The sequence below is a fragment of the Pseudomonas sichuanensis genome (assembly GCF_003231305.1).
Taxonomy (GTDB): Bacteria; Pseudomonadota; Gammaproteobacteria; order Pseudomonadales; family Pseudomonadaceae; genus Aquipseudomonas; species Aquipseudomonas sichuanensis.
The window spans coordinates 1-56,443 of the sequence record NZ_QKVM01000039.1; the positions used below are offsets into that span (position 1 = coordinate 1).

Here is a 56,443-nt window from a genome sequence, read left to right on the forward strand (position 1 = left end):
TGCACCCCCCGCTCCCACAAGTCGTTTATGACATCGAGAAACCGCTGATGGACCAACCCACCGCCCAACCCGCCTACGTACTGCACAGCCGCCCCTACAAGGAAACCAGCGCCCTGGTGGATTTCCTCACGCCCCAGGGGCGGGTGCGTGCGGTACTGCGCCGTGCGCGGGGCAAGGGTGGCAGCCTGGTGCGGCCGTTCGTGCCATTGGAAGTGGAACTGCGCGGGCGTGGTGAGCTCAAGACCGTATGGCGCCTGGACAGCAGCGGCATCGCGGCCTGGCTGCATGGCGATGCGCTGTTCAGCGGCCTCTACCTCAACGAACTGCTGATGCGCCTGTTGCCCGCCGAAGCACCGCAGCCAGCGCTGTTCGAGCACTACACCCTGACCCTGCAAGCCCTGGCCGCCGGCCGACCGCTGGAGCCGCTGCTGCGCTCGTTCGAATGGCGATTGCTGGACGAACTGGGTTACGCCTTCTCGCTGGAACATGACGTGAATGACGACCCAGTCGTCGCCGAGGGCCTTTATCGCTTGCAGGTGGATGCCGGCCTGCAACGGGTCGAGCTGTTCCAGCCCGGGTTGTTCAAGGGCACCGAGTTGCAGGCCCTGGCCCAGGCCGACTGGGATTTCCCCGGCGCCTTGCTCGCCGCCAAGCGCCTGATGCGTCAGGCCCTGGCGGTGCACCTGGGGCCCAAGCCACTGGTCAGCCGGGAACTGTTTCGCAAGCGCTGATCAGCACGTATGCTGTGGCCCTCAACTTTCAGGAGTGCCCCTTCGTGACTCACAGCAACCGCATGCTTCTCGGCGTCAACATCGACCACGTGGCGACCCTGCGCCAGGCCCGGGGCACCCGCTATCCAGACCCGGTCAAGGCCGCGCTGGACGCCGAGGAAGCGGGCGCCGACGGCATCACCGTGCACCTGCGTGAAGACCGCCGGCACATCCAGGAACGCGATGTGCTGGTGCTCAAGGACGTGCTGCAGACCCGCATGAACTTCGAGATGGGCGTCACCGAAGAGATGATGCTGTTCGCCGAGAAGATCCGCCCGGCGCATATCTGCCTGGTCCCGGAAACCCGTCAGGAGCTGACCACCGAAGGTGGCCTGGACGTGGCCGGCCAGGAGGCGCGGATCAAGGCTGCGGTCGAGCGCCTGTCGCGCACCGGCGCCGAAGTGTCGCTGTTCATCGATGCCGACGAGCGCCAGATCGAGGCCTCGCGTCGGGTGGGTGCACCGGCCATCGAACTGCACACCGGCCGTTACGCCGATGCCGAGACGCCGACCGAGGTGGCCGAAGAGCTCAAGCGCATCGTCGATGGCGTGGCGTTCGGTATTGGCCAGGGGCTGATCGTCAACGCAGGCCACGGGCTGCATTACCACAACGTCGAAGCCGTCGCCGCGATCAAGGGCATCAACGAGCTGAACATCGGCCATGCGCTGGTGGCCCATGCGCTGTTCGTCGGCTTCAAGGCCGCCGTGGCCGAGATGAAAGCGCTGATCGTCGCCGCTTCGCGCTGATCTTCGCGGGCCAATCGCCGGCAAGCCGGCTCCCACAGTTATAGCGCTAGCCTCAGGTCCTGCGCTGTGCCTGTGGGAGCCGGCTTGCCGGCGATTGGCCAGTGCAGGTGAAACCGCTATTGGCTCTGAAACAACAGGGTAAAGCGGGTCGGCCCTTCGGCCTTGCTACGTACCTCGACCCGCCCTCCATGCAATTGCATGATCGACTTCACGATCGCCAACCCCAGCCCGGTCCCGCCCTCAAGCCGTGACCGCCCGCTGCCTGCCCGGTAGAAGCGCTCGAACAGGTGCGGCAGATGCGCCTCGCCGATTCCAGCCCCCTGATTCTCCACCCAGACCCCGACTTCATCCCCCAGCCGCTCGATCCCCACGCTAACCTTTTGCCCCTCCGGGCTATGCCGTATCGCATTGCTCAGCAGGTTCGACAGCGCCCGCTGGAACATCAGCCTGTCCGCCAAGGCCGTCCCCCAGCCCTGCAGCTCCAGGCTGATGCCCTTGAGTTCGGCGCTGAAGGCAAACAGCTCACTCACCCGGGCCACCTCGTCGGCCAGTGCCACCGGCTGCAGCGCAACCTGGCTCTGCGGCTGGCTGACCTGGGCGAGGAACAGCATGTCGTTGATGATGCGGTTGAGCCGGGTCAGCTCTTCGACACTGTCCTCCAGCGCTTCACGGTACTTGTCGCCATCACGCTCGCGGGCCAGGGTCACCTGGGCCTTGCCCATCAGGTTGCCGATCGGCGTGCGCAGTTCGTGGGCCAGGTCGTCGGAGAACTGCGACAACTGGCGCACGCCCTGATCGAGGCGGTCGAGCATGACGTTGATCGCCCGGGCCAGGTCGGCCAGCTCGGTCGGCAGGCCATCCACTGGCAAGCGGTGGTCGAGATCCTGGGCCGACACTTGCCCGGCGATGCGGCGAAAGTGACGCAGCGGGCGCAGGTCGCGCTGTACCAGTTTCCAGGCCGCGATGCCGATCAGCAGCAGCAGCAGCGGCAAGGCGAGCAGGGTCGAATGCAGATAGGCCTGCAGCAGGGCGTTGTCGTCGCTGCGGTTGAGCGACATCAGCACATTCACCGGGGTGTCGTCGCGCAGCAACATCAGGCGGCTGGCGGTGAGCACTTCGTTGCCCTGATCGTCGCGCCATTCGTGGAACACCAGCCGGGGGCTCGCGGCCATTTCCAGCAGGTGCCGGGATTGCAGGGCCGGGCCAAGGCTGAGCAGGGCCGGGTGACGGCCGCTGGTGGCCATGACGCTGAGGCTCAGGTTGTCATGGCCCATCACCAGGTCGAGCAGCGGATGGGCGCGGGTGCCCAGGTCGTCGCTGCGCAGGTCCACCCGCAGGTTGTGCTCCACCTGCAGCATCTTGCGCGCCAGGTCCTTGCGCGCCCGGCTGTCCAGCTCGTGGTCGAGGGCGAACACCGCCAGGGTGGCCAGCAGCAGCACCAAGGCTGCGCCCATCAGGGTGACGGTCAGGCCGAGGCGCAGCGACAGGGTTGCGCGCTTCACGCCCGCGCCTCGAGCACATAGCCGACGCCACGCAGGGTGTGGATCAGCTTGTCCTCGAAGGGATCGTCGATCTTCGCCCGCAGGCGGCGGATCGACACCTCGACCACGTTGGTGTCGCAATCGAAGTTCATGTCCCACACCAGCGAAATGATCTGCGTGCGCGACAGCACTTCGCCGCTCTGGCGCATCAGCAGGTGCAGCAGGGCGAACTCCTTGGCGGTCAGGTCGATGCGCTGGCCGCCGCGGAAGGCGCGGTGGCGGCCGGGGTCGAGCTCGAGGTCGGCGACTTTCAGGGTGCTCGGTTGCAGGCGCTGGTCGTTGCGCCGCAGCAGGCTGCGGATACGTGCCAGCAGCTCGGGGAATTCGAAGGGTTTGAGCAGGTAGTCGTCGGCGCCCAGGTCCAGGCCCTTGACCCGATCGGCCAGGCGGCCGTGGGCAGTGAGCATCATGATCCGGGTGGACGACTCGGCGCGCAGGCGCTGCAGCACGCTCCAGCCATCGAGCTCGGGCAGGTTGACGTCGAGGATCACCAGGTCGTAGGGCTGCTGGCGGGCCAGGTGCAAGCCGTCGGTGCCGGTATGGGCGCAGTCGACCACGTAGCCGTTCTCGCGCAGGCCTTGCTGCAGGTAGTCGGCGGTACGGGGTTCGTCCTCGATGATCAGTAGGCGCATGGTGGGCTCGGGTTACGGAAAGGGGGCGATTCTCGACCCTGTAGTGACATCAGGGTCAAGCGGTGAGGATGTTACTGGATGCGAATGGATAAACGGCGGGGATAACGGATTTGTAATACGCGGGTCATGTGCGTGACAGGCCTGGCCTCATCGATCTGGTGGGAGCGGGCTTGCCCCGCGATGAGGCCGCCTTGCAGGACTGTAATCTGCGCCTCACCTTGGCGTTAGCTGCCCCTTGCGATGATGGCCCTGTCGATACGGTTATCACGAGGCAAGCACGATGAACCTGAGCAAATACCTGCTGCTGGCGATCCTCGCCCTGGGCAGCACCAGCGTTTTCGCCGAGGGTGGCGCGGAGCGTTCCAAGCAGTTCTGGCAGGCGTTCCGCGAGGACCAGGCGCGCCTGCACGGCGACAAGCAAGAGGCCGTGGCCGAGCGCGAGCGCAAAGCCGAAGAAAAGGCCCGTGAGCTGGCCAAGGATTGAGTAGCCACCACCTGCGTCGCGACAGCTCCTCGGCGCAGGTGTATTCAGGCGCCCCTTCAGGGTAATGCCGGTCTGGGGCCGCTTTGCGGCCCTTCGCGGGTGAACCCGCTCCCACAGGATTGCGCAAAGCCTCAAGCTGGCGCAAAACCTGTGGGAGCGGGTTCACCCGCGAAGGGCTGCAAAGCAGCCCCAACAAGTGCGATGAAGCGCTAACTGACTGGCATTACCCTTACTAGGGCGCCTTTTTTATTTGCGCGCCAGCAGCGTGGCGCGGCGGGGGGCCGGCAGGCCTTCGACGGTCTTGCCGTGGTCGTTCGGGTCGAGGAAGTCGCCCAGCGACTGGTAGCGCATCCACTCGGTGCTGCGCTGCTCCTCGACGCTGGTGACGCTGACATCGACGCAGCGCACATCGCTGAACCCGGCGCGGCGCAGCCAGCGCTCCAGCGCCGGCACCGAAGGCAGGAACCACACGTTGCGCATCTGCGCATAACGGTCCTCGGGCACCAGCACCTGGTTTTCATCGCCCTCGATCACCAGGGTTTCCAGCACCAGCTCGCCACCTTTGACCAGGCAGTCCTTGAGCGCCAGCAGGTGCTCGATGGGCGAACGGCGGTGGTAGAACACGCCCATGGAGAACACCGTGTCGAAACCTTCCAGGTTGGCCGGCAGCTCCTCCAGGGCGAACGGCAGGTGCCAGGCCGGCAAGTCCGGCAGGTACTGCTGCACCGCCTGGAACTGGCAGAAGAACAGCCAGTTGGGGTCGACCCCGATGACCATGTCGGCACCGGCGCCGAGCATGCGCCACTGGTAGTAGCCGTTGCCGCAACCCACGTCGAGCACGCGCTTGCCCTTAAGGTCCAGGTGCGGGGCGACCCGCGACCATTTCCAGTCCGAGCGCCATTCGGTGTCCACGTGCACGCCGAACAGATCGAACGGCCCCTTGCGCCAAGGCGACAGCCCCATCAAGGCCTGGCGCATCTGCTCCCGGGTGGCGTCGTCGCAGTCGCAGTCCAGGCGCAGGCCGTCGACCAGGTCGATTTCGCTGGGCGTCAGTTGCGGCAGCGCTTCGAGCGCGCCGCGCCAGCGGTCGAGGTCGCCGTGGCCCTTCTCCAGCTTGGTTTGCAGTTGTGCCTGCAGGCCTTGGGACCAGGTGGCGAGGGGCGTGCCCGCCAGGCGGCGGACGAGGGGAGACAGATCGATCATGGCAGGGCTATCAGCGAGGCAAAGTTAAGGCATTGGAACCAGGGCACGACCTTGGAGAAGCCGGCGGCGCGCAGGCGCTCGGCATGGGTTTCCAACGTATCGGGCTTCATCACGTTTTCGATGGCGCTGCGCTTCTGGGCGATTTCCAGTTCGCTGTAGCCATTGGCCCGCTTGAAGTCCAGGTGCAGGTCGTTGAGCAGTTGCTGTTGCTGGTCGTCGGCGAAGCGCAGTTTCTCCGAGAGGATCAGCGCACCGCCCGGCAGCAGGGCCTGGCGAATGCGGCCGAGCAACGCCAGGCGCTGTTCGGGGGCAATGAACTGCAGGGTGAAGTTCATCGCCACCACCGAGGCGGGCTCGAACGGCAACGACAGGATGTCGGCCTCCAGCACCTGCACCGGCAACAGCTCCTGGAACATCGAGTCCTGGGCCGTGAGGTACTGGCGGCAGCGCTCGACCATGGCCGCGGAGTTGTCCACCGCAATCACCCGGCAACCCTCGGTGCGCACGTGCCGGCGCAGGGCCTGGGTCACCGCGCCCAGCGAGGCGCCGAGGTCGTACAGCGCGGTATTCGGTTGGGCGAAGCGCGCGGCCAGCACGCCGAGGTTCTCGACGATGGTCGGGTAACCGGGCACCGAGCGCTTGATCATGTCCGGGAACACTTGCACCACGTCCTCGTTGAACACGAAGTCGGGTACCTGCTCCAGGGGCTGGGCGAAAAGGCGGTCGGGTTGTTTGCTCACGAAGGGTCCGGGCGGCTGGCAATCTACAGGGGCGGCATTCTAGCCAAACCACGGCAAGCTTGCATGACTGGCTGACCGGCGCCGCTGGCTCACTTGACCCGAATGGCGCAATCGAAGGTCTGCACCGGGCGCACTTCCGGGGCCCAAGGCTGCTGGTAGACCAGGATCAGGTGGCCCTCGCCGGCGGCCTTGGCCTGGAAGCGCCAGGTGGAGATCCCGCCGCTGCCGACGATACCGGCTTCCTCGGGGGTGCTGTACACCTCGGGGCCGAGGGCGCGCAGGATTTCCGAGGCCGGGTTCTGCAACAGCCAGCGGTAACCGGTGCTGGGGTTGCTGGGCAGGGTGAGGGTCATGTTCTGGCCGACCTGCAGGCGCGTCGGGCATTCGCTTTCGGCGTCCAGTTCGACGGTGCGTTGCGGCTGTTGCGCGCAGGCGGTCAGCAGGGCGAGGCTCAGGGGAACGAGCAGACGAGGGAGAGTCATGTTGGCTCCGGAGGCTGAAGTTGCCTGAGGATAACCGAAGTTGTGCTGCCTGTGCCGGCCTCATCGCGGGGTAAGCCCGCTCCCACAGATCATGGCACCTGTGGGAGCGGCGGTGCGCCGATGCGACTTGCCCCGCGATCGGGATCGGTCAGAACAACACTTTCGCAACGTCGGCAAAGCGCTTGGCGAAGTGCACGGTCAGCCCGTCCTTCAGATACTCCGGCAACTCGGCGAAATCGCCACGGTTGGCCTCGGGCAAGATCAGCTCGAAGATTTTCTGCCGCCGCGCGGCAATCACCTTCTCGCGCACGCCGCCAATCGGCAGCACCTGCCCGGTCAGGGTCAACTCGCCGGTCATGGCCACACCTTTTTTCGGCACCTGGTCACGGGCCAGCGACAACAGCGCGCTGGCCATGGTCACACCGGCGCTGGGGCCATCCTTGGGGGTGGCGCCTTCGGGCACGTGCAGGTGAATGAAGGCCTCGTTGAAGTAGCCCGGCGTGCCACCGAACTGCTTCAGGTTGGAGCTGACATAGCTGTAGGCGATTTCCGCCGACTCCTTCATCACATCCCCCAACTGGCCGGTGAGCTTGAGGCCGCGGTTGAGGGTGTGGATGCGCGTGGCCTCGATCGGCAGGGTGGCGCCGCCCATGCTGGTCCAGGCCAGGCCGGTGATCACGCCCTTGCCGGCCAGCACCTGTTCGCTGCGGAACACCGGCATGCCGAGGGCTGGTTCCAGCTCCTTGGTGCCGATCTTCAATTTGGCGTCCGGGTCTTCCAGGAGTTTGACCACCGCCTTGCGCACCAGCTTGCCCAGTTGTTTCTCCAGCTGGCGCACGCCGGCCTCGCGGGCATAGCCCTCGATCACCGTACGCAGCGCGCTGTCGCTGATGCTCAGGCTGCGCTTCGAGACACCGGCCTTTTCCAACTGCTTGGGCCACAGGTGGCGCTTGGCGATGGCCAGTTTTTCTTCGGTGATATAGCCGGACAGGCGAATCACTTCCATGCGGTCGAGCAGCGGCCCGGGGATCGAGTCCAGGGTGTTGGCGGTGCAGACGAACAGCACTTTGGACAGGTCCAGGCGCAGGTCCAGGTAATGGTCGAGGAAGTCGACGTTCTGCTCGGGGTCGAGGGTTTCCAGCAGCGCCGAGGCGGGGTCGCCCTGATAGCTCTGGCCCATCTTGTCGATCTCGTCGAGCATGATCACCGGGTTCATCACCTCGACCTCCTTCAGCGCCTGCACCAGCTTGCCCGGCTGGGCGCCGATGTAGGTGCGGCGGTGGCCCTTGATCTCGGCCTCGTCACGCATGCCACCGACGCTGAAGCGGTAGAACGGCCGGCCGAGAGATTCGGCGATGGACTTGCCGATGCTGGTCTTGCCCACCCCGGGCGGGCCCACCAGCAACACGATCGAACCACTGATCTCGCCTTTCCAGGCGCCCACGGCAAGGAATTCGAGGATGCGTTCCTTGATGTCATCAAGCCCGGCGTGGTGGCGGTCCAGCACCTTGCGTGCGTGCGCAAGGTCGAGCTTGTCGTCGCCATACACGCCCCAGGGCAGGGCGGTGGCCCAGTCCAGGTAGTTGCGGGTGACGGCGTATTCCGGCGAGCCGGTTTCGAGGATGGCCAGCTTGCCCATCTCTTCGTCGATGCGTTTTTTCGCCTGCTCGGGCAGGGTCTTGTCTTGCAGGCGTTGCTGGAACTGCTCGACATCGGCGCTGCGGTCGTCCTTGGTCAGGCCCAGCTCCTGCTGGATGACCTTGAGCTGTTCCTTGAGGAAGAATTCGCGCTGGTGCTCACCGATCTGCCGATTCACCTCGGCGGAAATCTCGTTCTGCAGGTGCGCGACTTCGACCTCCTTGCGCAACATCGGCAGCACTTTCTCCATGCGCTTGAGCATGGGCACGCAGTCCAGCACTTCCTGCAGCTGGCTGCCGGTGGCGGAGGTGAGCGCGGCGGCGAAATCGGTGAGCGGCGACGGGTCGTTGGGGCTGAAGCGGTTGAGGTAGTTCTTCAGCTCTTCGCTGTACAGCGGGTTGAGCGGCAGCAGCTCCTTGATCGCGTTGATCAGCGCCATGCCGTACGCCTTCACCTCATCGGTGGGCTGCGCCGGCTGGTGCGGGTATTCGACTTCGACCAGGTAGGGCGGGCGGTGGTGCTTGAGCCAGGTACGGATGCGCACCCGGGTCAGGCCCTGGGCGACGAACTGCAGCTTGCCGCCTTCGCGGCTGGCGTGGTGCACCTTCACCAGGGTGCCGTACTGGGGCAGGGCTTTGGTGTCGAAGTGGCGGTGGTCTTCGGCCGGGGTGTCCATGAAGAACAGCGCCAGCGAGTGGTGCGGAGTCTTGGCCACCAGGTCGAGGGTTTCGGCCCAGGGCTCTTCATTGACGATCACCGGCAGCACTTGCGCGGGGAAGAACGGACGATTGTGGATCGGGATCACGTAGACCTTGTCCGGCAGCTGCTGGCCGGGCAGGGCGAGGTGGTGGCCGGCGCCGGTCGCGTGGTCGGGGTGTTCGACTTCGCTGTGTTCGTCGGGGCGGTCCGGGAAATCCTGCTGGTCGCTCATGGGGCACCTGCGTGAATGGCTATGGTGCTTAGATGGGGCAGTGGGGGGCAGGTTTCAATGGTAGACGAAGGGGGAGGCTCAGGGCCCGTTTTGGCCCTTTCGCGGGTGAACCCGCTCCCACAGGTACTTCGCTGCCTTGAGGGCGGCGCAATACCTGTGGGAGCGGGTTTACCCGCGAAAGCGGTGATGGCTTCACCACCGCATTGCAGGCTTACTCGGCGAGTTTGTAAGCGATGATGTAATCGCCCATGCGGGTGCCCAGCGAGCCATGGCCGCCGGCGGTCACCAGCACGTACTGCTTGCCGTCCTTGCCGGTGTAGGTCATCGGCGTGGCCTGGCCGCCTGCCGGCAGGCGGGCTTTCCACAGCTCTTCACCGTTCTTCACGTCATAGGCGCGCAGGTACTGGTCCAGGGTGCCGCTGAGGAAGCCCACGCCACCGGCGGTGACGATCGAGCCGCCCATGCTCGGTACGCCCACCGGCATGCCGATCGGTACCGGGGTGCTGTCACGGGTGGTGCCGTTCTTGTGCTTCCACACCACTTTGTTGGTGAACAGGTCGATGGCGGCCACATAGCCCCAGGCCGGGGCCTGGCACGGCACGCCCAGCGGCGACATGAACGGGTGCATGGTCACGGCATACGGCGCGCCGGTGTTCGGCTGCACGCCGCTGGTCTCGCTTTCGCGCTTGCTGCCTTCGGCAACCTGCTCACGCGGCACCATCTTCGACACGAAGGCCATGTAGTTGGGCGAGGTGAACAGCAGCTGACGCACCGGGTCGACCGACACGCTGCCCCAGTTGAACACGCCGACGTTGCCCGGGTAGACCAGGCTGCCCTGCTCGGACGGCGGGGTGTACTGGCCTTCGTAGCGCAGGCTGCGGAACTGGATGCGGCAGAGCATCTGGTCGAACGGCGTGGCGCCCCACATGGCCTGTTCGGTCAGGTCGGGGCCGAGCAGGTTGAGGTCGGAGCGGGCCTGGGTCGGTGCGGTGTGGTCGCCCTTGACCGCGCCTTGCGGTACCGGGATCTCGCGGATCGGCACGATCGGCGTGCCGTCGCGGCGGTCGAGCACATACAGGCTGCCTTGCTTGGTCGGCACGATGACCGCGGGCTTGACGCCGTCGTCGGTCTTCAGGTGGACCAGGGTCGGCTGGCTGCCGACGTCCATGTCCCACAGGTCATGGTGGGTGAACTGGTAATTCCAGCGTGCCTTGCCGGTGGCCAGGTCCAGGGCGACGATGCCGGCGCTGTACTTCTCGGCGCCCGGGGTGCGGTCGGCGCCCCACTGGTCGGGGGTCTGGTTGCCCAGCGGCAGGTAGATCATGCCGAGGTCTTCATCGACGCTGGCGATCGACCACATGTTGGCCGAATTGCGGCTGTAGAACTTGCCGTCGGCCAGGGGCTTGGTGTCGTCCGGGTTGTTGCTGTCCCAGTTCCACACCAGGTGCCCGTCGTGCACGTCATAGGCGCGGATCACGCCGGACGGCTCGTTGGTCGACTCGTTGTCGGTCACGTGGCCGCCGATGATCACCAGGCTGCGGGTGATCGCCGCCGGCGAGGTGGAGTAGTAGCCACCGGCGGTGAACGGGCCGATGCCGCGGGTCAGGTCGATCACGCCCTGGTTGGCGAAGCCTTCGCAGACCTTGCCGTTGTCGGCGTTGATGGCGATCAGGCGGGCGTCGGCGGTCGGCAGGTAGAGGCGGCGCGGGCAGGCCTGGGCCACGGCCTGGCCTGCGTCGGTGATTTTCGGTGCGGGGCTGCCGTCACGGCTGACGTAGCTGTTCTCGTCGTAGTAGGAGACGCCACGGCAGGTCATGTGGGCGAAGCCCTTGAAGGTGCCGGTAGGGCTCTTGACCTGCGGGTCGTAGCGCCAGATCTCGGCGCCGGTGTCCGGGTCCAGGGCCAGCAGCCTGCTGTGGGCGGTGCAGGCATAGAGCATGCCGTTCACTTTCAGCGGGGTGTTCTGGTTGGTCAGCTCGACCGGGTCGTTCTCGGTCGGCAGGTCACCGGTGCGGATGCGCCAGGCTTCTTCCAGGCGGTACGCATTCTGCGGGGTGATCTGGCGCAGCGGCGAGTAGCGATCGCCGTGTTCGGTACGGCCGTAGGCCTGCCATTCACCGTCCGGCATGGCCGGTGCGGCGCTGCCCATTTCGCTGTCGTCGCGGGTGAACGCGCCACGAATTTCGCCCGGGTGGGTGAACTGGCTGGCCACGGCGGTGGCGCCGGAAGCGACCACGGCCACGCTGAGCAGGGCGGTGTTGATCTTGGCTGCCGGGCCGACCAGCGGGCGACGCGCCCACGGCAGCAGCAGCACCACGCCGATGGCGAACCAGATGGCCAGGCGTGGCACCAGCTGCCACCAATCCAGGCCGACTTCCAGCAGGGCCCAGACCGTGCTGCCCAGCAGCACCAGGCCGTACAGGCCCAGGGCGATGCGGCGCTTAGCCAGCAGCAGGATGCCGGACAGGGCGAAGCCGATCCCGGCGATCAGGTAGTAAAGCGAGCCGCCCAGCTGGCTCAGCTTGATGCCGCCGGCCAGCAGGGCCAGGCCCATCAGCAACAGCAGCACGCCCATCAGGCGCGGTAGCCAGCGGGTTCCATTGTTGGCACCGTCAGTGCTCATCGTCTGTTCTCCGTAGAGTGGAAGGGGAGGTTAGAAAGTGCTCTGGATCTTCAGGCCACCGATCAGCGCGTCATCGACGTGCGACACGCCGCCCGGGTGGCGGATGTACTGCAGGTTCGGGCGCACGGTGAGCCAGTTGGCCAGGTGGATGCCGTAATAGAGTTCGGCGCTGTATTCGGTGTCCTGCACGGGCAGGTAACCAGGGTTGTCGTAGTCGTAGAGACCGGCGGCCTGGTTGATGAGGCGGGCGTTCTTGCGGTAACCGGGGTTGACGTGCACACGGGCCAGGGCGAAACCGATGTCGTCCTTGGCGCGGGCGTCGAACGGCCCTTTGTAAACCACACCTGCCTGTACATAGTTGTCGATGGCATTGGTCTTCTTGTCGTGCACCGTGGCATTGGCGAACAGGCTCAGGCCACGCGACTGGTCGGACGCCTGCGCGCTCACCTGCTGCTGCACGCCGAGCCACAGGCCGTGTTTGCTCGAGCTGCTGCGGTAGGCGGCGCCGCTGATGGCGGCCGGGGCGCCGTTGCTGTCCTTCAGAACATCCTGTGCCTTGGCATTACTGTAGTAGTAGCCGGCGCGATATTCCCCTTTCAGGCCATTGAGCCGCGGGCTCCACACCAGTTCGACCGGCATCACCGCGCCTTGCGTGCCGCTGCCGCTGAGCTTGAAGCCGTTGCCCGATTCGAGGTTGGACGGGTTCTGCTCGAACACGCCGACCTGGGCATAGAGTTCGTCGTTCAGGTTGTAGCGTACGCGCAGCGCCCACTGGCTGACCGGCCAGTTGTACCAGATGCCACCCACCCAGTTGCCGACCTGCGAGCCGCAGAACGCCAGGTTCTGGAAGTCGCAGGGGAAGCTGTTGAAGTCTTCGCCTTCGCCGAAGCGGCCGAATTTCACATCCAGCGCACCGTCGAAGTACTTCTGTTTGATCCACATCTGCGTCAGCCGCCAGGTTTCGCCACGGCCCCAGACTTCCTGGGCCGAGGTGAAGCCGCCGACGCGTGGGTCGTTGATGCGGTCGTTGCTGATGTTGTCGCCGTGACGTTCGGTCACGGTCAGCTGGAACTCGGTGTCGTGCCAGCCGAGGATCTTCTGCAGGTCCATGTTCACGCCGAAGGTGAACTGGTCGCTGTAGCGTGCGGCGCGGTCGTGGCTGTAGCCACCGTGCAGGTTGCTGCCCATCTCGCCGGTGTAGCCGAGGGTGAAGTCGTAGCCCTTTTCCAGCAGTTCGGTGCGGGTGCCGCCCCAGTCGCCGAGCATCCAGGGGGAGTCCTTGGCGAACAGTTCGCTGGCGCTGGTGGTGGGGGACAGGCTGCCGAGCAGGGTGGCAACGGCGAGTCCGGCGTAGCGGGTAGTGGGCAACTGGAGCATGAGATAGCGCTATCTTTTGATTGTTGAAGAAACGGCAAGCGCAACGAGGCGTGGGAGCATCGAAGGGAAAAGGCTGCGAAAGGTATTCGGTGAAGCGATTCAGCTTGCGGCGGGGAGGATATAGGGGAAGTTGTAAGAAAAAAAGACAAAATGTCGCAGGGGATTGTTGCTGAGGGGGTAACAGTCGGGGCCATCGCGGGGCAAGCCCGCTCCCACAGTTCAATTTGTGGGAGCGGGCTTGCCCCGCGATAGGCTTAGAAGGTCGTGCGCAAACCAACCTCCACACTACGCCCGGGCGCCGGCGCGATATCCCGCAGGATCGAACTGGCATAACGCACCGTCTGGTCGGTCAGGTTCTCCCCCCGCACAAAGGCCAGCCACTGGCTCTGGCCGATATCGAAGCGATAGCCAAGGCTGGCACCCAGGGTGGTGTAACCCTCGGTACTGGTTTCATTGGCCGGTTTGCGGTGCTGCGAAGCGGCATGCTGCACGTCGACCCGCGCCTGCCAGCGATCCAGTTCCCACACCAGCCCGCTGTTCAGGCGCAAAGGCGCGATGCGCGGCAGTGGCTCGCCGCTGTCGAGGTTCTTCGCCCGGGTGTAATCGCCCGAAAGCTCCAGGGCGAAACTACCGTAGCGGTTCTCCAGCAACTGCCAACGGTCCTGGGCCTCGATGCCATAGAAGCGCGCACGCACGCCCTGGTACTGGTACTCGGGGAAGCCTTCGTGCTCATGGTCATGATCATGATCTTCGTCATGGCCATGATCGTGCCCCTCGCGCAGGTTGCCGGTACCGATCAGGCCGATGTAGTTGCGAAAGTGGCTGTAGAACACGCCGACGCTGCCCTTGTGGGTGCCATTGTCGAAGCGCAGGGCCAGGTCGCCGGAGATCGCCTTCTCTTTGTTCAGGCTGGCGTCACCCACTTCATAGGCGCCGGTGGCGACGTGGGCGCCGTTGGCGTACAGCTCGTAGAACGTCGGGGCGCGCTCGGTGTAGCCCAGGTTGGCGGCCAGCGCCCACACCGGGTCGAGCTGGTAGACGGCGCCGGAAGAGAGGCTGAAGGCGTTGAAGCTGCTGGCGCTATCAGCAGCGGCGAAAGTTTCGTTGCCCTTGGCATCGGGGTCGACGCGGGTGTGCTCCAGGCGGGCGCCCAGGCTCAGGTTCAGGCGCTGGGTGGCCTGCCATTGTTCGAGCATGAACAGCGCCAGGCTGTCGGTGTCGGTGTGCGGGACGAATGCTTCTTCACCCAGGGCAGAGAATTCGTTACGGCTGACCTGTGCGCCGATCACCCCCTCGACCGGGCCGAGCGGCTGGTGCCGCGCTTCGATGCGTGCCTCGTAGCCTTTGTTCTTGAAGGTGGTATGCACTTCGCCGCTTTCGATCTCGCGGTGCTGGTAGTCGGTGTAACCGGCATCGAGCTTGACCGAGCTGAACGGGCCGTCGAGGTCGCGCAGCTCCGAGGCGAAGCCGTAGTGGTCCTGTTGCATGTCCAGGCGCACACCGGGCTCGGCCACCGAGCCGTAGTTGCTGTCGTAGCGGCTGTAGGACAGGCCGGTATAGCCGTGGTCCCAGTGGTAGCTGCCGCCGATTGCGCCACCGTCCTGGCGGCCGTCGCTGTTTTCCAGGCGATGCTTGCTGCCGGGCTCGTCGGCGTCGCGCACCTTCGAGCTGCGCGCATAACCGGGGATGCGCAGGTCGTTGAACTGGCGGCTGTTGGCATCCAGGTGCAGGGCGAAGGCGCCGTTGCCGGCTTCCAGCTTTCCGGCGCTGCTGCGGGTGGTGTCGGCGCCGCCGTAGCGCAGCTCACCGGCGCCGTGGATGCCGTCGATGGGGGCGTCGGGGATGCGGTTGTCGAAGGTGTTGACCACACCGCCGATGGCGTTGCCGCCGTATAGCAGGGCGGCCGGGCCACGAACGATCTCGACCCGTTCGACGGTGACCGGGTCCAGCGGCACGGCGTGGTCATAGGACAGCGACGAGGCGTCCAGGGCGCCGACGCCGTTGCGCAGGATGCGGATACGGTCGCCGTCCAGGCCACGGATCACCGGGCGGCTGGCGCCGGGGCCGAACCAGGTGGAGGCGACGCCGGGTTGCTTGTTCAGGGTTTCGCCCAGGCTGCCGTGCTGCTGTTGCAGCAGCGCGTCGCCTTCGAGCACGGTGCTGGGGGCGGCCAGTTGCGCGTTGCCCAGCGGGTTGGCGGTGATCACCTGGGGTTGCAGCTCGACGGCGTGGCTTGCGGGCGAGGCCAGCCACAGCGCGACGGCGAGGGGGGAGAGGCGCAGGGGGATGTGACGCATGGGGTGGGGCGTTCCTTGGCAGAAATGTTTATAGTTACTTTATAACATTTCATCACAAGCTGTTCGGTACTGGCCAGTACTTTGTGGAATGGCGTGGTTGTCTGTAGGAGCTGCCTTGTGCCGCGAAAGGGGCGCGCAGCGGCCCCAGGATCGTGGCCATGGCACAAATCGCCGGGGCTGCTTTGCAGCCCTTTCGCGACACAAGGCCGCTCCTACCCGGGGAGCGCGCATACCCCTCTACACTCGTGTAAGGTGCGCACCTTCCCGAACCTGGAGCACTGGCATGAGCACGGCCCAACACAATGCACTGCACGGCAAGACCCTCGAGCAGATCCTCACCGAGCTGGTGGCGCACTACCAATGGCAGGGCCTGGCCGAGCGCGTCGATATCCGCTGCTTCAAGAGCAACCCGACCATCAAGTCGAGCCTGACCTTCCTGCGCAAGACGCCCTGGGCACGGGAGAAGGTCGAGCTGCTGTATGTGAAGCTGCAGCGCAAAGGCTGATGCCGCGCCGCCCCTGGCTGACGCTCGCCGCCGTGCTCGGCTGGGCGGGCCTGACGATCCAGCTGTACCTGGTGCTGTGGGCGCGCTGGCAGGCGCAGGCCAGCCTGATTGGCGGGCTGGTCAACCTGTTCTGTTTTTTCACCGTGCTGAGCAACACCCTGGCGGCCACGGTATTGAGCCATGCCGCGTTCGGTCGCGAGTCGGCGGCCAGGCGCTGGTTCCTTTCACCCGCGGTCAGTTCGTGCATCGCCGCCAGCATCGTGCTGGTGGGCCTGGCCTACAGCCTGCTGTTGCGCCACCTCTGGCAACCCCAGGGTTGGCAATGGTTGGCGGACGAGCTGCTGCACGATGTGATGCCGGTGCTGTTCTTCCTGTATTGGTGGTTCGAAGTGCCGAAGGGGCAACTGCGGCTGTGGCACCTTGCGCTGTGGGCGCTGTATCCGGGGCTGTATTTTGCGTTCGTGCTGTTGCGCGGGCATGAAATCGGGGTCTATCCGTATCCCTTCATCGATGTGGCGCGGTTGGGGTATGGGCAGGTGATGGTCAATGCCCTGGGGGTGCTGGCGGGGTTCTGGGGGATCGGGTTGGTATTGCTGGGGCTGGATCGGTGGCGCAGGCCTTCATGACATTGTTGGTGTTATCGCGGGGCAAGCCCGCTTCCACGCTGATACACCCTTGGACTGCCTCCAAGAAGTTGGACACCAATCCACCCCTTAGGAGTAGTCCACAGCGTGGGAGCGGGCTTGCCCCGCGATAATGCAGTACTGGCAACCTTATTCGTCGTCGGCTGTACCATCCGCGCGCCAGTAGGCGGCAGCCTTGAGCGCATCGTCCGGCACGCCCTTTTCCAGCAGCAATGCCTTGGCCTGGCGGGTCAGGGATTTCTCCAGCGCCACCCAGCCGTACAACCGGCCATCTGGCAACGCCAGGTGTTTCACCCGCTCCAGCAGGTCTTCGGCATGCCGGCGCACCCAGATCACCTCGACCTGCGCCTTGCTCGGCAGTGGCTGGCGTTCCTGTTCATCTTCGATCTGGATCACCGCCAGCACCTGGCGCCCCGCCGGCAGCTCTTCCAGGCGCCGCGCAATGGCCGGGATCGCCGTTTCATCGCCAATCAGCAGGTAACTGTCGAAAATATCCGGCACTACCATCGAGGCGCGTGGCCCGGCGATGTCCAGTGTCTGCCCCGGCGCGGCCTGGGCGGCCCAGGTCGACGCCGGGCCGTCGCCGTGCAGGACGAAATCGATGTCCAGTTCCAGGTTCGCCAGGTCGATGCGCCGTGGCGTGTATTCGCGCATGGTCGGCCGAGCGCCGCCGTCGCGGCCCAGGTTGCGCGCATCGATGGCCACCTGCTCCTCGGGCGTGCAGGCAAACAGCAGCTTGATGTGATCGTCCGTGCCGACACTGGTGAAACCGGCCAGCTCGGCGCCGCCGAGGGTGACGCGGCGCATGCGCGGCGTCAGGTCGGTGACCCGCAGCACGACAAGGCGGCGCTGGCGGATCTCATGGTTGACGCGATGAATGGTGTCGCTCATGGGGTGTTCTCCGTAACGGCCGGCCCGGAGGCGATGGCCTTGGCGGTGTCGTTGAGCAGGGTGCGTACCCGCTCGATCTCGTCGGGCGTCCAGCGGCCGCTGTGCATGTGCAGGGCGTGGCGCAGGTTGCCGACGGCTTCATGGATTTCGGCGGGGCGGTCATGGCCGCGCAGGGCACGTTTGCTCACTTCGATGCGCATGCGCACGCCGTCGAGGGCGACCGCTTGCTCGGCCAGGGCATTGCGACCGGCATCGGTGATGGCGTACAGGCGCTTGCTGCCCTGGATCTGGCCGCTGATCAGCTCGGCTTCTTCGAGGTAGCTCAGGGTTGGGTAGATCACGCCGGGGCTTGGGCAGTAGCTGCCGTCGAACAGGTTCTCGATCTGGCGGATCAGGTCGTAGCCATGGCCAGGCTGCTCGGCCAGCATCGACAGCATCAGCAGTTTCAGGTCGCCCGGGGCGAATACCCGCGGGCCGCGCTCGCCGCGGCCAGGGCGGCGTTCGAAGGGGTCATGGGAGGAATGATCGCGCATGGCGCAGGGGCTCCGTCTGTTTCGATATATCGCAAGATATTACTCAAGATATATCTAAAGACAAGCCTTCAAATGCAGATGATTATCATCTAGTTGCTCGATAGGTCATTGCGCTGTGCCGGTTGCAATGCCACCTGCGGTGCCTTGCACGCATTGGGATTGTTCGGTTCCAGGTACGGCATGAGGATCGGCGCCATGCCCTTGAGCACCTGCACCGGCAGTGCCGAAGTGAAGGTGAAGGCTTCGGCCGTGCGCCCCGGCACGAAGGCGGTGAGGGTGCCGAAGTGGTTGTCGCCGAGGAAGAACACGAAGGTGGCGGTGCGGTTGAGCGAGCGCGAGCCGATCAGCCGGCCACCGGCGCCGAAGCTTTCGATGCGGTTGTCGCCGGTGCCGGTCTTGCCACCCATCACCAGCGGCGTGCCGTCGTGCAGCTTGAAGCTGCCCGAGATGCGCCGTGCAGTACCGGCGTCCACCACCTGCGACATCGCGCCCTTGAGCGCCCGGGCCACCTCCACCGGGAGGATCCGCTGGCCACGGTCGGGGTCGCTGAGCAGCTGGGTTTCGTAAGGCGTGCCCTGGGCGAAGTGCAGGGTGTCGATGCGCAGGGTCGGCAGGCGCACGCCGTCGTTCTGGATGATGCCGACCAGCTCGGAGAGCGCGGCCGGGCGGTCGCCGGAGCTGCCGATGGCGGTGGCCAGGGATGGCACCAGATGGTCGAATGGGTAACCCACGCGCTTCCAGCGCTGGTGGATGTCGAGGAACGCCTCGATCTCGACCATGGTGCGGATGCGGCTGTCGCGGGCGCCCTGGTGGCGGCTCTTGAACAACCAGCTGTACACCTCCTGGCGCTCGAAACGGCTGGCGTTGAGGGTGTCCTTGAGCGAAGCGCCGGGGTTCTTCAGCAGGTAGCCGAGCATCCACAGGTCCAGCGGGTGGACCTTGGCGATAAAGCCCTGGTCGGGCAGGTCGTACTTGCCCGGCCCATAGGCTTCGTACATTTCCACCAGGCGGCTGTCGGTGAGCTTGGCCATGGCGATCTTGTCGTCCTTGCTGTGGGCCCTGACAAAGGCGTTGAAGGTTTCCTGGCCCGATTCTGGGAACAGGTAGCGGTGCACCGCCGCCAGGCGTTGCGGGGTGACGCGCATGCTGTCGAGGAAGGTATCCAGGCGCTGTTGCGAGGTCTTGCGCTGGTACTTCTTCCAGAATCGCATCATGTAGTTGCTGCCTTCGCGGTCGGCGAAGCGCGCCAGGTATTCCTGGCGCCGTGGGTCGCTGTCGTCCCTTAGCAGCGGTTCGCGGTTGAACGGCTGCTGGTAGGTGACGTAGCGCACCAGGTCGCGCATCAGGCGAATGAACGGCAGGTTGATCGATTCGCGCAGGGCATCCTTGAGCGTCGGGTTGCGGTTGTTGTCTTCCTTGCGGAAGTTGTTGAACACGTGCATGCCGCCGCCGGTGAAGAACGCCTCGCCGGTATTGGCCGAGTACTTGCGCTCCAGGGCCGCGTCGAGCATGGCATCGAGGCTCTGGTTCTTCTGGTTCTGCATCAGCCATTCCAGCGACCACTGGCTGATGCGGTCGAGTTCGGCCACCGGCACCTTCTTCAGCTCGGCGGGCGGCTTGCCGGCGTACTTGTCGTGCAGCTCGGCGATGATTTCCAGGTAGGTGGTCAGCACGCGCAACTTGGCGGTGGAGCCCAGTTCCAGCTTGCTGCCCTCGTTGATGTCGAAGGGCTGGTTGGTGCTGTCGGTCTGCACCCGCACCCGCGAGCCGTCGCCGGTGCGCTCGAACAGGGTGAAGCTGTAGCTGACCTGGTCGGTGGTCTTGCTGGTGAGCAGGCGTTCGCCGATCAGGCCCATCTGCGCGGCGAACGCCGGGTCGGCGAGGTTCTTCAGGTACTGGCTGACCTGCATGTTCAGGTCGGCCTGCAGGGTGCTGGTGGCCGACAGGTCGAGGCGGTCGAGGTCGTACAGCGGGCGGTTGAGCATGGCTGCCAGGCGGTTGCGGGCCAGGCTGATGCCCTTGTTAGTGATGATCGGCACGATGGTCGGCTGGGCCACCCAGTCGCGGTACACCGCCTTGCTGGCCAGGGCCGCGTCGGCCAGCGGGCGCTCGACGATGCCGTTGGCGGCGAGCACGCGGATGTGCGCGTCGGTGAGCTCGGCAAGCTCCAGGCGGCCCTTGGACAGGTAATGCGAGGGCCGGCGCTGGGCAATCATCAGCGACAGCACCTGGCGCAGGGCCAGGCCGCGCTCGGCCAGGCTCTTCTCGTCGCTGGCGGTGGAAACGAGTGCTTGGTTGACCTGGTCGAAATCGGCGCCGTACCACACGCGCAGGCCCTCGGCCATGCCATGCACCTCACCGTGCCCGGGCACCGCCGACAGTGGCACACTGTTGAGGTAGTCGCGCACGATGCGTTCGCGCGCTTCGGTGGTGTCCGGCCCGCCCTGGTAGGCGCGCACGCTGGCCGAAATCATCTGGCGGATCTTCTCGGCGCCGGACACGGTCAGGCCGTCCGGCGAATGTCGGTATTTTTCCAGCTGGGTGGCCAGGGTGCTGCCGCCGGCGGATTGGCCGGGCAGCGCCAGGTACTTGGCCACCTGGCTGTAGGCGGCCTTGGCGAAGCGCGGCCAGTCCACCGCCGGGTTGCTCTTCGGGTCCGCAGGGTCGAGCAGTTCGCGGTTTTCGATGAACAGCAGGCTGTTGACCATCACCGGCGGGATCGCCGCGAAGTTCGGGTACAGGTGCTGTGGGTAGTTGTACTGATAGAGGGTGTCGCCGCGGCAGTCGGTGATCGACAGCCCGGCCTGGATCTTCTCGACATAGGGCACGAACAGACCATGCTCGGCATAGCTCATCAGCGCCGGGGAGAAGCGCACCTGCTGGTTGATCAGGTAGTCGCGCTTGAGCAGGCGCGGCAGGAACTCGCCCAAGGCGCTGTAGCCCAGGCGTTTGTCGAAGGGGCCGTCACCGGGGTAGACGATGGCGTCGCTGGGGCCGGGGTCGAGCTGGTAGGTGAGGGTGCTGGCCAGTTTGCTGAATTCGCGCGATTGCAGGCGCGACGTCTGGATCTCCTGCCAGGCGGCGTAGCCCACGGCCGCGATGGCGACGATCAGGATCAGCAGGATCAACCGCCACCACAGATGGCGCTGGCGCGCAGGTTTTGGCGGTGGGGTTTCAGCCTGGGGTGCTTTGGGTGCTTCCGTACTGCTTGGTTCCGATTGCCACAGTGCGCCCATAGTCTTGAGTCCGGCCAGGTATTTTCGCGTTGCTTGTCTGAAGCTTAGACGTTGGTCGGCTTTGGTGAAAAATTTGTAGGAGGCTTCGAAAGTGTCTGTATGAACATGCGCCTTTGGTGCGACTTCCATTCTTCGGCAATGTTGCTAAGGTAGCTGCCCCATTCCTGTGCATGGGCACTGAAGGGCGGTGATGCCCCTCCGTGAAGGGCGTTATGGCCGAGAATTCTCGCCAAATTTCCTGCTTTATATAGTGAAAAGCCCTGCATGTGGCTTCCTATACTGCTCGGCCCCTTCGCCCTGCCCGCAACCCGCGCGGCAGACAGGCCGGCCCACAAGGCCGCCTGGCAAGACGACGTTGCGCCTATCGGCGCGGCCGGTGCTGCACGAAGGTCAAATCCAATAACAAAATGAGGTTGTATTGCTATGCCAGTCGGCAACCATCCTGCCCACGGTGAGTCCGCCCAAGGCGGCCCGCTCAAGCGCGAACTGGGCGAACGGCACATCCGTCTGATGGCCCTCGGCGCCTGTATCGGCGTCGGCCTGTTCCTCGGTTCGGCCAAGGCCATCGAAATGGCCGGCCCCGCCATCATGCTGTCCTACATCATCGGTGGCCTGGCCATCCTGGTGATCATGCGCGCCCTCGGCGAAATGGCCGTGCACAACCCGGTCGCAGGCTCCTTCAGCCGCTACGCCCAAGACTACCTCGGCCCGCTGGCGGGCTTTCTGACCGGCTGGAACTACTGGTTCCTGTGGCTGGTGACCTGCGTTGCCGAAATCACCGCAGTGGCCATCTACATGGGCATCTGGTTCCCCGATGTGCCGCGCTGGATCTGGGCGCTGATGGCCCTGGGCAGCATGGGCGCGATCAACCTGATCGCGGTCAAGGCGTTCGGCGAGTTCGAGTTCTGGTTTGCCCTGATCAAGATCGTCACCATCATTGCCATGGTGCTCGGCGGCATCGGCGTGATCGCGTTCGGCTTCGGCAATGACGGCGTGGCCATGGGCATTTCCAACCTGTGGAGCAACGGCGGCTTCATGCCCAACGGCGTGACCGGCGTGCTGATGTCGTTGCAGATGGTGATGTTCGCCTACCTGGGCGTGGAAATGATCGGCCTGACCGCCGGCGAAGCGCGCAACCCGCAGAAGACCATCCCCCAGGCCATCGGTTCGGTGTTCTGGCGCATCCTGTTGTTCTACGTGGGCGCGCTGTTCGTGATCCTGTCGATCTACCCGTGGAACGAAATCGGCAGCCAGGGCAGCCCGTTCGTGATGACCTTCGAGCGCCTCGGCATCAAGACCGCCGCCGGCATCATCAACTTCGTGGTGATCACCGCCGCGCTGTCGTCGTGCAACGGCGGCATCTTCAGCACCGGGCGCATGCTCTACAGCCTGGCGCAGAACGGCCAGGCCCCGGCCACCTTTGCCCGCACCTCGAAGAGCGGCGTGCCGCGCAATGCGCTGCTGCTGTCGATCGGCGCGCTGCTGCTGGGCGTGCTGGCCAACTACCTGGTGCCGGAGAAGGTGTTCGTCTGGGTGACCTCGATCGCCACCTTCGGCGCGATCTGGACCTGGGTGATGATCCTGCTGGCGCAGCTCAAGTTCCGTGCCGGGCTGTCCACTGCCGAGCGCAACGCGCTCAAGTACCGCATGTGGCTGTGGCCGCTGAGCTCGTACCTGGCGCTGGCGTTCCTGGTACTGGTGGTGGGGCTGATGGCGTACTTCGAGGAGACCCGCGTGGCGCTGTACATTGGCCCGGCGTTCCTGGTGCTGCTGACGGCGCTGTACTACAGCTTCCGCCTGGCGCCGAAAGAGGCGCAGGCGCCGGTACCGGCGTCGAACTGATCGGCAGCGCTCCAAGCGCCGGAAGGTGCCCCAATCGCTGAACGGGGCAGGGGCACCCTCCGGCCGATGCGCATCCGATGTACCTATCGACGACTTGTCAACTGACAGTTCTGTCAGTGGACATGTCCATGCCTGCCTTCCTAGAGTGGACCATCACGGGAGGGCGGCGAAATGATTCGAGTTTCGCTCACGATCTTTGCCAGGTATCTGTCGATTGGCGTCATCAACACGCTGATTCACGGCCTGGCTTTCGCGCTGCTGCACCTGTGGATGGGCATCGTCCAGGTGTTGAGCAACGTCCTGGCATTCTTCATCGCGCTTTCGTTCTCTTTCCTGGCCAATGGCCGCTTCACCTTCCGGGCGCGGCTGACAGCCAGGCGCTACGTGGCGTACATCATCGCAATGGGCAGCTTGAGCGGCGCGCTGGGTTACCTGGGGGACCGGGAGGCCTGGCCGGCGTTGCTGACCTACGTGCTGTTCTCGCTGTGTAGCCTGGTGCTGGGCTTCATCTATGCGCGCTGGCTTTTCCAGAATGGGCGTTCATGGATATCTCGCTGATCGTACCGGTGTTCAATGAGGAGAAGGCCATAAGGCCCTTCTATGACGCGGTACGCCGGGTGTTTGCCACGGAGGTCACGCGGGTCGAGCTGGTGTTCGTCAATGACGGCAGTCAGGACGCCAGCGAAGCCCGCATCCGCGAACTGATCGCCAGCGACCCCGATGTGCTGCTGATCGACCTGTCGCGCAACTTCGGCAAGGAAGCTGCCCTGTTCGCTGGCCTGGATCAGGCCAGCGGCGATGCCGTCATTCCCATTGATGTCGACCTGCAAGATCCCGTGGAAGTCATCCCGCAGTTGATCGAACTCTGGCGTGCCGGCTTCGATGTGGTGCTGGCCAAGCGGCGTGATCGTTCAAACGACAGTTACTGGAAACGCTGCAGCGCGGCGGGTTTCTACTTTCTTCTCAAGCGAATCTCGCAGGTGCCCATCGAGTCGAACGTGGGGGACTTCCGCCTGCTCGATCGCAGGGTGGTGGAGGTCATCAAGTCGATGCCTGAGCACCCGTTGTTCATGAAGGGGATGCTGTCCTGGGCTGGTTTCAGCACAACGGTGGTGGAATATGACCGCGCCGAGCGCCGGCAAGGGCATAGCCGGTTCAATGGCTGGAAACTGTGGAACCTGGCGCTTGACGGCATCACTTCATTCAGCACCCTGCCACTGCGTTTGTGGACCTATATCGGTGTGGCCATCGCCGTGCTCGCGCTGGGGCATACCGTCGTGCTGGTGCTGGACAAGCTGCTGTACGGCAACCCGGTGCCCGGTTATCCCTCACTGATGACAGCAGTGCTGTTCCTCGGGGGCGTGCAGTTGATCGGCATAGGCATTCTTGGCGAGTACATCGGGCGCATCTACATGGAGACCAAGCATCGGCCAAGGTATGTGATCAAGCGCGTCTTGCGCCGGCCGATTTCGAATGGAGCCATCCAGTCGTTCGAGGATGTCGAATGATGCGGCTGCTGAAGTTTTCGAACGGATTCTGGTGGGCAGCATGCTTGGGGGTACTGCTGCTCGCCTGTGCGGCGAGGCTGTACCAGATCGATGGGCCCGTGCTGTGGCTCGATGAAGCGTTTACCGTCATCCTTGCTCGCATGTCGCCGATGCAGATCCTGTTGCACACTGCACGCGATGTCCACCCACCTCTGCACTACCTGCTGTTGCACTACTGGATGGCGGTGTTCGGCGATGGCCTGGTGGCCGTGCGCGGCTTGAGCGTCTGCTGTGGCGTGGCGAGTGTCGCGGTCGCGATGCTCATCACGCGCCAGTTGGGCAGTCGCCCGACCGCTCTGCTCGCCGGGCTGCTGCTCGCGCTGCTGCCGATTGCCGTGCGCTACAGTCAGGAAGCCCGCATGTATGCCTGGGTGGGCCTGCTGTTGCTGGCCGCCACCTGGATGCTGTTGAACTGGGTGCGAGCGCCATCACGCCATGGTTTCCTCTTCGGCTACGCCGCCTTGCTCAGTGCCGCGATGTACAGCCATTACTTCGCCGTGCTGGGCGCAATGGCGCATTGGCTGTACTTGGTGACGCTGCCTCGGGTCGATGGTCGACGCCTGGTGGTTTCGCGGGCGTGGTGGTTGTGCAATCTGGCTGTTGCGATCGCCTACCTGCCATGGCTGCCCTCATTGTTGCGGCAGCGGGCAATGGTGGATTCATTTGGCTGGATCACCGCTGTTTCGTCGCAGACGCTGCCATCCACATTCTGGCTGTTTTTCACCTTGGGCAGTGACAGCACATTTCTGCCCTTTGTGTTCTGGTCGCTCCCGATCACGTTCTGCCTCGCCACCATTGCCTTCGCACTCGGCCAACGACGAGTCGCGAAGCCGGCAGTCCTGCTGGCAGCGTTCAGCTACCTGCCGCCGATAGTGGCTTGGCTGGGGTCGTATCTGATACCGATGTACATGATCCGCTACATCGTCTTTGCCGCAAATGGCTTGCCCATTCTGCTGGCCGTGGCACTGCAAAGCGTTGCCACTCGGAGCAAGGTCCTTGCCGCTCTGTTGATCCTGGGGAGCCTGTCACTGGAAGGCGCGGGTCTGCTTCGCCTGTATGACGGGGCGAGCAATATCAATGGCGGGCCAGACTGGCGCAACATACGGCTGGACAGGGTTTTCGAGCAGCTCAACAGCCAGTGGAGGCCAGGAGACGTGATTGTCGTCGATGGCTTGTTCTGGTACTACACCGCTGCCTACTACAACAGAACCGGCTTTGAACCGCGGGTCTATGAGGATGGCCTCAGAGGCGACAACTCAGGCGCCTCCCGGACAACCTATGGCTGGACAACTTTGCTCTACCCCAGATCGGAGCAACTGTACCTAAGCGACCTGGCTCAACTCTGTGCGAAGTCGGGCAGAGTCTGGTGGGTGGGCGTAGCCTCTGGGTCAACCTTGGGGCAGCATTGGCCGGTGGGCTGGCGGCAAGTGGCGCGCATCGATGGCTCAGAGGCACAGGGCTTGCTGTTTGCGTTGCCGGAGCCGGCGGGCTTGTGCCGCGACAGTGGGAATACCGGCTCCGGGGGCGAAGTGCGTGCAGGCACTCCAGCCCCCAGCGCGGCGTTGTATCAGGCCGCCACCTCACTTTGCGGCTCGAAGCTGTCGGCCCGCGCCAACTGCCACATCCGCGAATAGAACTGCCCATTCACCTCGCCGGTCAGCAACTCCCCCGGCTTGAGGAACACATGCATCTGCGAGAACAGCTTGATCTCGGTCGCCGAAATGCGTCGCACCAGGTGCTTGGCCTCCAGCTGCGCCGGGTGTTCCAACCCCGCCGCCGCGAGCATCTCGGCCAGCGCGCGCAAGGTGTTGTGATGGAAATTCAGCACCCGCTGGGCCTTGTCCGGCACCACCAGCGCCCGCTGACGCAGGGCGTCCTGGGTCGCGACCCCGGTCGGGCACTTGTTGGTATGGCAGCTCTGCGACTGGATGCAGCCGATGGCGAACATGAAGCCGCGCGCCGAGTTGGCCCAGTCGGCGCCAATCGCCAGCACGCTGGCGATGTCGAAGGCGCTGACGATCTTGCCGCTGGCACCGAGCTTGATCTTGTCGCGCAGGTTCAAGCCCACCAGGGTGTTGTGCACGAACAGCAGGCCCTCGCGCAGCGGCACGCCGATATGGTCGGTGAACTCCACCGGCGCTGCGCCAGTACCGCCTTCCTTGCCATCGACCACGATGAAGTCGGGGAGGATGCCGGTTTCCAGCATGGCCTTGGCGATGCCCATGAACTCCCAGGGGTGGCCCAGGCAGAACTTGAAGCCCACCGGCTTGCCGCCGGACAACTCACGCAGCTGGGCGATGAACTGCATCATCTCGATAGGGGTGGAAAACGCGCTGTGGCGCGACGGTGAGATGCAGTCCTCGCCCATCAGGATGCCGCGGGTCTCGGCGATTTCCTGGGTGACCTTGTGCTTGGGCAGGATGCCGCCGTGGCCGGGTTTGGCACCCTGGCTCATCTTGATCTCGATCATCCGCACCTGCGGGTTCTGCGCCTGGGCGGCGAAGCGCTCGGGGTCGAAGCGCCCGTCGGGGGTGCGGCAGCCGAAATAGCCGCTGCCCAGTTCCCAGGTCAGGTCGCCACCGTGCTCGCGGTGGTAGGGGCTGATGCTGCCTTCGCCGGTGTCGTGGGCGAAATTGCCGAGCTTGGCGCCTTTGTTCAGGGCGCGGATGGCGTTGGCGCTGAGCGAACCGAAGCTCATGGCCGAAATGTTGAAGATCGACGCCGAGTACGGCTGGGTGCACTGCGGGCCGCCCACGGTGACGCGGAAACTGGCCGGGTCGGCCAAGGGCGCCGGGCGCATCGAGTGACCGATGAATTCGAAACCGGATTCGTACACATCAATCAGCGTGCCGAAGGGTTTGTCCGAGGCTTCGTTCTTGGCCCGGGCATAGACCAGCGAGCGCTGGGCACGGGAGAACGGCAGGGCATCGCTGTCGGACTCCAGCAGGTATTGGCGGATTTCCGGGCGGATGGCTTCGACCAGGTAGCGGATGTTACCGAGGATCGGGTAGTTGCGGCGTACCGCGTGGCGCTGCTGCAGCAGGTCGAACACACCGATCAGGCTGAGCACCCCGGTGGCCAGGGTGAACGGCCACAACCACTCATGGTGGAGCAACGGCAGGCTGGCGAGGGTGAACAGCACGCAGGCGGCGAAGAAGGCGTAGCGACTGAGAAGTGACAGGCTCATACGGGGTCCTTGCGAATGGCTCGGTCAGGCTCAGGGCCTGGGGCGAACCCCGACCATAGCCCGCTGGCCGGCCCAAGGCCAGCCTGGGGCGGCGCAGGAAAAATGAAAATACGGGTATCGAAAATCATTCTCGATAGTATATGTTATAAAGTATCACTTTGAGCTCGAGGAGTACCCACCATGAAAGCAGGCATCCACCCCGCATACCGCACCGTGCTGTTCCATGACACCGCTGCCGATGTGTACTTTCTGATCGGATCGACCGTCGATACCGATCGCACCCAGCAGCACAGCGATGGCCAGACCTACCCCTACGTGGCGCTGGATGTGTCCAGCGCTTCGCACCCGGTGTACACCGGGCAGCAGCGCAAGACCACGGTGGAAGGGCGGGTGGCCGGGTTCAACAAGCGCTTTGCCGGGTTTTCCGGGAAGACCGGGCAATAGCCGACTGCCATCGCGGGGCAAGCCCGCTCCCACGGGTCGTCGTGGGAGCGGGCTTGCCCCGCGATGACTTCAGTAGCCATTACGCAACAAGCGCTGATGCCACAGCGTTTGCTCAGCCAACGGCACATCAACCAGATACTGATATTTCCCCGCCACCCGGCACGCCACCGCCACCCCATCCCGGTACAGCAGCCGATTGCCGTTTACCGCCGGCACCTTGGCCCCCGGCAACAAGGTGCCCACCAGGTTCAACGGATCGCAACCGCTCACCACCACCAACGCCCCGTCCGCTTCGCGCCTGCGCACCTGGCGCAATACCCCGATGGCTTCGGGCAAGGCGAACTGTTCGCCGGCAAGCCCTGCGATAAAGCGCCCGCCACGGATCTCACCGCGCGCTTCGAGGCGGTGATAGCAATGCAGCAACTCACGCCACGCCGGCAGCACATCGCTTTCACGCTCCAGCAGGCGCCAGCACACCACGCCGTAGCGACGCAGCAGGCTGCGGGCGATATGTTCCAGGCGCGGGTCTTTGTCCACTTCGCTGCCCGCGCGGCGCAGCAGCGCCCAGCGCCCGGCATGGGCCATGGAACTCGACAGCGGCCCATGCCCGCGCCGGCTGCTGCGCGAAGCGCGTTTGGCCGCCGGGGTAATCAGGCTGCGCAGGCCACTGAAACCGTCGGCGCTGGCCAGGCCAAAACCGACCAGTTCCTGCAGCGCGGTTTCCAGCTCGCTGGGCAGCAGGTGAGCCTCGTGGGTCAATTCGTCGAAGAACAGGGCGCCGTGGGCCTGCAAGCTTTGCAGCACGCGCTGGCCGCGCGGCGATAGCTGCTGCGGATCCGGCGTTGGCGCAAGGCTGCGCCACAGCCCAAGCTGCTCGCGTGGCAGCAGCACCAATGGCGCGCTGGTCAAGGTGCTGGCCGAGGCCGTGGCCGCCAGCCGACTCCAGGCCCACTGGCCGCTGCGGCAGGCGTCGTCCAGCCAGTGCGGACTGTAGTCCTTGATCCGCGCCGGTAGCAGTTCCGCCTCCCAGGCACTGGCGGCGGCCGGGAAGCCTTGCAGCTGGCCGAGCACTTCGCCCACGGCCTGCGGGCCACGCAGGCGCTCTTCGCCGGCCAGGTGCTGCCAGTCGAACAGAAAACGCATGAAGTCTTGCAGGCTGACCGGTTCGATCTCGCGGCGCAGGCGCTTGACCGTATAGCGGTGGATGCGCGCCAGCAGGTGGCGTTCGCACCACTGCACTGCGCGCTCACCCGGGCTGAACTGGCCGCGCAGCACGTAACCTTCGCCTTCCAGCCGGGCGAGGGCCTGTTCGCAGTCACCCAGTGCGCAACCCAGCGGCGTGCCGATCTGGGCGAGGGTCAAGGGGCCGAAGCCGCTCAGCCGGGCCCGCAGCAGTTCGCTCAGCGCGATGTCCTGCGCATAAGGCTGGTCGAAGCCCGGGAGCACTGGCAACGCTGGCTCCAGGTGGGCGCCGGAGAACACTGCACTGACCTGGCCAAGGCGCTCACGGGCCAGCCACACAGGCGGCCCGCCCGCCTGCAGGCGGCAGGCTCTGCCGGACTGCGCCAGTTGCCCGAGCAGGGCGCTCCAACCTGGGTTGGCGTCGGCCTCGGCCTGGGTGATCACTCCCAGGCTCATCAGGGCTTCGTGCAGTTCATCGGCGTTGGCCGCGTGCGGCCAGGCCTCGGCCTGCACGGCGCGGATGGCGTCAATGTCCAGCGCACCGAGGTCGTCGCTGCTGTGCACTTCGTTCCAGCGGCGGTTGAGCACGGCCTGGGTGCGCCGCTCTTCCAACGGGGCATCGTCGAGGAAGGTGTAGGGGCGGGCGTTGAGGATCGCCGAGGCCAGTGGTGAAGGCGCCGGCAGGTCGCGGCTGAGCAGGCGGATGCCGCCGGCCTCCATGCGCCGCAGCAGCGCCAGCCAGCCTTCGCTGTCCATGGCTTCGTGCAGGCAGTCGTCGAGGGTCTGTTCGACCAGCGGGTGGTCAGGAATTTGCCGCTCGCCGACCAGGTTCTCCAGGCAGGCGATCTGATCGGGGAAAACCGCCGCTATCAGGTCTTCGCTCTTCATTCGCTGTATCTGCGGCGGCACCTTGCGCCCGCCCACATAGCGCGGCAAGGCCATGGCCACCGCCGCGCACCAGCGCCAGCGCACGCCGAACAGCGGTGCGTCGAGCAGGGCCTGGACAAGGATCGGCTCGGCCGTGCGGCTGTTCAGGTAACGCCAGACCTCGTCCAGTTCGAAACTGTGGCTACTGGACAGCGACAGCACGATGGCATCCTCACTGGCCGCCGCCTGCAGCTCGAAATTGAACGTGCGGCAGAAGCGCTTGCGCAGGGCCAGGCCCCAGGCGCGGTTGATGCGGCTGCCGTAGGGCGAATGAATGATCAGTTGGGTGCCGCCGGACTCATCGAAGAAGCGCTCCATCACCAGGGTCTGCTGCGACGGCAGGGCGCCGAGCACCTGCCAGGTGCGGCCAAGGTAGTCGAGCAACTGCTGGGCGCAGCCTTCATCCAGTTGGTAGGTGGTGCGCAGCCAGCCCAGCGCCTGGTCGAAATCGCCGGCCTGCAATTGTTCATCAAGGCGCGCCTGCAGCCGGGCCACTGCGCCGGACAGTTCATTGCTGCGCCCGGGCGCCTCGCCGATCCAGAACGGAATGGTCGGTGGCTGGCCCCGGGCATCCTCGACCCGTACCCGTCCAGGCTCTACCCGCAGGATGCGGTAGGAGGCGTTGCCCAGTTGGAAGACATCGCCAGCGATGCTTTCTATTGCGAAGTCTTCGTTGACGCTGCCGATGTTCAGCGCCTGGGGTTCGAGCAGTACGGCGTAATCGGCGGTTTCGGGGATGGTGCCGCCGCTGGTCAACGCGGTCAGCTGGCTACCGCGTCGACCGCGCAGGCTGGCGCTGACCGCATCACGGTGCAGGTAGGCACTGCGCACGCCCTGGCGGCCGTTGAAACCCTCGGCGAGCATGCGCAGCAGGGCCTGGTAGTGGCCTTCGTCGAGGGCGGCGTAGGGGGTGGCCTGGCGCAGCAGGTTGAACAGCGCGCGCTCGTCCCAGGGCTGGTTGCTCACTTCGGCGACGATCTGCTGGGCGAGCACGTCCAGCGGCGCCGCCGGAATATGCAGCTCGTCGAGTTCGCCCTGGCGCACACAGTCGAGCAAGGCGACGCACTCGATCAGCTCGTCCCGCGAGGTGGGGAACAGCCGGCCCTTGGGCACGCCATCGACCTGATGCCCGGAGCGCCCGACCCGCTGCAAGAAGGCGGCGATCGAGCCGGGCGAGGCGATCTGGCAGACCAGATCGACATCGCCGATATCGATACCCAGCTCCAGCGAGGCGGTGGTGACCAGCACCTGCAATTCGCCGGCCTTGAGTTGCTGCTCTGCCTTCAGGCGATGCTCCTTGGCCAGGCTGCCGTGGTGCGCGGCCACGGCGTCGTTGCCCAGGCGCTCGCCCAGGTGGCGGGTGAGCCGTTCGGCCAGGCGCCGGGTGTTGACGAAGATCAGCGTGGTGCGGTGCTGGCGGGCCAGCGCGGCCAGGCGCTCGTAGACCAGCGCCCAGACATCGGTGGCCATGACCGCGCCCAGCGGCACCGGCGGCACTTCGAGGGCCAGGTCGCGCTGGCGCACATGGCCGATGTCGACGATGGCGCAGGGGCGCTGGTGGCCGACCAGGAACTGCGCGACCCGCTCCACCGGGCGCTGGGTCGCCGACAGGCCGATGCGCCGCAAGGGCCGGCCTGCCAGGGCTTCCAGGCGTTCCAGGGTCAAGGCCAGGTGGCTGCCGCGCTTGTTGCCGGCCAGGGCGTGGATCTCGTCGACAATCACCGTGTGCACGCTGGCCAGGCCTTCGCGGCCCGACGCCGAACCCATCAGTACGTACAGCGACTCCGGCGTGGTCACCAGGATATGCGGGGCCAGCTTGCGCATGGCCGCGCGTTCCTTCTGCGGGGTGTCGCCGGTGCGTACGGCGGTGGTGATGCGTGGTGCTTTCAGGCCGAGCTGCTCGATCTGCGCGCTGATGCCTTCGAGCGGGGCCTTGAGGTTCAGGCGAATATCGTTGGACAGCGCCTTGAGCGGCGAGACGTAGACAATCTGGGTTTGCGCCGGCAGTTCGCCGTCACGGTCGAGCCCTTGGCGGAACAGCTCGTCGAGCACGGCGAGGAAGGCGCTCAGGGTCTTGCCCGAGCCGGTCGGCGCGGCCAGCAGCATCGACTGGCCCGCATGGATCAGCGGCCAGGCGCCGGCCTGGGCCTCGGTGACCGTGGCGAAGCGTTGGCGGAACCAGGTGGCCACGGCGGGGTGGAACAGGCCGAGCACCGGGTGCTGATGGGCGGGGAGGTTCATGGATTGGTTATGGAGCGTTGCAGGCGGATAGGCAAGGGGCCGTTCGTCTGCCTGTGCCGGCCCTATCGCGGGGCAAGCCCGTTCCCACGCTGTGGATTGCCCCCCAGGTCTACAGCGAACGGCGTGGGAGCGGGCTTGCCCCGCGATGAGGCCGGAACAGGTATCCTTCGCTTCCCGACCCTCCGTGAGCCGCCCCCATGCCCAACACCATCCACATCGCCGCCGCCCTGTTGATCGACCCGCAAGGCCGTACGCTGCTGGTGCGCAAGCGCGGCACCCTGGCCTTCATGCAGCCGGGCGGCAAGATCGATGCGGGGGAGTCTGCGGCCCAGGCGCTGGCGCGTGAGCTTCACGAAGAGCTGGGGCTGCGCATCGACCCGGCACAGGCCACGCACCTGGGCAGTTTCAGTGCCCCGGCGGCCAATGAGCCAGGCTTCGTGGTCAAGGCCGAGCTGTTCCGTGTCGACAGCGCCGAGGCCGTGACCCCGGCGGCAGAAATCGAAGAAGTGCTGTGGCTGGCCGCCAGCGACACGCCAGGCCTCTGCCTGGCGCCCCTGACCCGCGACCTGATCCTGCCGCTGTGGCGCCAAGGCCTCAACGCACCGCGCTGACCCCGTCGAGGGTGGCGAACGAGGTGTCCTTGGCGGTCAGCAGGAAATCGCGCATGTACGGCGCATCGAGCATGTCGGTGCGCACTGCCGCGTACAGCGTGGCGAACAGGCCTTTTTCGCCCAGGCGCTTGCCCTTCACGTAACCGCGCGAACTGTATTCATGCAGCGCCCAGTGCGGCATGCCGCATACGCCACGGCCGCTGGCCACCAGCTGCATCATCATTACCGTCAGTTCCGAGGTGCGCACCGCTGCCGGCTCCATGTCGGCCGGCTCGAGGAAGCGGGTAAAGATGTCCAGGCGGTCGCGCTCCACCGGGTAGGTGATCAGGGTCTGGTCGAGCAGGTCCTGGGGCACGATATAGGGCTTGCTGGCCAGCGGGTGCTGGTTGGCCACGGCGAGCATGGCTTCGTAGGTGAACAGCGGCACGTAGGTGATGCCGGCCAGCTCCAGCGGGTCGGAAGTCACCACCAGGTCGAGGTCGCCGCGGGCCAGGGCCGGCAAGGGGGCGAAGGCGAAGCCCGAGGCCAGGTCCAGCTCCACCTCCGGCCAGGCGTCGCGGAACTGGTCGATGGTCGGCATCAGCCACTGGAAGCAGCTGTGGCACTCGATGGCCATGTGCAGGCGCCCGGCGGTGCCGCCGGCCAGCCGGGCGATATCGCGCTCGGCGCCACGCAGCAGCGGCAGGGTGGCGTCGGCCAGTTGCAGCAGACGCAGGCCGGCGCTGGTGAAGCGGATCGGCTTGGTCTTGCGCACGAACAGCGGCAGGCCCAGGCGTTCCTCCAGCTCCTTGAACTGGTGCGACAGCGCCGATTGCGTCAGGTGCAGGCGTTCGGCGGCCTCCACCAGGCTGTCGGCCTCGCGCAGGGCATGAAGGGTTTTCAGGTGACGGATTTCCAGCACAAGGGCTCCGTGAACAATATTTGAGAGAAAGCGGGATGGCGTTGAGTTTCCCTCATGTTGCCATGGCCTGTCGACCACCGCATGGCAATGACCGCTCGGCAAGGTTCATGAAACTGTCACGGTTTTGTGGCAGCGCGAGCGAATGGATTTCATCAGACTCGCGCTCTACTGGGGATATGCATTCTGGTGTTTTTTTCATGCGGGCTTTTTTTCTTTTCTTCTTGCTGCTTGTCAGTGCCTCGGCGAGCTTCGCCGACGACCGCTGCAACCCACAGGTGCCGGCGCAACGTGCCGAGCTGGGTGAGCTGAGCCTGGTCTACCAGAGCGTCGGCGCGCCGCGGGATCCGGCGTTGTTGCTGGTCATGGGCCTGGGCGGGCAACTGATCCACTGGCCGGACGACGTGGTCGAGGCGCTGTGCCGACAGGGCTTTCGGGTGATCCGTTACGACAACCGTGATGTCGGCCTGTCGCGCTGGAACCAACTGCCGGGCTCGGCCAACCTCACCCTGGAGGTGCTGCGCTACAAGCTGGGCCTGCCGGTATCGGCGCCCTACAGCCTGACCGACATGGCCGGTGACGGCCTGCACCTGATGGACGCGCTGCAGATCCGCCAGTTCCATGTGCTGGGTGTGAGCATGGGCGGGATGATCGCCCAGCACATTGCAGCCATGGCGCCGGAGCGGGTGCGCAGCCTGACGCTGGTGATGTCCAGTTCGGGCGCGGCCGGGTTGCCGGCACCGAATCCGGCGCTGGTGCAGCTGCTGGCGCGGCGCAATGCACCGAACCGGGCGGTGGCCATCGAGCAGCAGGCTGACCTGTTGGCGGCCTTGGGCAGCCCGCAGGTGAAGGATGATCGCGCGGTGTTGCTCAAGCAGGCGGCGCAGGCCTACGACCGGGCATTCAACCCCGAGGGCGTGAAGCGCCAGATCATGGCGATTCTCGCCGAGCCGAGCCGGGTCGAGTTATTGAATCAGCTGCGGGTGCCGACGTTGGTGGTGCATGGCACCGCCGATCCGTTGCTGCCGGTGATGCATGGGGTGCACCTGGCGGCGCATATCCAGGGCAGCGAGTTGCGCTTGATACCGGGGCTGGCGCATCGCTTCCAGGAGCCGTTCAAGCAGCCGCTGCTGGGGGCGGTGCTGCCTTACCTGCAGTCGCACCGGCAGGATGTGACGCATATCGCCGGGCTCTAGAACCTATCGCGGGGCAAGCCCGCTCCCACGCAATGGACCTGTGGGCAATCCACTGCGTGGGAGCGGGCTTGCCCCGCGATAGGTTCTAGAGCCTTCAGTGCATCCGTACCCAAACGCTCACCAGCACCGTCGCCGCCATCAGCCAGGCCACCGTGGCCAGCGCCAGCGACGCCTCCAGGCGCATCCGGTCGACCAGCACATACAAGGTCGCCAGGTAAACGAAGTACGGAATGATCGACCACATGCCGAACAGGATGGTGGTCTTCAGATCCTCGATGCTGCGGCCCTTGCCGACGATGTAGTGGGCGATCAGGGCGAAGGTGGGAAACAGCGGCACGAGCCCTGCGATGTAGTAGTTGCGAGTCTTCGACAGGATGGCCAGCAACACCACCACACCAGCGCCCAGGGCCGCTTTGAATACCAGGTCCACGTTGTCTTTCCAGGTTGAGATTGCCGATCAGCCGAGGCCGTATTTCTTCACTTTGTCGAACAGCGTGGTCTTGGCCATGCCCAGCTCCTGGCTGGCCTGGCTGAGGTTGCCGCCGGTGCGTTGCAGGGCGTCGCTGAGCAGGTTGCGCTCGAACGCCTCGACCGCCTCGGAAAACCCCAGGCCCTGGCTGGCGCCGCCGCTGGGGCCCTTCTTGAACGCCGGCAGGCCCAGGGCATGGCGTTCGGCGACGTTGCGCAGTTCGCGCACGTTGCCCGGCCAGTCGTGGGCCATCAGTTGCGACAGGGTCTGGCTGTCGAGCTCCGGCGCCTCACGGTCGAAGCGCAGCGCCGACTGTTGCAGGAAGTGCTCGAACAGCTGCAGGACGTCTTCGCGGCGTTCGCGCAGGGGCGGCAGCTCCAGGGTCACCACGTTGAGGCGGTAATACAGGTCGCTGCGGAACTGGCCGGTCTGGCCAAGGGCGTCGAGGTCGGACTTGGTGGCGGCGATCACCCGGCAGTCCACCGGGATGCTCTGGTTCGAGCCCAGGCGTTCCAGGGTGCGCTCCTGCAGCACGCGCAGCAGCTTGATCTGCAGGTTGATCGGCATGCTCTCCACTTCATCGAGGAACAGCGTGCCACCGTTGGCGTGCTCGATCTTGCCGATGCGCCGTTTGCCGGCGCCGGTGAAGGCGTTGGCCTCGTGGCCGAAAATCTCGCTTTCGAACAGGTTCTCCGGCAGGCCGCCGCAGTTCAGCGCCACGAACGGCTGGCCCTGGCGCCGGCTGAAGTCGTGCAGGCAGCGGGCGACCAGCTCTTTGCCGGTGCCGGTCTCGCCTTCGATCAGCACGTTGGCCGAGGTGTCGGCAACGTTGGCGATCAGTTCGCGCAAGTGCTCCATGGCCGGCGAGCGGCCAATGATCCGGCCTTCCAGGCTGCTCTGTTCGACCAGTTGGCGGCGCAGGGCGACCACCTCCCGGGACAGGCCGCGCTGCTCCAGCGCGCGGCGGACCACGTCGACCAGGCGCTCGGGCGAGAAGGGTTTTTCCATGAAGTCGTAGGCGCCGTTGCGCATGGCGCCGACCGCCATGTCGATATCGCCGTGGCCGGTGATCAGCACCACCGGCAGGCTGCGGTCGCGGGCCTTGAGGCGGTTGAGCAGCTCCAGGCCATCGATGCCCGGCAGGCGGATATCGCTGACGACGATGCCGGCGAAGTCGTCGCCGATGCGTTCCAGTGCCTGCTCGGCGCTGCCGACGCCTTCGCAGGCGATGTCCTCGAGGGCCAGCGCCTGCTGGCAGCCGAGCAGCACATGGGGATCGTCTTCGACGATCAAGACCGTCAAGGGTGCTTGGTTCATAGGGACCCTTCGTTCATGGGAGCTCTGCGGATTCGGTGGGCGGCGTGGCCAGGGGCAAGGCGAGGACGAACGCAGTGCCGCCGCCGGCGGGGTGTTCGACGCTCAGGGTGCCCTTGGCGGCGGTGGCCAGGCTGGCCGACAGGGTAAGGCCAAGGCCCAGGCCATGCTCGCCAGGTTTGGTGGTGAAGAACGGTTCGAACAGGTGCTTGCGCGCTTCCGGGTCGATGCCGTGGCCATTGTCGCGTACCCACAGGCGGTACTTGTCGCCCTGGGCTTCACCTTCCAGCCACAGTTGCGGCAGCGGTTGGGTGGCCATGGCGTCCAGGGCGTTGCCGATCAGGTTGACCAGGATCTGTTCCAGGCGGGTCTGGTCGATGGCCAACTGCTGGTCGTCGAACTGGCGGTGCAACTGCAGATGGCAGGCACTGATGCGGTTGCCCAGCACCTGCAGGGTGGCCTCGACGGCTTTTTCCAGCGAGGCCTGGCCGCGGTCGTCGCCGCGCCGGGCGAACGAGCGCAGGCTGGCGGTGATGCGGCCCATGCGGTCGATCAGGTCGTTCATGGTGCGCAGGTTGGCGCTGGCAGTTTCCAGTGCGCCGCGTTCAAGGAAGCGCACGGTGTTGCCCGACAGCGTGCGCAGTGCCGCCAGGGGCTGGTTGAGTTCGTGGGCGATGCTGGTGGACATCTGGCCGATGGCCGCCAGCTTGCCGGCCTGCACCAGCTCGTCCTGGGCCTGGCGCAGGGTCTGTTCGGCGTGGCGGCGTTCGCGGATCTGGCCTTTGAGGCGTTCGTTGCTGGCACGCAGGTCGGCGGTGCGCTCGGTGATCTTGCGCTCCAGGTGGCTGTTGGCCTCTTCCAGCGCCTCGCGAGCGGCCAGGCGGGTGGCGATCACCTTGCGTCGTTCGTTCCAGGCGATGGCCAGGATCGCCAGCAGGGCGAACGCCACGCCGACCAGGATGCCCTGCACCATGGATTCGCGGCGCAGGTCCTGCAGCGGGGTGAGCAGGGTGAAGTGCCAGGGGGTGTCGACCAGGCGCCGGGTCTGGGCCAGGTAGGCCACCTCGTGGGGCTTGCCGTGGGCAGTTTCGCTGTTGGCCGGGAAGGTCAGTTTCTCCACGCCATCGGCCAGGGTTTCACGGGCCAGCGGTTGCAGCTCGTTGAGTGGCCACCAGTAGTACTGCAGGCTGCGTGCCAGGCGTTCCTTGATCTGCGGGTTCAGCGGGCGGACCGACTTGAGGCGCCGGGCGGGGTCGCTGGAGAGGATGATGATGCCGTTCTCGTCGCTGACGAAGGCTTCAAGGCGGGCGCGTTGCCAGCGCTCCTCAAGGGTGTCCAGGCGCACCTTGATCACTGCCACGCCGATGATCTTGCCGTGTTCTTCCAGGCCATGGGCCAGGTAATAGCCGGCCTCGCCGGTGGTGCTGCCGATGCCGTAGAAACGCCCGGGCTCGCCGCGCACGGCGGTCTGGAAGTAGGCACGGAACGCCAGGTCTTCGCCGAGGAAGGAATCGGCGTCGCGCCAGTTGCTGGTGGCCTGCACCCGGCCGTTGGTGTCGAGGACGAAGATCGCCCGGCTGCGGCTGCGCCGGTTCAGGCCCTCGAGGTATTCGTTGACGGCCTGGCGATCACCGGCTTCGGGGTCAGTGAGCAGGCGCGAGACGCTGTCTTCCAGCTCCAGCAGGCTGGGCAGGTAGGTGTACTTGCTGATTTCGCTTTCGACCGTGCGCGCATGCAGTTCCAGCGCGCGCTCGCCGCTTTCGCTGAGGGTGCGGATGCCATTGCTCTCGCTGATCAGATAGCCAGCCAGCCCTAAGCCGACCATCAGCAGGATGACCAGGGGCGGCAGCAGCAATTGACGGATCAGGCGGGATTTCACGGCAGGCTGGGCAGGGCGAAGGAGCGAAGGGTCGCATTTCATCACAGTGGCCTTGTCACGACCAGCGTCCGCTGCCGGGCAGGCAGCGGACGTGGCTCACTCAGTGTTGCAGGATCTTGCTGAGGAAGTGCTGGGTGCGCTCGTGGCGGCCTTGCGGGTTGCCGAAGAAGTCTTCTTTCTGGCAGTCCTCGATGATGTTGCCTTTGTCCATGAAGATCACCCGGTTGGCGACCTTGCGGGCGAAGCCCATCTCGTGGGTAACGCACATCATGGTCATGCCTTCATGGGCCAGTTCGACCATGACGTCGAGCACTTCGTTGACCATTTCCGGGTCCAGCGCCGAGGTCGGTTCGTCGAACAGCATGACGATCGGGTCCATCGACAGGGCGCGGGCGATCGCCACGCGCTGCTGCTGGCCGCCGGACAGCTGGCCGGGGTGCTTCTTGGCGTGGGCACCCAGGCCGACGCGGTCGAGCAGGGCCAGGCCCTTCTTGGTGGCTTCCGCCTCGCTGCGGCCAAGTACCTTGCGCTGGGCGATGGTCAGGTTCTCGGTGATCGACAGGTGCGGGAACAGCTCGAAGTGCTGGAACACCATGCCGACCCGCGAACGCAGCTTGGGCAGGTTGGTCTTGGGGTCGGCGATGGAGGTGCCGTCGACCACGATGTCGCCTTTCTGGAATGGCTCCAGCGCGTTGACGCACTTGATCAGCGTGGACTTGCCCGAGCCCGACGGGCCGCAGACCACCACCACTTCACCTTTCTTGACCTCGGTGCTGCAGTCGGTCAGCACCTGGAAGTCCCCGTACCACTTGTTGACGTTCTTGATGGAAATCATACGGTGATCCTTTTTTGCAGGCGCTTGACCAGCCAGGAAGCGGAGAAGCTGATGAGGAAGTAGACGACACCGGCGAAGATCAGGAACTCATGGGAGCGCCCGATGATGTCGCCGTTGGAGCGCGCCGAGTTGAGGAAGTCGATCAGGCCCACGGTGTACACAAGCGAAGTGTCCTGGAACAGGATGATGCTCTGCTGCAGCAGCAGCGGGGTCATCTTGCGGAACGCCTGGGGCAGGATGATCAGGCGCATGCACTGGCCATAGCTCATGCCCAGTGCCTGCGCGGCGCCCATCTGGCCCTTGGAGATCGACTGCACGCCGGCGCGCACGATTTCGCAGAAGTAGGCCGCCTCGAACATCATGAAGGCCACGACGCAGGAGGTGAACGCGCCCACCGGGGTGTCTTCGCCGGTGATCCAGCGCAGCACGAACGGCACCGCCAGGTAGAACCAGGTGATCACCAGCAGCAGCGGGATGGAGCGGAAGTAGTTGACGTAGGCGCCGGCGAAGTTCGACAGCAGCTTGTTCGACGACAGGCGCATCAGGGCGAGGATCGTGCCCAGCGCGATACCGCCGACCACACCCATCACCATCAGTTGCAGGGTCAGGACCATGCCGTCCCACAGGGCGGGCAGGGCCGGGATGATTTCGCTGAAATCCATGTCCATTTACTTGCCCCCCACGGAGATCAGGCCAGGTACCGAGACTTTCTTCTCGACCATGCGCATGAGCAGCATCAGGCCCATGTTCAGGGTGAAGTAGATCAGTGTGGCGAGGGTGAACGCTTCGAACAGGTTGGCGGAGAATTCGGCGGTCTGCTTGGTCTGTGCCAGCAGTTCCATCAGGCCGATCAGCGACGCTACCGAAGAGTTCTTGAACACGTTCAAAAATTCCGAGGTGAGTGGCGGAATGATGATCCGGTAGGCCTGGGGCAGCAGCACGTTCATGTAGATCTGCGACAGGCTGAAGCCCATCGCCCGGCCGGCCGCTTCCTGGCCGCGGGGCAGTGCCTGGATACCGGTGCGCACCTGTTCGCAGACACGGGCGGCGGTGAACAGGCCCAGGCAGATGACCACGCTGATCAGTGCCGAGGTGGTCGGGTTGAGGTCCTGCTTGAACCACTCCTGCAGGCCCTCGGGCAGCAGGTCGGGCACCAGGAAGTACCAGATGAACAGCTGCACCAGCAGCGGCACGTTACGGAACAGCTCGACGTAGGCGGTGGCAATCCCTGACACCAGGCGGTTAGGCACGGTGCGCATGACGCCGAGCAGCGAGCCCAGCAGCAGCGCGATGATCCAGGCGGAGATGGCGATGGCGATGGTCCAGCCCAGGCCGGCGATGTACCAGTCCAGATAGGTTTCGCTGCCCACGCCGGTGGACTTGAAGAACACGCCCCAGTCCCAGTTGTAATTCATCGGGATTTCCCCTCAGACGGTTGTTTCACGGGCACCTTGATACATCCGGGGGCGTTCGACGCCCTCGGATGTAAAGGTTAGACACTAAAAAGTGGCCTGTCGGATCGAAACGTGCGCGTTGCGCACCAGGCCACTAGTTGCCTGGGATCAGGACTTCTTCTCGTCCGCGGCCTTGTCGGTCGGCTCGGCGATCAGCTTTTTCAGCTCGTCGCTCATCGGGAAGTTGAGGTTCAGGCCTTTCGGTGGGATCGGCTGCTGGAACCACTTCTCGTAGCTCTTGTTGACTTCACCCGACTTGAAGTAGGCGACGATGGCTTCATCGACCGCTTTCTTGAAGGCCGGGTCGTCCTTGCGCACCATGCAGCCGTAGATTTCGTACGACTGCGGGGTACCGGTGATGACCCAGTCGGACGGCTTCTTGGCCTTGGCCATTTCACCGGCGAGCAGGGCGTCGTCCATCATGAAAGCCACGGCGCGGCCGCTTTCGAGCATGTTGAAGGCTTCGCCGTGGTCTTTGGCCGAGATCACGTTCATCTTCATCTGCTTGTCGGCGTTCATCGCCTTGAGGATGCGCTCGGAAGTGGTACCGGCGGTGGTCACCACGTTCTTGCCGGCCAGGTCGGCGAAGTCTTTATAGGAAGGCTGGCCGTCTTTGACTTTGGTCAGCAGGCGGGTGCCGACTTCGAAGATGCCCACCGAGAAACCAACCTGCTGCTGGCGCTCGACGTTGTTGGTGGTGGAGCCGCACTCAAGGTCCACGGTGCCGTTCTGCACCAGCGGGATACGGGTTTGCGAGGTGACGAGGTTGTACTTGACCTTGATGTCGGTGCCCAGTTGCTTCTTCAGGGCGTCGACCACAGCGATCTGGATGTCGTGGGAGAAGCCCACGGGTTCCGGCTTGCCGGCGAGGTAGGAGAACGGGATGGAGGAGTCGCGGTGGCCCAGGGTGATGGTGCCCGAGTCCTTGATCTTCTTCAGGGTGCCGGTCAGATCTTCGGCCATGACGGGCGATGCGATGACTGCAGCCGCGATAGCGGCGCCCAGCAATTGACGAACGATGCGCATCAAATTTTCCTCGACGTGTTTGTTTTTTTTATGGAGCCGTTGGCGGACTCTTTCGTTCAACGAATACCGCAATGAAGCGGGTGCATTCGGCTACCAAGTGTAGAGCATGAGTCGTGCCAAGCTCTGGCAATGATCATAACGGCGCGAAAACACTGGGGATTAATCTTTTTTGACGGTATTGAAGCTGATTGTTTCGTGCGGATTTCCGAATGAGTGGTTCTGCGTCGTTCGGAAATCCGAATGGTTGTGAGCGGCTGGGAGGCGCTGCGAGGCGTTTGGCAATCTTTGTGGAGCTTCAAAAAGAACGCCCGGGCAAGCCCGGGCGTCGTCGCATTGTCAGGCCGCACGCCCTTGCGTGCGCTGCTGTTCAGCCTGCTGCAGGTAATCGGCCAGCGCCTGCTGCTCGCTCGCGCTGGTGAACAGCCCCAGCTTGGTACGGCGCCAGAGGATGTCGTCGGCGTCGACCGCCCACTCCTGGCTGCACAGGTAGTCCACTTCGCGGGTGAACAGGCCGCCACCGATGGCCTGGCCCAGGTCCTCGGGGCCATTCACGCCCTCGAGCAGGCGCCAGACGCGGCTGCCGTAAGTCACGGCCCAGCGCTTGGCGATATCCAGCGGCAGCCAGGCATGGCTGGCCAGCACGGCGTCCACCAGTGCCTGCACGCTGGTCATGCTTTCGCCGCCGGGCAGTGGCGCATCGGCGGTCCAGCTGCCGCGCATCTGGGTGAAGAACGGCTTGAGCTCGGCCATCGCCGACTCGGCCAGTTTGCGGTAGGTGGTGAGCTTGCCGCCGAATACCGACAGCAGTGGCGCTTCACCTGCGGCGGCGGACAGCGCCAGGGTGTAGTCGCGCGTCACTGCCGACGGGTTGTCCGACTCGTCGTTGCACAGCGGGCGCACGCCGGAGTAGGTGTGCAGGATGTCGGCGCGGCTCAACTGGTGGTTGAAGTGTTCGTTGACCACTTTGAGCAGGTAGTCGGTCTCCTGCTCGGTGATCGCCACCTTGGCCGGGTCGCTGCTGTATTCGCGGTCGGTGGTGCCGATCAGGGTGAAACGCTCCAGATAAGGTATGCAGAAGACGATGCGCTGGTCTTCGTTCTGCAGGATGTAGGCGTGCTCGCCTTCGTACAGGCGCGGCACGATCAGGTGGCTGCCCTGGATCAGGCGGATGCCGTAAGGCGCGTCGAGCTTGAGGTCGTCCTTGATGAAACTGGCCACCCAGGGGCCGGCGGCGTTGACCAGGGCGCGGGCGCGGATGGTCCGCAGGCTGCCGTCGGCGTGTTGCAGCTCCACTTCCCAGATGCCCTCGACCCGCTCGGCACGCAGGCAGCGGGTGCGGGTGTGGATGTGTGCGCCTTTCTCACGGGCGGCCATGGCGTTGACGACCACCAGGCGTGCGTCGTCGACAGCGCAGTCGGCGTATTCGAAACCGCGGGTGATGGCTGGCTTGAGCGGGTAGCCCGGGCCGAAGCGCAGGCTGCGCGAGGCGCCCAGGCGTTTGCGCTTGCCCAGGTGGTCATAGAGGAACAGGCCGGCGCGGATCATCCAGGCCGGGCGCAGGTGTGGCTGGTGCGGCAGGACGAAGCGCATTGGCTTGACGATGTGCGGGGCTTTGGCCAGCAGCACTTCGCGCTCGGCGAGTGCTTCGCGCACCAGGCGGAATTCGTAATGTTCGAGATAGCGCAGGCCGCCGTGGATCAGCTTGCTGCTGGCCGAGGAGGTGTGTCGGGCCAGGTCGTCCTTTTCGCAAAGGAATACTTTCAGGCCGCGCCCGGCGGCGTCTGCCGCGATGCCTACGCCATTGATGCCGCCACCGATCACGGCGAGGTCGTAGCAGTCGAGGGGTTGGGGCGAAACGGGCTGGGACACAGCAAGGCCTCCTGGGCTGTTCATATCGAATATGAACATTGATGTTCGTTTGCGAAAATACTAGCGCAATGAACAGGCGGCCGCCAGTGAGTCTTTATAGAAAAAACTGATCGGATGACAATTAAATGAACATTTACGAACATCGTGCAGGGCCGGCAAGCCGGCGCCTGCAGAAAGCGGGCGTCAGACCACGTCCAGGCGGATCTTGTACTGGTTGAGCAGTTGGGTCAGGGCGGGGGTAGGGGCCTGATCGGTCACCAGGCAGTCCACCAGGCTGATCGAGCCCAGGCGGACCATGGCGTTGCGCCCGAACTTGCTGGAGTCCGCAGCGAGGATCACCTGGCGGGCATTGGCGATGATCGCCTGGGACACGCGCACCTCCTGGTAATCGAAGTCCAGCAGGCTGCCGTCCTCGTCGATGCCGCTGATGCCGACCACGGCGAAGTCGACCTTGAACTGGCTGATGAAGTCGACGCTGGCCTGGCCTACCACACCGCCGTCACGGCGCACCGTGCCGCCCGCGATCAGCACTTCGAAATCGTCCTTGGCGCCCAGGATCGCCGCCACGTGCAGGTTGTTGGTGATGATCTTCAGGTGGTTGTGGTTGAGCAGCGCCCGGGCGATGGATTCGGTGGTGGTACCGATGTTGATGAACAGCGAGGCATGGTCGGGGATCTGCCGGGCCACGGCTTCGGCAATGCGCTGCTTCTCGTCGCGCATCTGGTCGGCGCGCATGGCATAGGCGGTGTTCTCGATGCTCGAGTCGTAGGCGGCGCCACCGTGGTAGCGGCGCAGCAGGTTGGCCTCGGCGAGCTGGTTGATGTCGCGGCGGATGGTCTGCGGGGTGACGACGAACAGCTGCGCCATTTCCTCGATGCTGACGTAGCCGCGTTCACGGACCAGCTCGAGGATTTGTTGTTGGCGTGGAGGCAGATTCATGGGCGGTCCTTGGGGGCAGCCGGAAAAATTCTGCAATGATGCCGTAGGAAGGGGAACAGGACCAGCTTGGGTTGCTGGGCAAGCAGCCATTGCGGGGCAAGTCGGCGCTGCGATTTGCCCCGCAATGGTTCGCTGATCAGGCGTCGTGGTCTTCCCAGTCGCGGGTGCGGTCCACGGCCTTGCGCCAGCCTTTGTACAGCTTCTCTTTCGCCGCTTCATCCAGTTGCGGGCTGAACTCGCGCTCGATGATCGCCTTGTCGCGCAACTCGTCCAGGCCGCTCCAGAAACCGCAGGCCAGGCCGGCCAGGTAGGCGGCGCCGAGGGCAGTGGTTTCGCGCATTTTCGGGCGCTCCACGCAGGTGCCGAGAATGTCGGCCTGGAACTGCATGAGGAAGTTGTTGGCCACCGCACCGCCATCCACGCGCAGTTCGCTCAGGCGCTGGCCGCAGTCCTGCTGCATGGCATCGAGCACGTCGCGGGTCTGGTAGGCGATCGACTCCAGCGCGGCACGGATGATGTGGTCGACTTTCACGCCGCGGGTCAGGCCGAACAGCGCACCACGGGCATAGGGGTCCCAGTACGGCGCGCCGAGGCCGGTGAAGGCGGGCACCAGGTACACGCCGTTGCTGTCCTTGACCTTGCTGGCGAAGTACTCGGTGTCGTAGGCGTCGTTGATGATCTTCAGCTCATCACGCAGCCACTGCACGGTGGAGCCGCCGTTGAACACGGCGCCTTCCAGGGCATAGGCCACTTCGCCGCGCGGGCCGCAGGCGATGGTGGTGAGCAGGCCGTGGGACGAAGCGACCGCCTTGTCGCCGGTGTTCATCAGCAGGAAGCAGCCGGTGCCGTAGGTGTTCTTGGCCTGGCCGGGCTCCACGCACATCTGGCCGAACAGCGCCGATTGCTGGTCGCCAGCGATGCCGGCGATTTTGATGCCGCTCTTGGTCTGGCCATAGACTTCCGACGATGGGCGCACTTCGGGCAGCATCTGCCGCGGGATGCCGAGGATATCCAGCAGCTTCTCGTCCCACGCCAGGGTATGGATGTTGAACATCAAGGTGCGCGAGGCGTTGGTGTAGTCGGTGACATGCACCTTGCCGCCGGAGAACTTCCAGATCAGCCAGGTATCGATGGTGCCGAACAGCAGCTCGCCGCGCTCGGCGCGCTCGCGAACACCTTCGACGTTGTCGAGGATCCACTTGAGCTTGGTGCCGGAGAAGTACGGGTCGGTGACCAGGCCGGTGGTTTCGCGGATGTACTGTTCGTGGCCGTCACGCTTGAGCTGGGCGCAGATCTCGGTGCTGCGCCGGCACTGCCAGACAATGGCGTTGTACACCGGGCGACCGGTTTCCTTGTCCCATACCACGGTGGTTTCGCGCTGGTTGGTGATACCGATGGCGGCGACCTGGGCGTGGCTGATACCGGCTTGGGCCAAGGCTTCGACCATGGTCGCGCTTTGGGTGGCGAAGATTTCCATCGGGTCGTGCTCGACCCAGCCGGCCTGCGGGTAGTGCTGGGCGAACTCGCGCTGCGACGTGCCGACCACGTTGGCGTCGCGGTCGAAGATGATGGCCCGAGAACTGGTGGTGCCCTGGTCGAGGGCAATGATGTAGTTCTTGTCCTGGGTGTCTGTCATGTCGATGGCCTTGCAGGAATTAGGAGTGGTTCAGGGCGTGGCGAGCAGTTGAGCCCGGCGCTGGCGTCAGGAAACCTGGGCATCACCCTGAGGATTATCGTCTGTCTGTGGCTTCTCGGCTTCTGCCGTCGGCAGGTTGCGGGCGATCAGGCCGCGGTACAACGCCGCACCCAGGCTGGCGCCGAGAATCGGTGCGAACACCGGTACCAGGAAATAGGGAATGTCACGCCCGCCGGTAAAGGCGATGTCGCCCCAGCCCGCGAGGAAGGTCATCAGCTTGGGCCCGAAATCGCGCGCCGGGTTCATCGCAAAGCCGGTCAGCGGGCCCATGGCGCTGCCGATCACGGCGATCAGCAGGCCGATCAGCAGTGGCGCGGTGGCGCCACGGGGCAGGCCGTTGTTGTCGTCGGTCAGGGCCATGATCACGGCCATCAGGATGGCGGTGATGATCACTTCGACCAGGAACGCCTGGCCGGTGGACAGCGCCGGGTGCGGGTAGGTGGAGAATACCGAGGCCAGTTCCAGGCTGGCCTGGCTGCCGCGCACCATGGCGTGGGCCTGTTCGAAATCGAAGAACAGGTTGCTGTACAGCGTGTAAACGAGCGCGGCGCCACAGAACGCGCCACACACCTGGGCGAGGATGTAGAACGGCAGTTTGCGTCTGTCGAAGCCGGCGAACAGGGTCAGGGCGATGCTCACGGCCGGGTTCAGGTGCGCGCCGGAAACGCCGGCGGTGAGGTAGATCGCCATGCTCACGCCGACCCCCCAGATGATGCTGATTTCCCACAGGCCGAAGCTGGCGCCGGCAACCTTGAGCGCGGCGACACAGCCTGTGCCGAAGAAGATGAGTAGCGCGGTGCCGAGGAACTCGGCCATGCATTGGGCGGAAAGCGTCGGTTGGCGTAGAGCAGTCGTCATGTATGACCTCGGTTCTTGTTGTTGTGAGGCGCGGTGCGCTCGACAGCAAAAAAGCCCGGAGTCGATCCCCATTGACGCCGGGCGGGTGCAGGAAGTGCACCTTATAGGTGCACCATGTATTCAGAAACGAAAAAATATAGACAAGAAACGCTGATGTCAAAGGTCGAAAGTGAACGGCTGGCCACAATCTGACCGAGAGGCCTGCCTGCGAACCGTTGGCCGCCGCTCTGGCCCGCGGGTGTGCTGGCTGGTCTGGGGGATTTGCCCTACAGTAGCCGGCGACCTGCGATCGACTGGAGCCTTCGATGACCCCCGCCCTGGACCTGCTGAAAAAGGCGCGCGCCGAGTACCGCGTGCACAGTTACGAACATGACCCGAAGACTGCTTCCTATGGCCTGGAAGCGGCTGAGAAGCTTGGCCTTGACCCGCTGCGGGTGTTCAAGACGCTGCTTGCCAGCAGCGAGAAGGGCGAATTGCTGGTGGCGGTGGTGCCGGTGGTCGGTACCCTCGATCTCAAGGCGCTGGCCCATGCGGCGGGGGTGAAGAAGTGCGAAATGGCCGACCCGCAGGCTGCCCAGCGTGCCACGGGCTACCTGGTGGGGGGGATCAGCCCGTTGGGGCAGAAGAAGCGTCTGCGCACCTTCATCGATGAGTCCGCGCAACAACATGAAACCATTCACGTCAGCGCTGGCCGTCGTGGCCTGGAGGTGGAGCTGGCAGCAGCGGTGCTGGCAACCCATACCCAGGGGCAATTTGCCGGGATTGGTCGCGGCTGATCATCTGTATGGTGGTAATTTCCTCGACTCTGTCACTGTTCGGTCCGGGCCTCGTGCGCCATGCTCGGGCCCTTTCCAGAACGACAGAGGGAGCGTGTCATGCAGTTGCACTTCCATCAGGTCGACGCGTTCAGCGATCGTCCCTTCGCCGGCAACCCCGCCATGGTCTATCACCTGGAGCAGTGGCTCGACGAGGCGCTGATGCAGCAGATCGCCGCCGAGCACAACCTTGCCGAGACCGCGTTCGTGGTGGCGGAGGGTGACGGGTACCGGATCCGCTGGTTCACCCCAAGTACCGAAGTGCCGCTGTGCGGCCATGCGACCCTGGCCAGTGCTTATGTGTTGTTCGAGGTCTATGGTGAGCAGAAGGCGCGGCTGGACTTCCAGAGCCAGTCAGGGCCGTTGAGCGTCAGCCGTGAAGGGGACCGCTTGTGGCTGGACTTCCCGCGCATGGATTCGCAGCCGGTGACCGAGCCTTTGCCGGTTGCCGAGGCGTTGGGGTGCGAGGTGCTGGAAGTGCGCCAGAGCAAGGAGTTGTTCGTGGTGTTGCCGTCGGAGCAGGCGGTGCGTGATTGCACGCCGGACATGGCTGCGGTGGCGCGTCTGCCCGGGCTTGGCGTGATCGTGACGGCGCCTGGAGTCAGGCATGACTTCGTATCGCGCTATTTCGCCCCGGCAATCGGTATCCCCGAAGACCCGGTGACCGGTTCCACCCATTGCCTGCTCATCCCGTACTGGGCCGAACGCCTTGGCAAAACCGAGCTGAGTGCATTCCAGTGCTCGGCCAGAGGCGGTGAGCTGTCATGCAGGCTGGAAGGCGAGCGGGTGAAGATCGGCGGGCAGGCTCGGCGGGTGGCGAGTGGCACGTTGATGCTTTGATCAACGCGAGGCAAGTCGGGACGCCGAGCCGCAGCTCCCACGTTGGTCGTGGGAGCAACTGCCTTGCTCGCCATTCAAACAGCTGCGCGATCCACATGATTTATTGATCGAGCCGGGGCCTGTGGGAGCGGCTTTAGCCGCGAACACCGGCAAAGCCGGTGCCGTCCACCGCGTCGCCTGTTTCGCGGGTAAACCCGCTCCCACAAGCAGAGTGCAGGCCTTGAGTTCGGCTCGGCCAGGTGCAGGCTGGCTTGTCCTGCGCTGTTCTGGGCGCCTCAGAGCGCCGAGCTGACGCGGCGCACGCCGTTCTCCTGGCGTGGCAGCTGCGCGGCTACGCTGCCGGGTACCGGGAACAGCACCAGGTGGTCGGCCGCCACGGCGATGCCGATGTCCTGGCCTACCTGATGGTCGATGTGGCTGGGGAAGATCGCTTCGAGCTGGCTGCCGGTGGGCAACTGCAGGCGATACAGGGTCGAGGCGCCGAGGAAGCTCTTGCCGACAATTTGCGCACGCAATTTGCCATCGGGCGCATGGATGATGTCATCCGGGCGCAGCAACACGTCCACCGAGCTGCCCAGGGCCATGGTGTAGGCGCGATTGCCCTGCAGTTCGCCGAGTTCGGTGGTCACCGCCTCGTGGCTGCTCATCTGGCCGCGAATGAAATAACCCTGGCCGATGAAGCTGGCAACGAAGGGGGTCTGCGGCTCGTGGTAGAGGTTGTAGGGTGTATCCCACTGCTCCAGGCGGCCTTCCTTGAACACGCCAACGTGGTCACTGACGGCGAAGGCTTCTTCCTGGTCGTGGGTGACCAGGATGGCGCTGGTGCCACGGCTCTTGAGGATGTCACGCACCTCATGGCTGAGGCGCCTGCGCAGCTCGACGTCGAGGTTGGAGAACGGCTCGTCGAGCAGTAGCAGTTGTGGCTCCGGCGCCAGTGCGCGGGCCAGGGCGACTCGCTGTTGCTGGCCGCCGGACAACTCGTGCGGGTAGCGCCCGCCGAGGCCGCCCAGCTTGACCAGCTCGAGCATCTCCTCGACCACGGCCGCCTGTTGCGGGTGCTTGCCGATGCCGAAGGCGATGTTCTGCGCCACGGTCAGGTGGGGGAACAGTGCGTAGTCCTGGAACACCATGCCGATCCGGCGTTTCTCCGGAGCCAGGGTGAAGCCTGCACGGGAGATGACCTCGCCGCCTAGCTGGATCTCGCCTTCATGCACCGGCTCGAAACCGGCGATGGCGCGCAGCGTGGTGGTCTTGCCGCACCCGGAGGAACCCAGCAGGCAACCGATGTCGCCTGCGTTCAGGTGCAGGTTGAGGTTCTGGACGATGCGCTGCTCGCCGTAGCCGCAGGCGAGGTCGCGCAGGTTGAGCAGTAGGGGTTGACTCATGCGTGGTGGTAAGCCGGTTCTACAAGGAATTCGAGAAGGGCCTTCTGCGCATGCAGGCGGTTCTCAGCCTGGTCCCAGGCGACCGAACGAGGGTCGTCGAGCAGGTCCTGGCTGATTTCCTCGCCACGGTGGGCGGGCAGGCAGTGCATGAACAGGGCATCGGGTGCCGCCAGGTCGAGCAGTGCGCGGGTGACCTGGTAAGGCGCGAAGTGCGCCAGGCGCCGTGCAGTTTCCTCTTCCTGGCCCATGGAAGTCCAGACATCCGTGGTCACCAGGTGGGCGCCGCGTACGGCTTCCTTGGGGTCACGGATGATCTGCACGCGGTCACCGCCCAATTGCAGGAAGCGTGGATCGGGCTCGTAGCCCTCGGGGCAGGCGATGCGCAGCTGGAAGTCGAACTGGCGAGCGGCTTCGATGTACGAGTTGCACATGTTGAAGCCATCGCCGATCCAGGCCACGGTCTTGCCCTGGATCGAGCCGCGGTGTTCAAGGAAGGTCTGCATGTCGGCCAGCAGTTGGCAGGGGTGCGACTCGTCGGACAGGCCGTTGATCAGCGGCACCCGCGAATGGGCGGCGAATTCGGTGAGGGTGCTGTGGGCGTGGGTGCGGATCATCACCGCATCGACCATGCTCGACAACACGATGGCGCTGTCGGCAATCGGCTCGCCGCGGCCCAGCTGGGTGTCACGCGGCGACAGGAAGATTGCCTGGCCGCCGAGCTGGATCATGCCCGCCTCGAACGACACCCGGGTACGGGTCGAGGATTTTTCGAAGATCATCCCCAGCACGCGGTTCTTCAGGGGCTCGAACAGCACGCCACGCTTGCGCAGGTCCTTCAGCTCGATGCCTCGGCGGATCACACCGAGCAATTCGTCGGTGGTGAAATCCAGCAGGGAGAGAAAGTGCCTAGCGCTCATGATTGACTACCTTATCTGCAACGGTTTGCAGGTCGACCGTATGGGTTTTGTTGACAACGGGAGTGACCTGCGGCGTAAGCCGCACGGGGCGGACGGAATAGGGAAAGGCGCAATACTATAATTAAATGTCGCCTCAAACCAAGAGGGGAAACAGTGTCTCTGTATCAGCGGGTGTCGTAACCCGTTGCAGGCGCGCTGTTTTTTATTTGCTACAGGGGTTGTACACGGCCCGGCGCGCATTTGGCAAACCCGCTGTCGCGAATCGTGGGCCTGATGTCGGCCGATTCACGCCGCGAAGCGCGCTGGTGAGCCTTGCCGGGGCGGCGCATAGTCGAACGTCCAGAACAACACGGCAGAGGCGGCCATGACCAAGACCCTGCATCACCGAGCCTGTCACCTGTGCGAGGCCATCTGCGGCCTGAACATCGAAGTGACCCACGAAGCCGACGGCCGGGCGCGCATCAGCTCGATCAAGGGCGACCCGCAGGACCCGTTCAGCCGTGGGCATATCTGCCCCAAGGCCGTCGCCCTGCAGGATATCCAGGAAGACCCCGACCGCCTGCGCCAGCCCCATCGGCGTATCGGCGACCAGTGGCAGCCGATTGGCTGGGACCAGGCGTTCGCGCTCGCCGCCGAGCGCCTCTGGGCGGTGCAGCAGGCGCACGGGCGCAACGCCGTCGCGGTGTATCAGGGCAACCCCAGCGTGCACAACTATGGGCTGATGACCCACAGCAACTATTTCCTCGGCCTGCTCAAGACCCGCAACCGCTTCTCTGCCACCTCGGTCGACCAGTTGCCCCAGCATCTGACCAGCCACCTGATGTACGGCCATGGCTTGCTGCTGCCGATCCCGGACATCGATCACACCCGCTTCATGTTGATACTCGGCGGCAACCCGCTGGCTTCGAACGGCAGCATCATGACGGTGCCGGATGTAGAGAAGCGGCTGAAGGCGCTGCAGGCCAGGGGCGGGCGCCTGGTGGTGGTCGACCCGCGGCGTAGCGAGACGGCGGCGATGGCCGATCAGCACCTGTTCATCCGCCCCGGTGGCGATGCGGCGCTGCTGGCTGCGCTGCTGCATACCCTTTTTGCAGAGGACCTGGCCCGCGGATCGCACTTGCCTGTCAGCGGGCTGGATCAGGTACGCCAGGCCATTGCGCCATTCGATGCCGAGGCGATGAGCGGGCTCTGCGGCATCCCGGCGCAGGACATCCGCCAACTGGCACGGGATTTTGCGGCCGCAGACAAAGCCGTTTGCTATGGCCGGATGGGGGTTTCCACCCAGGCATTCGGTTCGCTGTGCCACTGGCTGGTGCAACTGATCAACCTGGTCACCGGCAACCTCGACCGCGAGGGTGGCGCCCTCTGTACCGAACCTGCGGTGGACCTGGTGGCCAGCACCTCGGGCGGGCATTTCAACCAATGGCAGAGCAGGGTCTCGGGCCTGCCGGAATATGGCGGCGAATTGCCGGTGTCAGCTCTGGCCGAAGAGATCCTCGAACCAGGCGAAGGGCAGATACGGGCGCTGGTGACCGTCGCTGGCAACCCGGTGTTGTCCACGCCCAACGGGCGGCGCCTGGATGATGCCCTGGCTGGGCTCGACTTCATGCTCAGCATCGACCTGTACATCAACGAGACCACCCGCCATGCCGACCTGATCCTGCCCTCGACTTCGGCGCTGGAGAACGATCATTACGACTCCACCTTCAATCTGCTGGCGGTACGCAACGTGAGCCGTTTCAACCGGGCGATCCTGGCCAAGCCCGAGGGAGCGTTGCACGACTGGGAGATTTTCGTCGGCCTGGCCAAGGCTTTTGCGGCACGCGCCCAGGCCGAGCTGAAGGTGACCATGCCGCCGGCGCAGATGATCGATTACGCGCTGCGCAAGGGGCCTTATGGCGAGGCGTCAACCTGGAAGCTGTCGTTGCAGACTCTCGACCAACATCCCCATGGCCTCGATCTGGGGCCGCTGATGCCGAACCTCGCTGATCGCTTGTGTACCGCCAGCCAGACGGTCGAAGCAGCCCCAGTGGCCCTGCTCGAAGACCTGCAACGGCTTGCCCGGCAGTTGCCGCCGGAACCTGGCCAGTTGTTGTTGATCGGCCGCCGACATGTGCGCAGCAACAACTCGTGGATGCACAACTTCCATCGGTTGGTAAAAGGCAAGCCGCGCCATCAGTTGCTGATGCACCCGCTCGACTTGCATCAGCGCCAACTGCAGGACGGCCAGACGGTACGCGTTCGTTCACGCACCGGGGTGCTCGAAGTGCAGGTGCAGGCCAGCGAGGAAATGATGCCGGGGGTGGTCAGCCTGCCCCATGGCTACGGGCATGGGCGCCAGGGCGCCCAGTTGCAGGTGGCCAGCGCGCAACCTGGGGTGAGTGCCAATGACCTGACCGACGAGCGCCTGCGTGATGGTGTTTCCGGCAATGCGGCACTCAATGGCGTGCCGGTGCAGGTGGAGGCCGCATAAGCGCAGGCAAGGCCGAGCATGCCGCTCGGGTTTCCGATACAATGCGTCACCGTGCCGACGACCATGTCGGAAAGTTCAGCCGAGGTGCTTCATGGATATCATCGAAACAATCAAAGAGCAGATCGCCAACAACACCATTCTGCTTTACATGAAAGGCTCGCCGAATGCCCCGCAGTGCGGCTTTTCGGCCAAGGCATCGCAAGCTGTGATGGGTTGCGGCGAGAAGTTCGCCTACGTCGACATCCTGCAGAACCCGGAAATCCGCGCCAACCTGCCCAAGTACGCCAACTGGCCAACCTTCCCGCAACTGTGGGTGGCCGGTGAGCTGGTCGGCGGTAGCGACATCATGCTGGAAATGTTCGAAAAGGGTGAGCTGCAGGCCCTGATCAAGGACGCGGCTGCCAAGGCCAAGGCTTCCGAGGCCTGATTCCAGCGTTATTTCGCCGGAATGCAAAAGCCCCGCACAAGCGGGGCTTTTTGTTGTCTGGAGAAAGCGCTCCTGCACCCCAATAAAATGCCCCGCACTTGGCGGGGCTTTGGCGTATCTGGCGATCGTTACTCTTCGCCCATCTGCGACTGCAAGTAGTTCTCGATGGTGATCTTGTCGATCAGGCCCAGCTGGGTTTCCAGCCAGTCGATGTGCTCTTCCTGGTCTTCGAGGATGTCTTCGAGCACATCGCGCGAGCCGAAGTCGCCTGCAGTTTCGCAGTGGGCGATGGCGGCTTTCAAGTCGGCGTGGGCCTTTTTCTCAAGCTTCAGATCGCACTCGAGCATCTCTTTGGTGTGCTCGCCGATCATCAGCTTGCCCAGGTCCTGGACATTGGGGATGCCTTCGAGGAAGAGGATACGCTTGATCAGCTTGTCAGCATCCTTCATCGCCTGGATGGATTCTTTGTACTCGAACTTGCCGATCTTGTTCAGGCCCCAGTCTTCGTACATGCGTGCGTGCAGGAAGTACTGGTTGATTGCGACCAGCTCGTTTCCGAGGATCTTGTTGAGATGCTGGATGACGCTTACGTCGCCTTTCATGATGGGGTCCTGCCCTGTAGAAGTTGAGCCAATGAAAACAAGTCTGAGCCCGACAACTACCTATGTCAAACCTAAGTTATTGAATAATAAGTGAAAATTAATCGGAATAAGAATGTTTGTGAACCGCGTTCGAGCGCTAACTTATTGAATTTCAGGCATAAAAAAACCGGGCGCCAGGCCCGGTTCTTCGAAATTCATTTTTACGCCGCGTTAAATTCAACGGGGTAGGGGAGCGCAGCCTGTTGGCTGAGCTGCAGCTCGGTCAGCGTCTCGCGCACCACCTGCTTGGCGAGGCAGGCGCATTTACCGCACTGGCTGGCGACGTTGGTGGCGGCTCGAACGTCCTTGTAGCTGCAGCATCCTTCGTAGATCGCATCGCGGATCTGTCCATCGGTGACACCGACACAGAGACACACATACATAAAGGCTGACCATTACGGTTGGATTCGATGGGTTGGAGAGTAATGGTAATGAGAATGCTTGTCAAAGCACTTCCTGAAAGGGCCGCCCTTGAGCGACCGATGGTAGAGATTCGGCCTGTCACCAGAAGCCGTGTATGATGGTCGGCCTTTGCCGGATCCGGGGGAACTCATTCCGCCCGGGCAAGGTTCTTCACCCTCATCAGGAGAAATCGAATGAGCGTACTCGTTGGTAAACAAGCCCCTGACTTCACCGTTCCTGCCGTGCTGGGCAATGGCGAAATCGTCGACAGCTTCAACCTGGCCTCGGCCATCAAAGGCAAGTACGGCCTGGTGTTCTTCTACCCGCTGGACTTCACCTTCGTCTGCCCGTCCGAGCTGATCGCCCTGGACAACCGTATCCCTGACTTCCAGGCTCGCAACGTGGAAGTGATCGGCGTGTCGATCGACTCGCACTTCACCCACAACGCCTGGCGTAACACCCCGGTCAACAACGGCGGCATCGGCCAGGTCAAATACACCCTGGCAGCCGACATGACCCACGAAATCTGCAAGGCCTACGACGTCGAGTCCGAAGGCGGCGTGGCCTTCCGTGGCGCCTTCCTGATCGACACCAACGGTGTTGTCCGTTCGCAGATCGTCAACGACCTGCCACTGGGCCGCAACATGGACGAGCTGCTGCGTCTGGTTGACGCCCTGCAATTCCACGAAGAGCACGGCGAAGTCTGCCCTGCCAACTGGAAAAAAGGCGACAAGGGCATGAACGCTTCGCCGGAAGGCGTTGCCGCTTACCTGAGCGAGAACGCTGGCAAGCTGTAATTTGCCAAGCGCATAAAAAAACCGGCCCTGGTGGCCGGTTTTTTTATGCTTCAAGCGTC

At 64.6% G+C, this 56,443-nt stretch carries 47 protein-coding genes; 17 read left to right on the plus strand and 30 right to left on the minus strand.

All coding sequences use genetic code 11. The features are described 5' to 3' along the window. The first annotated feature begins 47 nt into the window (after window positions 1-47). Window positions 48-731, plus strand: coding sequence for a DNA repair protein RecO (recO, locus tag DM373_RS19320; protein ID WP_110995149.1), 684 nt, complete (start codon window positions 48-50; stop codon window positions 729-731). 62 nt (window positions 732-793) lie between these two features. Beyond that, window positions 794-1,516 carry a pyridoxine 5'-phosphate synthase gene (pdxJ, locus tag DM373_RS19325; protein WP_374045877.1) on the plus strand — a complete coding sequence of 241 codons (723 nt, stop codon included), beginning with the start codon at window positions 794-796 and terminating at the stop codon, window positions 1,514-1,516. Between the two features lie 116 nt (window positions 1,517-1,632). Here pdxJ and DM373_RS19330 read toward each other — a convergent pair whose 3' ends face one another. Continuing rightward, the gene (locus tag DM373_RS19330) at window positions 1,633-3,018 is read right to left on the minus strand and encodes a heavy metal sensor histidine kinase (RefSeq protein WP_110995101.1); all 1,386 of its coding nucleotides are present in this window, start codon (window positions 3,016-3,018) and stop codon (window positions 1,633-1,635) included. Further along, a complete protein-coding gene (locus tag DM373_RS19335) occupies window positions 3,015-3,689 on the minus strand; it encodes a heavy metal response regulator transcription factor (RefSeq protein WP_110995102.1) in 675 nt (224 codons plus the stop codon). The genes DM373_RS19330 and DM373_RS19335 overlap by 4 nt, the downstream gene beginning before the upstream one ends. A 280-nt stretch (window positions 3,690-3,969) precedes the next feature. Between DM373_RS19335 and DM373_RS19340 the strand changes: the two genes are divergently transcribed. Further along, window positions 3,970-4,173, plus strand: a complete 204-nt coding sequence (locus DM373_RS19340) for a hypothetical protein (protein ID WP_110995103.1) — start codon at window positions 3,970-3,972, stop codon at window positions 4,171-4,173. 246 nt (window positions 4,174-4,419) lie between these two features. Here DM373_RS19340 and cmoB read toward each other — a convergent pair whose 3' ends face one another. The 7 genes from cmoB to DM373_RS19375 all read right to left on the minus strand — a co-directional run bounded on the left by cmoB (window position 4,420) and on the right by DM373_RS19375 (window position 15,464). Then, a complete protein-coding gene (gene cmoB / locus DM373_RS19345; protein ID WP_110995104.1) occupies window positions 4,420-5,376 on the minus strand; it encodes a tRNA 5-methoxyuridine(34)/uridine 5-oxyacetic acid(34) synthase CmoB in 957 nt (318 codons plus the stop codon). Next, complete coding sequence (gene cmoA / locus DM373_RS19350) at window positions 5,373-6,116, minus strand: carboxy-S-adenosyl-L-methionine synthase CmoA (RefSeq protein WP_110995105.1); 744 nt, start codon at window positions 6,114-6,116, stop codon at window positions 5,373-5,375. Before cmoA ends, cmoB begins: the two co-directional genes overlap by 4 nt. 89 nt (window positions 6,117-6,205) lie before the next feature. Then, complete coding sequence (locus DM373_RS19355; protein WP_110995106.1) at window positions 6,206-6,598, minus strand: protease inhibitor I42 family protein; 393 nt, start codon at window positions 6,596-6,598, stop codon at window positions 6,206-6,208. A gap of 148 nt (window positions 6,599-6,746) precedes the next feature. Continuing rightward, window positions 6,747-9,167, minus strand: a complete 2,421-nt coding sequence (gene lon, locus DM373_RS19360) for an endopeptidase La (RefSeq protein ID WP_110995107.1) — start codon at window positions 9,165-9,167, stop codon at window positions 6,747-6,749. 211 nt (window positions 9,168-9,378) lie between these two features. Further along, window positions 9,379-11,790, minus strand: coding sequence for a glucose/quinate/shikimate family membrane-bound PQQ-dependent dehydrogenase (locus tag DM373_RS19365; protein ID WP_110995108.1), 2,412 nt, complete (start codon window positions 11,788-11,790; stop codon window positions 9,379-9,381). A 30-nt stretch (window positions 11,791-11,820) separates the two neighbouring features. Further along, window positions 11,821-13,167: a carbohydrate porin gene (locus DM373_RS19370; protein WP_110995109.1), complete on the minus strand. Its 1,347-nt coding sequence runs from the start codon at window positions 13,165-13,167 to the stop codon at window positions 11,821-11,823. 254 nt (window positions 13,168-13,421) lie between these two features. After that, window positions 13,422-15,464 carry a TonB-dependent receptor gene (locus DM373_RS19375; RefSeq protein ID WP_110995110.1) on the minus strand — a complete coding sequence of 681 codons (2,043 nt, stop codon included), beginning with the start codon at window positions 15,462-15,464 and terminating at the stop codon, window positions 13,422-13,424. A 283-nt stretch (window positions 15,465-15,747) separates the two neighbouring features. Between DM373_RS19375 and DM373_RS19380 the strand changes: the two genes are divergently transcribed. Next, complete coding sequence (locus tag DM373_RS19380; RefSeq protein WP_110995111.1) at window positions 15,748-15,969, plus strand: VF530 family protein; 222 nt, start codon at window positions 15,748-15,750, stop codon at window positions 15,967-15,969. Then, a complete protein-coding gene (locus tag DM373_RS19385; protein ID WP_110995112.1) occupies window positions 15,969-16,595 on the plus strand; it encodes a Pr6Pr family membrane protein in 627 nt (208 codons plus the stop codon). The genes DM373_RS19380 and DM373_RS19385 overlap by 1 nt, the downstream gene beginning before the upstream one ends. Window positions 16,596-16,742: 147 nt before the next feature. Here DM373_RS19385 and DM373_RS19390 read toward each other — a convergent pair whose 3' ends face one another. The 3 genes from DM373_RS19390 to DM373_RS19400 form a co-directional block, all read right to left on the minus strand. Then, entirely contained in the window at window positions 16,743-17,504 is a 762-nt protein-coding gene (locus tag DM373_RS19390) for a siderophore-interacting protein (protein ID WP_110995113.1), read from the minus strand. Next, window positions 17,501-18,037 (minus strand): PadR family transcriptional regulator, encoded by a 537-nt coding sequence (locus DM373_RS19395; protein ID WP_110995114.1) that lies wholly within the window; start codon window positions 18,035-18,037, stop codon window positions 17,501-17,503. The genes DM373_RS19390 and DM373_RS19395 overlap by 4 nt, the downstream gene beginning before the upstream one ends. 89 nt (window positions 18,038-18,126) lie before the next feature. Continuing rightward, a complete protein-coding gene (locus tag DM373_RS19400) occupies window positions 18,127-21,273 on the minus strand; it encodes a transglycosylase domain-containing protein (protein WP_110995115.1) in 3,147 nt (1,048 codons plus the stop codon). A 423-nt stretch (window positions 21,274-21,696) separates the two neighbouring features. Here DM373_RS19400 and DM373_RS19405 point away from each other — a divergent pair, with 423 nt between their 5' ends. The 4 genes from DM373_RS19405 (at window position 21,697) to DM373_RS19420 (ending at window position 26,296) form a co-directional block, all read left to right on the plus strand. Continuing rightward, entirely contained in the window at window positions 21,697-23,115 is a 1,419-nt protein-coding gene (locus DM373_RS19405; RefSeq protein ID WP_110995116.1) for an amino acid permease, read from the plus strand. A gap of 171 nt (window positions 23,116-23,286) precedes the next feature. Continuing rightward, window positions 23,287-23,673, plus strand: coding sequence for a GtrA family protein (locus DM373_RS19410; protein WP_110995117.1), 387 nt, complete (start codon window positions 23,287-23,289; stop codon window positions 23,671-23,673). Beyond that, window positions 23,658-24,623: a glycosyltransferase family 2 protein gene (locus tag DM373_RS19415; RefSeq protein ID WP_110995118.1), complete on the plus strand. Its 966-nt coding sequence runs from the start codon at window positions 23,658-23,660 to the stop codon at window positions 24,621-24,623. Before DM373_RS19410 ends, DM373_RS19415 begins: the two co-directional genes overlap by 16 nt. Then, window positions 24,620-26,296: a glycosyltransferase family 39 protein gene (locus tag DM373_RS19420; protein ID WP_110995119.1), complete on the plus strand. Its 1,677-nt coding sequence runs from the start codon at window positions 24,620-24,622 to the stop codon at window positions 26,294-26,296. The genes DM373_RS19415 and DM373_RS19420 overlap by 4 nt, the downstream gene beginning before the upstream one ends. Here the strand turns inward: DM373_RS19420 and DM373_RS19425 are convergent. Beyond that, the gene (locus tag DM373_RS19425) at window positions 26,230-27,849 is read right to left on the minus strand and encodes an FMN-binding glutamate synthase family protein (protein WP_110995120.1); all 1,620 of its coding nucleotides are present in this window, start codon (window positions 27,847-27,849) and stop codon (window positions 26,230-26,232) included. The two genes, DM373_RS19420 and DM373_RS19425, sit on opposite strands and share 67 nt — an antisense overlap. A 180-nt stretch (window positions 27,850-28,029) precedes the next feature. On the opposite strand from DM373_RS19425, the gene DM373_RS19430 reads away from it, so the two are divergent. Beyond that, window positions 28,030-28,293, plus strand: a complete 264-nt coding sequence (locus tag DM373_RS19430) for a type B 50S ribosomal protein L31 (RefSeq protein ID WP_110995121.1) — start codon at window positions 28,030-28,032, stop codon at window positions 28,291-28,293. 69 nt (window positions 28,294-28,362) lie between these two features. On the opposite strand, the gene DM373_RS19435 is transcribed toward DM373_RS19430, so the two are convergent. Then, window positions 28,363-32,643, minus strand: coding sequence for a DEAD/DEAH box helicase (locus DM373_RS19435; protein ID WP_110995122.1), 4,281 nt, complete (start codon window positions 32,641-32,643; stop codon window positions 28,363-28,365). Between the two features lie 197 nt (window positions 32,644-32,840). On the opposite strand from DM373_RS19435, the gene DM373_RS19440 reads away from it, so the two are divergent. Continuing rightward, entirely contained in the window at window positions 32,841-33,254 is a 414-nt protein-coding gene (locus DM373_RS19440) for an NUDIX hydrolase (RefSeq protein WP_110995123.1), read from the plus strand. Here the strand turns inward: DM373_RS19440 and metR are convergent. Next, entirely contained in the window at window positions 33,238-34,155 is a 918-nt protein-coding gene (gene metR, locus DM373_RS19445) for a transcriptional regulator MetR (protein WP_110995124.1), read from the minus strand. The genes DM373_RS19440 and metR overlap by 17 nt on opposite strands. Window positions 34,156-34,352: 197 nt before the next feature. Between metR and DM373_RS19450 the strand changes: the two genes are divergently transcribed. Then, window positions 34,353-35,348, plus strand: a complete 996-nt coding sequence (locus DM373_RS19450) for an alpha/beta fold hydrolase (protein WP_110995125.1) — start codon at window positions 34,353-34,355, stop codon at window positions 35,346-35,348. 94 nt (window positions 35,349-35,442) lie between these two features. Here DM373_RS19450 and DM373_RS19455 read toward each other — a convergent pair whose 3' ends face one another. From DM373_RS19455 to DM373_RS19505, 11 genes are all read right to left on the minus strand, one after another. Continuing rightward, window positions 35,443-35,778, minus strand: a complete 336-nt coding sequence (locus DM373_RS19455) for a GlpM family protein (RefSeq protein WP_110995126.1) — start codon at window positions 35,776-35,778, stop codon at window positions 35,443-35,445. A gap of 27 nt (window positions 35,779-35,805) precedes the next feature. Then, on the minus strand, window positions 35,806-37,134 hold the full coding sequence (gene aauR / locus DM373_RS19460) for a two-component response regulator AauR (protein ID WP_110995127.1): 1,329 nt from the start codon (window positions 37,132-37,134) through the stop codon (window positions 35,806-35,808). A 13-nt stretch (window positions 37,135-37,147) separates the two neighbouring features. Beyond that, a complete protein-coding gene (gene aauS, locus DM373_RS19465) occupies window positions 37,148-39,052 on the minus strand; it encodes a two-component sensor histidine kinase AauS (protein WP_110995128.1) in 1,905 nt (634 codons plus the stop codon). A 58-nt stretch (window positions 39,053-39,110) separates the two neighbouring features. Then, window positions 39,111-39,845, minus strand: a complete 735-nt coding sequence (locus tag DM373_RS19470) for an amino acid ABC transporter ATP-binding protein (RefSeq protein WP_110995129.1) — start codon at window positions 39,843-39,845, stop codon at window positions 39,111-39,113. After that, window positions 39,842-40,513 carry an amino acid ABC transporter permease gene (locus DM373_RS19475; RefSeq protein ID WP_110995130.1) on the minus strand — a complete coding sequence of 224 codons (672 nt, stop codon included), beginning with the start codon at window positions 40,511-40,513 and terminating at the stop codon, window positions 39,842-39,844. The genes DM373_RS19470 and DM373_RS19475 overlap by 4 nt, the downstream gene beginning before the upstream one ends. After that, window positions 40,514-41,260, minus strand: coding sequence for an amino acid ABC transporter permease (locus DM373_RS19480; RefSeq protein WP_110995131.1), 747 nt, complete (start codon window positions 41,258-41,260; stop codon window positions 40,514-40,516). A 147-nt stretch (window positions 41,261-41,407) separates the two neighbouring features. Further along, window positions 41,408-42,325, minus strand: a complete 918-nt coding sequence (locus DM373_RS19485) for a glutamate/aspartate ABC transporter substrate-binding protein (RefSeq protein WP_110995132.1) — start codon at window positions 42,323-42,325, stop codon at window positions 41,408-41,410. A 336-nt stretch (window positions 42,326-42,661) separates the two neighbouring features. Next, a complete protein-coding gene (glpD, locus tag DM373_RS19490; RefSeq protein ID WP_110995133.1) occupies window positions 42,662-44,194 on the minus strand; it encodes a glycerol-3-phosphate dehydrogenase in 1,533 nt (510 codons plus the stop codon). 183 nt (window positions 44,195-44,377) lie between these two features. Then, on the minus strand, window positions 44,378-45,133 hold the full coding sequence (gene glpR / locus DM373_RS19495; protein WP_110995134.1) for a DNA-binding transcriptional repressor GlpR: 756 nt from the start codon (window positions 45,131-45,133) through the stop codon (window positions 44,378-44,380). Between the two features lie 136 nt (window positions 45,134-45,269). Then, window positions 45,270-46,769 (minus strand): glycerol kinase GlpK, encoded by a 1,500-nt coding sequence (gene glpK / locus DM373_RS19500; protein WP_110995135.1) that lies wholly within the window; start codon window positions 46,767-46,769, stop codon window positions 45,270-45,272. Between the two features lie 66 nt (window positions 46,770-46,835). After that, a complete protein-coding gene (locus tag DM373_RS19505) occupies window positions 46,836-47,687 on the minus strand; it encodes an MIP/aquaporin family protein (RefSeq protein WP_110995136.1) in 852 nt (283 codons plus the stop codon). A gap of 305 nt (window positions 47,688-47,992) precedes the next feature. Here DM373_RS19505 and ybaK point away from each other — a divergent pair, with 305 nt between their 5' ends. Both ybaK and DM373_RS19515 read left to right on the plus strand, forming a co-directional pair. Continuing rightward, a complete protein-coding gene (ybaK, locus tag DM373_RS19510) occupies window positions 47,993-48,463 on the plus strand; it encodes a Cys-tRNA(Pro) deacylase (protein WP_110995137.1) in 471 nt (156 codons plus the stop codon). 99 nt (window positions 48,464-48,562) lie between these two features. Further along, window positions 48,563-49,342 (plus strand): PhzF family phenazine biosynthesis protein, encoded by a 780-nt coding sequence (locus DM373_RS19515; RefSeq protein WP_110995138.1) that lies wholly within the window; start codon window positions 48,563-48,565, stop codon window positions 49,340-49,342. A gap of 275 nt (window positions 49,343-49,617) precedes the next feature. On the opposite strand, the gene DM373_RS19525 is transcribed toward DM373_RS19515, so the two are convergent. Together DM373_RS19525 and argF are read right to left on the minus strand one after the other, a co-directional pair. Next, the gene (locus DM373_RS19525) at window positions 49,618-50,727 is read right to left on the minus strand and encodes an ABC transporter ATP-binding protein (RefSeq protein ID WP_110995139.1); all 1,110 of its coding nucleotides are present in this window, start codon (window positions 50,725-50,727) and stop codon (window positions 49,618-49,620) included. Continuing rightward, window positions 50,724-51,644, minus strand: coding sequence for an ornithine carbamoyltransferase (gene argF / locus DM373_RS19530; RefSeq protein WP_110995140.1), 921 nt, complete (start codon window positions 51,642-51,644; stop codon window positions 50,724-50,726). The genes DM373_RS19525 and argF overlap by 4 nt, the downstream gene beginning before the upstream one ends. A gap of 364 nt (window positions 51,645-52,008) precedes the next feature. On the opposite strand from argF, the gene DM373_RS19535 reads away from it, so the two are divergent. Both DM373_RS19535 and grxD read left to right on the plus strand, forming a co-directional pair. Then, window positions 52,009-54,117: a molybdopterin oxidoreductase family protein gene (locus DM373_RS19535; RefSeq protein WP_110995141.1), complete on the plus strand. Its 2,109-nt coding sequence runs from the start codon at window positions 52,009-52,011 to the stop codon at window positions 54,115-54,117. Between the two features lie 91 nt (window positions 54,118-54,208). After that, complete coding sequence (grxD, locus tag DM373_RS19540; RefSeq protein WP_110995142.1) at window positions 54,209-54,544, plus strand: Grx4 family monothiol glutaredoxin; 336 nt, start codon at window positions 54,209-54,211, stop codon at window positions 54,542-54,544. Window positions 54,545-54,672: 128 nt separating this feature from the next. Here the strand turns inward: grxD and bfr are convergent, their stop codons facing one another. Then, on the minus strand, window positions 54,673-55,146 hold the full coding sequence (gene bfr, locus DM373_RS19545) for a bacterioferritin (protein ID WP_110995143.1): 474 nt from the start codon (window positions 55,144-55,146) through the stop codon (window positions 54,673-54,675). A gap of 200 nt (window positions 55,147-55,346) precedes the next feature. Continuing rightward, complete coding sequence (locus DM373_RS19550; RefSeq protein ID WP_110995144.1) at window positions 55,347-55,568, minus strand: bacterioferritin-associated ferredoxin; 222 nt, start codon at window positions 55,566-55,568, stop codon at window positions 55,347-55,349. A gap of 213 nt (window positions 55,569-55,781) precedes the next feature. Here DM373_RS19550 and DM373_RS19555 point away from each other — a divergent pair, with 213 nt between their 5' ends. Further along, on the plus strand, window positions 55,782-56,384 hold the full coding sequence (locus tag DM373_RS19555; protein ID WP_023629028.1) for a peroxiredoxin: 603 nt from the start codon (window positions 55,782-55,784) through the stop codon (window positions 56,382-56,384). Window positions 56,385-56,443: the final 59 nt, after the last annotated feature.

What these genes read in the sequence shown, in the direction of transcription:
- glpK (WP_110995135.1), bottom strand. Translation starts at nt 46,769, where the DNA reads ATGACAGACACCCAGGACAAGAACTACATCATTGCCCTCGACCAGGGC.
- DM373_RS19430 (WP_110995121.1), top strand. Translation starts at nt 28,030, where the DNA reads ATGAAAGCAGGCATCCACCCCGCATACCGCACCGTGCTGTTCCATGAC.
- ybaK (WP_110995137.1), top strand. Translation starts at nt 47,993, where the DNA reads ATGACCCCCGCCCTGGACCTGCTGAAAAAGGCGCGCGCCGAGTACCGC.
- glpR (WP_110995134.1), bottom strand. Translation starts at nt 45,133, where the DNA reads ATGAATCTGCCTCCACGCCAACAACAAATCCTCGAGCTGGTCCGTGAA.
- cmoB (WP_110995104.1), bottom strand. Translation starts at nt 5,376, where the DNA reads ATGATCGATCTGTCTCCCCTCGTCCGCCGCCTGGCGGGCACGCCCCTC.
- DM373_RS19355 (WP_110995106.1), bottom strand. Translation starts at nt 6,598, where the DNA reads ATGACTCTCCCTCGTCTGCTCGTTCCCCTGAGCCTCGCCCTGCTGACC.
- DM373_RS19550 (WP_110995144.1), bottom strand. Translation starts at nt 55,568, where the DNA reads ATGTATGTGTGTCTCTGTGTCGGTGTCACCGATGGACAGATCCGCGAT.
- DM373_RS19450 (WP_110995125.1), top strand. Translation starts at nt 34,353, where the DNA reads ATGCGGGCTTTTTTTCTTTTCTTCTTGCTGCTTGTCAGTGCCTCGGCG.
- lon (WP_110995107.1), bottom strand. Translation starts at nt 9,167, where the DNA reads ATGAGCGACCAGCAGGATTTCCCGGACCGCCCCGACGAACACAGCGAA.
- DM373_RS19475 (WP_110995130.1), bottom strand. Translation starts at nt 40,513, where the DNA reads ATGGACATGGATTTCAGCGAAATCATCCCGGCCCTGCCCGCCCTGTGG.
- DM373_RS19335 (WP_110995102.1), bottom strand. Translation starts at nt 3,689, where the DNA reads ATGCGCCTACTGATCATCGAGGACGAACCCCGTACCGCCGACTACCTG.
- aauR (WP_110995127.1), bottom strand. Translation starts at nt 37,134, where the DNA reads ATGAACCAAGCACCCTTGACGGTCTTGATCGTCGAAGACGATCCCCAT.
- DM373_RS19485 (WP_110995132.1), bottom strand. Translation starts at nt 42,325, where the DNA reads ATGCGCATCGTTCGTCAATTGCTGGGCGCCGCTATCGCGGCTGCAGTC.
- DM373_RS19435 (WP_110995122.1), bottom strand. Translation starts at nt 32,643, where the DNA reads ATGAACCTCCCCGCCCATCAGCACCCGGTGCTCGGCCTGTTCCACCCC.
- pdxJ (WP_374045877.1), top strand. Translation starts at nt 794, where the DNA reads ATGCTTCTCGGCGTCAACATCGACCACGTGGCGACCCTGCGCCAGGCC.
- DM373_RS19395 (WP_110995114.1), bottom strand. Translation starts at nt 18,037, where the DNA reads ATGCGCGATCATTCCTCCCATGACCCCTTCGAACGCCGCCCTGGCCGC.
- recO (WP_110995149.1), top strand. Translation starts at nt 48, where the DNA reads ATGGACCAACCCACCGCCCAACCCGCCTACGTACTGCACAGCCGCCCC.
- DM373_RS19505 (WP_110995136.1), bottom strand. Translation starts at nt 47,687, where the DNA reads ATGACGACTGCTCTACGCCAACCGACGCTTTCCGCCCAATGCATGGCC.
- DM373_RS19415 (WP_110995118.1), top strand. Translation starts at nt 23,658, where the DNA reads ATGGATATCTCGCTGATCGTACCGGTGTTCAATGAGGAGAAGGCCATA.
- DM373_RS19365 (WP_110995108.1), bottom strand. Translation starts at nt 11,790, where the DNA reads ATGAGCACTGACGGTGCCAACAATGGAACCCGCTGGCTACCGCGCCTG.
- DM373_RS19535 (WP_110995141.1), top strand. Translation starts at nt 52,009, where the DNA reads ATGACCAAGACCCTGCATCACCGAGCCTGTCACCTGTGCGAGGCCATC.
- DM373_RS19525 (WP_110995139.1), bottom strand. Translation starts at nt 50,727, where the DNA reads ATGAGTCAACCCCTACTGCTCAACCTGCGCGACCTCGCCTGCGGCTAC.
- DM373_RS19405 (WP_110995116.1), top strand. Translation starts at nt 21,697, where the DNA reads ATGCCAGTCGGCAACCATCCTGCCCACGGTGAGTCCGCCCAAGGCGGC.
- DM373_RS19390 (WP_110995113.1), bottom strand. Translation starts at nt 17,504, where the DNA reads ATGAGCGACACCATTCATCGCGTCAACCATGAGATCCGCCAGCGCCGC.
- DM373_RS19515 (WP_110995138.1), top strand. Translation starts at nt 48,563, where the DNA reads ATGCAGTTGCACTTCCATCAGGTCGACGCGTTCAGCGATCGTCCCTTC.
- argF (WP_110995140.1), bottom strand. Translation starts at nt 51,644, where the DNA reads ATGAGCGCTAGGCACTTTCTCTCCCTGCTGGATTTCACCACCGACGAA.
- DM373_RS19555 (WP_023629028.1), top strand. Translation starts at nt 55,782, where the DNA reads ATGAGCGTACTCGTTGGTAAACAAGCCCCTGACTTCACCGTTCCTGCC.
- grxD (WP_110995142.1), top strand. Translation starts at nt 54,209, where the DNA reads ATGGATATCATCGAAACAATCAAAGAGCAGATCGCCAACAACACCATT.
- DM373_RS19480 (WP_110995131.1), bottom strand. Translation starts at nt 41,260, where the DNA reads ATGAATTACAACTGGGACTGGGGCGTGTTCTTCAAGTCCACCGGCGTG.
- bfr (WP_110995143.1), bottom strand. Translation starts at nt 55,146, where the DNA reads ATGAAAGGCGACGTAAGCGTCATCCAGCATCTCAACAAGATCCTCGGA.
- DM373_RS19380 (WP_110995111.1), top strand. Translation starts at nt 15,748, where the DNA reads ATGAGCACGGCCCAACACAATGCACTGCACGGCAAGACCCTCGAGCAG.
- aauS (WP_110995128.1), bottom strand. Translation starts at nt 39,052, where the DNA reads ATGAAATGCGACCCTTCGCTCCTTCGCCCTGCCCAGCCTGCCGTGAAA.
- DM373_RS19425 (WP_110995120.1), bottom strand. Translation starts at nt 27,849, where the DNA reads ATGAGCCTGTCACTTCTCAGTCGCTACGCCTTCTTCGCCGCCTGCGTG.
- DM373_RS19420 (WP_110995119.1), top strand. Translation starts at nt 24,620, where the DNA reads ATGATGCGGCTGCTGAAGTTTTCGAACGGATTCTGGTGGGCAGCATGC.
- DM373_RS19370 (WP_110995109.1), bottom strand. Translation starts at nt 13,167, where the DNA reads ATGCTCCAGTTGCCCACTACCCGCTACGCCGGACTCGCCGTTGCCACC.
- DM373_RS19385 (WP_110995112.1), top strand. Translation starts at nt 15,969, where the DNA reads ATGCCGCGCCGCCCCTGGCTGACGCTCGCCGCCGTGCTCGGCTGGGCG.
- DM373_RS19410 (WP_110995117.1), top strand. Translation starts at nt 23,287, where the DNA reads ATGATTCGAGTTTCGCTCACGATCTTTGCCAGGTATCTGTCGATTGGC.
- DM373_RS19375 (WP_110995110.1), bottom strand. Translation starts at nt 15,464, where the DNA reads ATGCGTCACATCCCCCTGCGCCTCTCCCCCCTCGCCGTCGCGCTGTGG.
- DM373_RS19470 (WP_110995129.1), bottom strand. Translation starts at nt 39,845, where the DNA reads ATGATTTCCATCAAGAACGTCAACAAGTGGTACGGGGACTTCCAGGTG.
- DM373_RS19440 (WP_110995123.1), top strand. Translation starts at nt 32,841, where the DNA reads ATGCCCAACACCATCCACATCGCCGCCGCCCTGTTGATCGACCCGCAA.
- DM373_RS19400 (WP_110995115.1), bottom strand. Translation starts at nt 21,273, where the DNA reads ATGGGCGCACTGTGGCAATCGGAACCAAGCAGTACGGAAGCACCCAAA.
- DM373_RS19340 (WP_110995103.1), top strand. Translation starts at nt 3,970, where the DNA reads ATGAACCTGAGCAAATACCTGCTGCTGGCGATCCTCGCCCTGGGCAGC.